General features: G+C 49.5%; 38 protein-coding genes and 1 pseudogene (1 of these 39 running past the window's edge). 8 read left to right on the top strand and 31 right to left on the bottom strand.

Translation table 11 applies throughout. The features are described 5' to 3' along the window. The 5 genes from NO352_RS24670 to ptsG form a co-directional block, all read right to left on the bottom strand. A partial coding sequence (locus NO352_RS24670) for an alpha/beta fold hydrolase (RefSeq protein ID WP_289356997.1) occupies positions 1 to 786 on the bottom strand: 786 nt, incomplete at its 3' end. A gap of 78 nt (positions 787 to 864) precedes the next feature. Continuing rightward, a complete protein-coding gene (locus NO352_RS24665; RefSeq protein WP_289356996.1) occupies positions 865 to 2,085 on the bottom strand; it encodes an aminotransferase class I/II-fold pyridoxal phosphate-dependent enzyme in 1,221 nt (406 codons plus the stop codon). Further along, a complete protein-coding gene (gene bioB, locus NO352_RS24660; RefSeq protein ID WP_268621305.1) occupies positions 2,082 to 3,089 on the bottom strand; it encodes a biotin synthase BioB in 1,008 nt (335 codons plus the stop codon). Before bioB ends, NO352_RS24665 begins: the two co-directional genes overlap by 4 nt. Before the next feature lie 83 nt (positions 3,090 to 3,172). Continuing rightward, the gene (bioD, locus tag NO352_RS24655; protein WP_289356995.1) at positions 3,173 to 3,952 is read right to left on the bottom strand and encodes a dethiobiotin synthase; all 780 of its coding nucleotides are present in this window, start codon (positions 3,950 to 3,952) and stop codon (positions 3,173 to 3,175) included. Positions 3,953 to 4,547: 595 nt separating this feature from the next. Then, on the bottom strand, positions 4,548 to 6,182 hold the full coding sequence (gene ptsG / locus NO352_RS24650) for a glucose-specific PTS transporter subunit IIBC (RefSeq protein WP_289356994.1): 1,635 nt from the start codon (positions 6,180 to 6,182) through the stop codon (positions 4,548 to 4,550). A 261-nt stretch (positions 6,183 to 6,443) separates the two neighbouring features. On the opposite strand from ptsG, the gene NO352_RS24645 reads away from it, so the two are divergent. Further along, positions 6,444 to 6,566: a hypothetical protein gene (locus tag NO352_RS24645; protein ID WP_289356993.1), complete on the top strand. Its 123-nt coding sequence runs from the start codon at positions 6,444 to 6,446 to the stop codon at positions 6,564 to 6,566. 101 nt (positions 6,567 to 6,667) lie between these two features. Here NO352_RS24645 and NO352_RS24640 read toward each other — a convergent pair. Beyond that, positions 6,668 to 7,285, bottom strand: a pseudogene (locus NO352_RS24640) (PTS transporter subunit EIIC); the annotation flags it as partial. 209 nt (positions 7,286 to 7,494) lie between these two features. Next, complete coding sequence (locus NO352_RS24635; protein WP_289356992.1) at positions 7,495 to 8,370, bottom strand: ROK family protein; 876 nt, start codon at positions 8,368 to 8,370, stop codon at positions 7,495 to 7,497. A gap of 327 nt (positions 8,371 to 8,697) precedes the next feature. Here NO352_RS24635 and trpB point away from each other — a divergent pair, with 327 nt between their 5' ends. Continuing rightward, the gene (gene trpB, locus NO352_RS24630) at positions 8,698 to 9,858 is read left to right on the top strand and encodes a tryptophan synthase subunit beta (RefSeq protein ID WP_268598927.1); all 1,161 of its coding nucleotides are present in this window, start codon (positions 8,698 to 8,700) and stop codon (positions 9,856 to 9,858) included. A gap of 74 nt (positions 9,859 to 9,932) precedes the next feature. Here trpB and NO352_RS24625 read toward each other — a convergent pair whose 3' ends face one another. The 7 genes from NO352_RS24625 to NO352_RS24595 form a co-directional block, all read right to left on the bottom strand. After that, positions 9,933 to 11,291 (bottom strand): ABC transporter substrate-binding protein, encoded by a 1,359-nt coding sequence (locus NO352_RS24625; RefSeq protein WP_289356991.1) that lies wholly within the window; start codon positions 11,289 to 11,291, stop codon positions 9,933 to 9,935. Positions 11,292 to 11,336: 45 nt separating this feature from the next. After that, positions 11,337 to 12,689, bottom strand: coding sequence for an ABC transporter substrate-binding protein (locus tag NO352_RS24620; RefSeq protein WP_171418475.1), 1,353 nt, complete (start codon positions 12,687 to 12,689; stop codon positions 11,337 to 11,339). 80 nt (positions 12,690 to 12,769) lie between these two features. Further along, positions 12,770 to 13,534 carry a hypothetical protein gene (locus tag NO352_RS24615; protein ID WP_289356990.1) on the bottom strand — a complete coding sequence of 255 codons (765 nt, stop codon included), beginning with the start codon at positions 13,532 to 13,534 and terminating at the stop codon, positions 12,770 to 12,772. 21 nt (positions 13,535 to 13,555) lie between these two features. Next, positions 13,556 to 14,290: a hypothetical protein gene (locus NO352_RS24610; RefSeq protein ID WP_289356989.1), complete on the bottom strand. Its 735-nt coding sequence runs from the start codon at positions 14,288 to 14,290 to the stop codon at positions 13,556 to 13,558. A 21-nt stretch (positions 14,291 to 14,311) separates the two neighbouring features. Further along, positions 14,312 to 15,085: a hypothetical protein gene (locus NO352_RS24605; protein ID WP_289356988.1), complete on the bottom strand. Its 774-nt coding sequence runs from the start codon at positions 15,083 to 15,085 to the stop codon at positions 14,312 to 14,314. A gap of 191 nt (positions 15,086 to 15,276) precedes the next feature. Continuing rightward, positions 15,277 to 17,013, bottom strand: a complete 1,737-nt coding sequence (locus NO352_RS24600; protein WP_289356987.1) for a DUF4179 domain-containing protein — start codon at positions 17,011 to 17,013, stop codon at positions 15,277 to 15,279. Beyond that, positions 16,961 to 17,572, bottom strand: coding sequence for an RNA polymerase sigma factor (locus tag NO352_RS24595; RefSeq protein WP_289356986.1), 612 nt, complete (start codon positions 17,570 to 17,572; stop codon positions 16,961 to 16,963). Before NO352_RS24595 ends, NO352_RS24600 begins: the two co-directional genes overlap by 53 nt. A 185-nt stretch (positions 17,573 to 17,757) precedes the next feature. On the opposite strand from NO352_RS24595, the gene NO352_RS24590 reads away from it, so the two are divergent. Continuing rightward, complete coding sequence (locus NO352_RS24590; RefSeq protein ID WP_289356985.1) at positions 17,758 to 19,134, top strand: C39 family peptidase; 1,377 nt, start codon at positions 17,758 to 17,760, stop codon at positions 19,132 to 19,134. Positions 19,135 to 19,250: 116 nt separating this feature from the next. Here NO352_RS24590 and NO352_RS24585 read toward each other — a convergent pair whose 3' ends face one another. From NO352_RS24585 to NO352_RS24520, 14 genes are all read right to left on the bottom strand, one after another. Next, positions 19,251 to 19,418 carry a hypothetical protein gene (locus NO352_RS24585; protein WP_163974314.1) on the bottom strand — a complete coding sequence of 56 codons (168 nt, stop codon included), beginning with the start codon at positions 19,416 to 19,418 and terminating at the stop codon, positions 19,251 to 19,253. A 205-nt stretch (positions 19,419 to 19,623) separates the two neighbouring features. Continuing rightward, a complete protein-coding gene (locus NO352_RS24580; protein WP_289356984.1) occupies positions 19,624 to 22,188 on the bottom strand; it encodes a DUF4179 domain-containing protein in 2,565 nt (854 codons plus the stop codon). Beyond that, positions 22,188 to 22,715 (bottom strand): RNA polymerase sigma factor, encoded by a 528-nt coding sequence (locus tag NO352_RS24575; RefSeq protein WP_005543265.1) that lies wholly within the window; start codon positions 22,713 to 22,715, stop codon positions 22,188 to 22,190. Before NO352_RS24575 ends, NO352_RS24580 begins: the two co-directional genes overlap by 1 nt. A gap of 198 nt (positions 22,716 to 22,913) precedes the next feature. Further along, the gene (locus tag NO352_RS24570) at positions 22,914 to 23,174 is read right to left on the bottom strand and encodes a hypothetical protein (RefSeq protein WP_268598935.1); all 261 of its coding nucleotides are present in this window, start codon (positions 23,172 to 23,174) and stop codon (positions 22,914 to 22,916) included. A gap of 55 nt (positions 23,175 to 23,229) precedes the next feature. Then, entirely contained in the window at positions 23,230 to 24,087 is an 858-nt protein-coding gene (locus NO352_RS24565; RefSeq protein WP_289356983.1) for an inositol monophosphatase family protein, read from the bottom strand. Between the two features lie 100 nt (positions 24,088 to 24,187). Further along, positions 24,188 to 25,009, bottom strand: coding sequence for a sulfite exporter TauE/SafE family protein (locus tag NO352_RS24560; RefSeq protein WP_268598937.1), 822 nt, complete (start codon positions 25,007 to 25,009; stop codon positions 24,188 to 24,190). A gap of 146 nt (positions 25,010 to 25,155) precedes the next feature. Continuing rightward, positions 25,156 to 25,926, bottom strand: coding sequence for an enoyl-ACP reductase FabI (gene fabI, locus NO352_RS24555; RefSeq protein WP_005543269.1), 771 nt, complete (start codon positions 25,924 to 25,926; stop codon positions 25,156 to 25,158). 152 nt (positions 25,927 to 26,078) lie between these two features. Next, entirely contained in the window at positions 26,079 to 27,080 is a 1,002-nt protein-coding gene (gene uvsE / locus NO352_RS24550) for a UV DNA damage repair endonuclease UvsE (RefSeq protein ID WP_289356982.1), read from the bottom strand. A 335-nt stretch (positions 27,081 to 27,415) separates the two neighbouring features. Further along, the gene (locus NO352_RS24545) at positions 27,416 to 27,844 is read right to left on the bottom strand and encodes a PaaI family thioesterase (protein ID WP_005543271.1); all 429 of its coding nucleotides are present in this window, start codon (positions 27,842 to 27,844) and stop codon (positions 27,416 to 27,418) included. A gap of 62 nt (positions 27,845 to 27,906) precedes the next feature. Beyond that, complete coding sequence (locus tag NO352_RS24540) at positions 27,907 to 29,583, bottom strand: long-chain-fatty-acid--CoA ligase (RefSeq protein WP_005543272.1); 1,677 nt, start codon at positions 29,581 to 29,583, stop codon at positions 27,907 to 27,909. 37 nt (positions 29,584 to 29,620) lie between these two features. Beyond that, positions 29,621 to 31,405 (bottom strand): acyl-CoA dehydrogenase family protein, encoded by a 1,785-nt coding sequence (locus NO352_RS24535; RefSeq protein WP_410453065.1) that lies wholly within the window; start codon positions 31,403 to 31,405, stop codon positions 29,621 to 29,623. Between the two features lie 78 nt (positions 31,406 to 31,483). Then, positions 31,484 to 32,665 (bottom strand): acetyl-CoA C-acyltransferase, encoded by a 1,182-nt coding sequence (locus NO352_RS24530; RefSeq protein ID WP_005543274.1) that lies wholly within the window; start codon positions 32,663 to 32,665, stop codon positions 31,484 to 31,486. Positions 32,666 to 32,699: 34 nt separating this feature from the next. Continuing rightward, on the bottom strand, positions 32,700 to 35,096 hold the full coding sequence (locus NO352_RS24525) for a 3-hydroxyacyl-CoA dehydrogenase/enoyl-CoA hydratase family protein (protein ID WP_268598941.1): 2,397 nt from the start codon (positions 35,094 to 35,096) through the stop codon (positions 32,700 to 32,702). A gap of 404 nt (positions 35,097 to 35,500) precedes the next feature. Then, positions 35,501 to 37,672 (bottom strand): (Fe-S)-binding protein, encoded by a 2,172-nt coding sequence (locus NO352_RS24520; protein WP_289356981.1) that lies wholly within the window; start codon positions 37,670 to 37,672, stop codon positions 35,501 to 35,503. Between the two features lie 231 nt (positions 37,673 to 37,903). Between NO352_RS24520 and NO352_RS24515 the strand changes: the two genes are divergently transcribed. The 3 genes from NO352_RS24515 to NO352_RS24505 all read left to right on the top strand — a co-directional run bounded on the left by NO352_RS24515 (position 37,904) and on the right by NO352_RS24505 (position 40,515). Then, positions 37,904 to 38,488 carry a fatty acid metabolism transcriptional regulator FadR gene (locus NO352_RS24515; protein ID WP_163974339.1) on the top strand — a complete coding sequence of 195 codons (585 nt, stop codon included), beginning with the start codon at positions 37,904 to 37,906 and terminating at the stop codon, positions 38,486 to 38,488. Positions 38,489 to 38,719: 231 nt separating this feature from the next. Next, positions 38,720 to 39,478 (top strand): electron transfer flavoprotein subunit beta/FixA family protein, encoded by a 759-nt coding sequence (locus NO352_RS24510; RefSeq protein ID WP_289356980.1) that lies wholly within the window; start codon positions 38,720 to 38,722, stop codon positions 39,476 to 39,478. A 56-nt stretch (positions 39,479 to 39,534) separates the two neighbouring features. Further along, complete coding sequence (locus NO352_RS24505) at positions 39,535 to 40,515, top strand: electron transfer flavoprotein subunit alpha/FixB family protein (RefSeq protein WP_005543279.1); 981 nt, start codon at positions 39,535 to 39,537, stop codon at positions 40,513 to 40,515. Between the two features lie 228 nt (positions 40,516 to 40,743). Here the strand turns inward: NO352_RS24505 and NO352_RS24500 are convergent, their stop codons facing one another. Next, positions 40,744 to 41,067 carry a hypothetical protein gene (locus NO352_RS24500; RefSeq protein WP_289356979.1) on the bottom strand — a complete coding sequence of 108 codons (324 nt, stop codon included), beginning with the start codon at positions 41,065 to 41,067 and terminating at the stop codon, positions 40,744 to 40,746. Between the two features lie 339 nt (positions 41,068 to 41,406). Here NO352_RS24500 and NO352_RS24495 point away from each other — a divergent pair, with 339 nt between their 5' ends. After that, positions 41,407 to 42,393, top strand: a complete 987-nt coding sequence (locus NO352_RS24495; protein ID WP_289356978.1) for a hypothetical protein — start codon at positions 41,407 to 41,409, stop codon at positions 42,391 to 42,393. Positions 42,394 to 42,423: 30 nt separating this feature from the next. Further along, entirely contained in the window at positions 42,424 to 43,497 is a 1,074-nt protein-coding gene (locus NO352_RS24490) for a hypothetical protein (RefSeq protein ID WP_289356977.1), read from the top strand. Between the two features lie 127 nt (positions 43,498 to 43,624). On the opposite strand, the gene NO352_RS24485 is transcribed toward NO352_RS24490, so the two are convergent. Together NO352_RS24485 and NO352_RS24480 are read right to left on the bottom strand one after the other, a co-directional pair. Continuing rightward, complete coding sequence (locus NO352_RS24485) at positions 43,625 to 44,566, bottom strand: SGNH/GDSL hydrolase family protein (RefSeq protein ID WP_289356976.1); 942 nt, start codon at positions 44,564 to 44,566, stop codon at positions 43,625 to 43,627. Then, positions 44,559 to 45,063: the final stretch of a nucleotide sugar dehydrogenase gene (locus NO352_RS24480; RefSeq protein ID WP_412071047.1), read on the bottom strand. Its footprint extends 884 nt past the window's final position; only the last 505 of its 1,389 coding nucleotides appear in the window; the start codon falls outside the window, past its right edge; it ends in the stop codon at positions 44,559 to 44,561. Before NO352_RS24480 ends, NO352_RS24485 begins: the two co-directional genes overlap by 8 nt.

Below are 45,063 nucleotides of genomic sequence, written 5' to 3'. Positions count from 1 at the left end.
GCCGCTTGCCGCTTGCGCCCGCTGCTGTGCAGCAAGCGGGCATACGCTGTCGTCCGCGCCATGCAGCCAGAGAAGGCGCGGACCATCCGGCGCGTCGGTGAGACGCGCCCAAGCCCGCTCCAGGTCGGCCTGCTGCAAGTAGGCCAAACCCGCATCAAGCCCCGCGGGCGTAAAGTCCTTGCCGATAGCTGCCGTGTGCTGCGCCAGCCAGCAACAGCTATCGGCGCTCGCGCGCTCCGCCGCAGATGGGATACACTCCGCGAATGCGCGGAGTGTATCCGCTGGCGCAGCTTGCGCCAATCGGCGGCGCATGCGCCGCACGACACGGTCTGGCCAGCCAGCCCGACCGGTGTCGTCAATAAAGCGCAGCGTCGTTCCCGTCAGAATGACGCTGCGTACAGCCGGCGGGCAGGAATCAGCAGCAATGTGCCTGCTGATTCCTGCCCCTTGTTCCTTCCGCATCCGCTCCTGCCCAGCCTCCGCTTCCGCTTGCCAAGCTGCCAGCGCCTCCAGCAGCAGCATCCCGCCCATTGACCAGCCGACTGCATGCCACTCTCCGTCGGGTTCTTCCAAAAGAGGGCGGTAAACCGCATCAAGCAGCGACGAAATCGAGCTGGAACCCGCATATGATACATAGCGATGTTCAAATTCCGGAAGCAGCTTAGCGAGCCTCGACCATACAGAAGATGACATCCCCCAGCCATGCACCCACAAAAGCTTAGGTCTTGGCGACGGTGCAAGCTGTGCCTCTCTCCTCTCATTCGCCGGCTCTTGTCTGTCCATCATGCCCAACCCTCTCTATCTTGCTTCGTAAAATATAACGAATTCAATTTTTCCCCAATAGTCCAACGCAAGCTAACCATCCTACAGCTCATCCGCAATACGCACGACTGCTTCTGCCGCTGTTGCCAAGTCCTCATCCGTATGCAGCGGAGACGGTGCAAATCGTATGCGCGCCGTGCCTTCTGGCACAGTAGGCGGTCGAATGGCCAAGCCCGCAACGCCCGCTTCAGCCAAGCCTTCACTTACCGCTACCGCCCTTCGATCAGAGCCCAGCATCACCGGCACAATATGACTGTCACCTTCCCCTGTATCCAGACCTCCTGCCTGCAATCGCGCACGGAAAAGCGATGCCTTGCGCATTAACGCCGAGCGCGCCTCTTCTGCGGCCCGCACCTCTTGCAGCCGCGCACGTACTAGCGCTGCAACGAGAGGCGGCAAACCCGTATTATAAATAAAGGTTCTCGCCTGATTCACCAAATAACGAATGACAATATCTTCAGCGGCAGCATAGGCACCGACCGCACCGAAGGCCTTGCCAAACGTTCCCATCATAATATCTACACGCTCATGGATACCAAGTGCATGACAGAGCCCTCTTCCTTCAATCCCATATACGCCGCCGCTATGCGCCTCATCCACCATAAGCATGGCACCATAGCGTTCCTTCAACGTTGCCAGCTCTGCCAGCGGAGCAAGCGTTCCATCCATGCTGAATACAGCATCCGTCACAATAAGCTTGCGCGCCGCCCTGCCTGCCCCTAGCGCGCCAACTGTCCATTTCTTCAGCTGATCCTCCAGCCGATTCAAATCACGATGGGGATATCGAATATGTTCTGCACGACTGAGCACAATCCCATCTACAATGCTGGCATGGTTAAGCCGATCACTGAACACCGCGTCATGGCGACCGACGAGCGCAGGGATAATTCCTGCATTCGCCATATAGCCGCTCGATAATACGAGACAGGCCTCCGTTCCCTTGAACTCCGACATTTCACGCTCTAGTGCTGCATGATGGGGATCATGGCCTGTAATGAGGCGCGAGGATCCGGAACCGATCCGCAAACCGGGCTCCCCTAGCAACCTTGCTTCCTCGTTCAACGAGTTCCACAGAGCATCGGATATCCATGGGTACAGTCCTAAGTAATAGTTGGAGGCTAGATTAAGCATCCTCTTCCCTTCGCGCATCATCCAGCCGTCTTCCAGCCATACGGTCTGTGATAACCAACGAAGTCGTCCTGCCTGTTCCCGTTCCGATAATTGAGCCCGCATCCATGACCAGCGATCAGAGCTGACGGTCATAGGGCGCATCGTTCAATTTCGAAGCCCAGATCCTCGATCATCCGATGATCATCCGTTGCTTCTTGTCCTTCTGTCGTCAAGTAATCCCCAACGAAGATGGAGTTGGCTGCATATAGAGCCAGTGGCTGCAAAGAACCAAGGTTTACTTCACGACCGCCGGAAGCACGAATCTCCTTCGAAGGACAGACAAAGCGGAACATGGCGAGCGCCTTCAAGCAACGGCGCGGATCCAAATCATGCAAATGAGCTAGTGGCGTACCTGGAATAGCATTCAAAAAATTAACTGGTATCGAATCCGCATCCAGCTCACGCAAGGAGAAAGCGACATCAACCAACTGCTCGTCTGTCTCCCCCATTCCCATAATGACCCCGGAGCATGGCGACATGCCTGCCGACTTGGCTGTACTCACCGTATGTACCCGATCCTCATACGTATGTGTGGATGTGATATGAGAATAATGATCAGAGCTTGTATTCAAATTGTGATTGTAGCGATCAACACCGGCCTGCTTCAGCCGAGCTGCTTGTTCGGGTGAGAGGATCCCTAGGCACGCGCATATTTTCATCGGCATCGTCGATTTAATTTCCTCGACAGCCGCTACGACCTGATCCAATTCCCGCTTCGTCGGCCCACGCCCACTGGCTACGATGCAGTAGGTTCCCACCTTCATCTCCATCGCTTTGCGCGCACCATCTATGAGCGTATCCTTTTCCAGCATGGTGTACTTCTCGATAGGCGCATCGGATCGAATCGACTGCGAGCAATACCCGCAATCCTCCGGGCAATGTCCGCTTTTTGCGTTAATAATCAGGTTCAATTTCACTTTGTTGCCAAAAAAGTGGCGCCGCACCTGATACGCCGCATCCATAATGGCTAGCAGCTCATTATCATCCGCACGGAGCACAGCGAGCGCCTCCTCACGCGTCAATGCCTTTCCTTCGATAGCTTGATCTGCCAGCCCGCGCCAATTTATGTCCTTCACCTTCACCAACTGCTCCTTCATCCCCATCTCTCCCTTACAGATCATTATCCTAATATGGATTTATCCTTACATTCGTCGCTTCATTCCCGTAAAAATCCCATTGTTTATGCCCGTTCCTGAAGCCAAGCTGTCATCTTCTTCATGTGGACAAAGGATGCAAGCCAACGCTGCCTCCACGCCGTCCAGGCTGCCGTTTCCATGGCACGAGCATGGCTAGGCTGTACCAGCCAAGGAACAATCCCGCACACAGGCACTTCAGCCATTGCCTCAATCATTCTTGCATTTTCCGCAAGCTCACGGTCATCCGCCAATGCCGGTGGCCCGCTGAATACGACTGCCAGATCTGTAATTCCTCTTTCCCGTGCATACTGCACCGCTGTTACCGTATGACTTACTGTGCCTAAGCCCGATGAAGCCACGAGCAGCACGGGGAGACCTAGTTCACGAGCGGCATCAGCCATCGTATGCGCCGCATTGAACGGTACAGCAATCCCTCCAGCCCCTTCGACTAGCAAAAAGGAATCATCCTTCTGCCGTCCGCGCCCTTCCTCCAGCAAACAGTCGAAGGAAAATTCAATTCCTGCCCGCTCAAACGCCATCCATGGTGCCAGCGGGTCTTGCAATGTCCAAGTCGCTACCTCTTCTTCTGGAATATGTAACAGTCCACTCCCCAATCGCAGGCGATAGCTGTCTGCTTCCGGATCCCCTAAGGTCACGCCGCTCTGTACGGGCTTCCAGATCCGAATTCGGCGCCGGCAGATTTCATGATAGTACGCTCCGATTCCTGCGGTCACGATGGTCTTCCCTATTCCAGTTCCTGTGGAAGATACAAATAATCCTCTTGCGGTATGTTGTTTCCCGTCTGTATGCGAATGTGAGCCCATAGGTAGAACCTCTCTTGTGTAAACCATATTCTAAATTATTAAGTTAACATTTCAAAAATACATTTTACATGATGATTTGTTGAAGGACAATCATTTGTTAACTATTGAATAAATTAACATAGTTAACGTTATCGTTATATTTCGATCCCCCCATTCACCCCATTCCTCTATGGATTAACCTTGTTTCACTATCCCGCTTGCTCAGTTGCCCAGTTTGCTCTTTTGATGATTTCCTCCCCTGAGTGAAGGGGATAGCGCCGGCCGCAAAGGATTTACATACTGAAACGATGAGAAAGGCTGTTCAACTCATGCGCAACATAAATACCCCCACAACCATGTTGTGAGGGTACAAACACTGCGAACAGCACAGGAACATGCCTGCGATCCGATTGCAGTGGATAAATATAGCCGCAATCTTTGAGAGGATGCAACCGTTAGTCTTCCAATATCCTTTTCCGTGCTGATTTCTTCCGTATCCTTTTCTGTAGACACTACCGTCTTTATCCGTATCCTTCTCCGTTGATTCTACTGTTTTCCTTCTGTATCCTTCTCCGTTGATTCTACCGTCTTTCTTCTGTATCCCTCTTCGTAAATACTAACCTCTTTTTTCTGTATTCTTTTCCGAGGTTGGCTCACCCTCTTTATCCTCGCGTCCGATTTCCATATCACGTCGATTTGCTGCACCGACATCGTCAGGCTTAAGCTCCATCGATTCCTGCGTAATGAGCTCATTAATCTGATGCTTAATGGTTTCAGAGCGCGTGCCGAATATCGCCTGTACGCTGTTGCCGACCTCAAGAACCCCTGAAGCTCCAAGCTCCTTCAGTCGATCCTTGTTCACATCGCCGGAATCCTTCACCTGTACACGAAGCCGCGTAATGCATGCATCGAGGGAAGCGATGTTCTCCTTGCCGCCAAGCGCATTCAGAATGCCTCGCGGCAGTTCATTGGAGGCGGTGGCTCCCGATGCAGCGGCTGCTGCTGGAGCAGTAGCTTCACGTCCGGGTGTTCGCAAATTGAACTTGCGAATCGCAAAGCGGAAACCAAAGTAATAGATTACAGCAAGTACAAGCCCGACCGGAATAACGAGCCAGTAAGGCGTCCGATTTTGCAAGACGCCAAACAGCAGGTAGTCAATGACTCCGCCCGAGAACGTCATACCAATTTTCACGCCAAGCAAGTGCATCGTCAGGAACGAAATGCCCGCAAACAACACATGTACTGCAAATAAGAGAGGAGCTACGAATAGGAAGGCGAACTCGAGCGGCTCTGTAATTCCTGTCAAAAAGGAGGTTAGCGCTGCCGAGCCCATCAAACCTGCTACTATGGCTTTGTTCTCCTTGCGCGCCTCATGATAAATCGCCAATGCAGCGGCCGGAAGTCCAAACATCATGAACGGGAATTTACCTGCCATGAAGGTACCAGCTGTTAAGGGCACTCCATCTTTCAACTGGGCGAAAAATATTTTCTGGTCGCCGCGAATGAGCTGTCCCGCCTTGTCCATGTATTCCCCGAACTCGAACCAAAATGGGGCATAGAAAATATGATGCAGCCCAAACGGGATCAGTGCCCGCTCACAAATACCAAATATGAACGCGGCCAGCGCCCGGTTCGAATCAAGCAGCGAATGCGAGAAGGTATTCAAGCCGTGCTGGACAGGCGGCCAGATGAATACCATGATAATGCCGATAATGAGCGAGGTAACAGCCGTTATAATCGGAACGAAGCGCTTGCCCGCAAAGAAGCCTAAATAAGAAGGCAGCTCGATCTTGAAAAATCGCTGGTACAGTACGGCGGCGACGATCCCGATTATGATCCCGCCGAACACGCCCGTTTGCAGAGTCGGAATACCTTGAATCGTAGCATAGGCCGAATTGCCAGCCACAACGTCAGGTGTAACGTTCATCATGACCTTCATCGTTACGTTCATAACAAAGTAACCAACGATAGCCGCCAACCCCGCTACCCCGTCTCCGCCAGCAAGACCGATGGCAACGCCAACCGCGAACAAGAGAGACAAGTTATCGAATACGATGCCTCCCGCTTGCTCCATGACGTTCGTGATGACACTGACTACACTATTTCCAAGCCAAGGCAGTCTCGCAATCATATCCGGATTGCGCAGCGCATTGCCGATGCCAAGCAGAATACCTGCCGCTGGCAGGATGGCAACAGGCAGCATAAGCGCCTTGCCGACCTTCTGCAACACGCCGAACGCTGATTTGAACATAGATTTCATCCCCTCATCTAATCAAGGTATGTAAGTACACTAAGTACGCCTTACCTTTCCCTAGTGCAGGAAAAAGTATGCAATCCGATGTCAAGTGCCATGGAAACGCTTAATAATTTCTTCAAAACAAACACCTCTTCCATATGTATAATTTATACAAATCTCATAGTAATGAGAGTATAACTAAGCTATCATTACTAGTTAATATTAGAATATGATCAATAGCACTTAAAATAATTTAAAAGTCAAAGGAGGCTTTTTATGAAGATTAGAACCAGAATTTGGGATTATGTTGTGGTGTTTGTGGTTATGCCTGTACTGCAGCGCAAAGAAGCCCAGGGATTTTTCATCCTTGGGCTTCTTGCAATTAGGGGTTCTCAATAATCTCCTTAAACGGAAATTTATCCCGATTAATCTTTTTTCATTCAAATTAAGAATGCAAAAAGTACAAATCAGACAGAAGCGCATTTAAAATGGGCGGAGAGTATGAAACTTTTATCTCTAATACCAAAAGGGTCTAATAGAAGCGAGAAGGTATTCAAGCCGTTCTGGACAGGCGGCCAGATGAACACCATGATCATGCTGATAATGAGTGAGGTAACAGCCGTAATAATCGGAACGAAGTGCTTGCCCGCAAAGAAACCCAAATAGGAGGGCAGCTCTATCGTAAAAAATCGTTGGTACAGTACGGCTGCGACGATCCCGATTATGATCCCGCCGAACACGCCCGTTTGGAGGGTCGGGATGTCCTGAATCGTAGCATAGGCCGAATTGCTTGCCACAATGTCGGGTGTCACGTTCATAACGAAATAGCCGACGATAGCCGCCAAGCCGGCTACCCCGTCACCGCCAGCAAGACCAATGGCAACGCCAACTGCAAACAGCAGGGACAAGTTGTCAAATACAATGCCCCCCGCTTGCTCCATGACATTCGTAATGACACTGACTGCACTATTTCTGAGCCAAGGAAGTCTCGCAATCATATCCGGATTGCACAGCGCGTTCCCGATGCCAAGCAGAATACCTGCCGCAGGCAAGATGGCGACAGGCAACATAAGCGCCTTGCCGACCTTCTGCAACACGCCGAATTCTGATTTAAACATAGAATTCATCCCCTCATTGGACAAGGTATGTAAGTACATCTCACCTTTTCCCAAGGAAGCGAAATGTATGCAGCCATTGCCAATGAGGGGACAATCTCATGCTCATACAATCAACCTCATCTACAAAAAAAAGCCGCCGGACACGGTTGTCCGACAGCTTTGCCATCCCACTTCTATGATGCGGCATGTATGGATGAATCCATCACATCCTATTTCAATGCTTGTACTGCAAGTGCTAGCGCACCTGTAATTCCTGCACGATCCTGCAATGCTGGAGGCACGATGTAATCCTCGTTCACTTCCAAAATAGCAGGATGCTGAACGTATCCGTTCAACAGTGTCTTCACCTGCTCGCGAATGCGCGGGAACAGATGAAGCTGCTTGGAGACGCCGCCGCCGAGAATGATTTTTTCCGGAGAAATCGTCAAAATGTAGTTCATGAGCGCTTGAGCTAAATAGAAGGTTTGAAGCTCCCAAGCCTTATGATCCTCGCCCAATTGATACGCCTTCACGCCCCAGCGCGCTTCAATTGCCGGACCTGCAGCAAGGCCTTCCAAGCAATCTTTATGGTACGGGCATTTGCCCTCATACGTATCTTCTGGATGACGCTTCACCATAATATGACCCATCTCTGGATGAAGCAGCCCATGAACCAGCTTGCCCTCCACGACAGCACCTGCGCCAATGCCTGTACCTACTGTGATGTACAAGCAGTTGTTCAAGCCTTTGGCCGCTCCGAATGTCGCTTCGCCCAATGCCGCTCCGTTCACGTCTGTATCAAAGCCAATCGGCACATCGAAATGGCGCTTCAAATGCCCAACAACATCGTATCCGCTCCAATGCGGCTTAGGTGTTTTTGCGATATGTCCATACGTAGGACTGTTCGGATTCAGATCTACTGGCCCAAAGGAACCAAAGCCAATGCTGCTAACTCCTTTATCTTTAAAGAACGCAACCGTACGATCCATCGTCTCTTCCGGTGTCGTCGTCGGGAACGATTCGATTTGTTGAATTTGTCCATCTTCGGTACCGACACCAACGACAAACTTCGTGCCTCCGCCCTCAATAGCGCCTAACAATTTCATGTTTTCTCCCTCACCTTCTCAAGCCTGACTTTATCTGTCTCGTTCAGAGGAGATCCCTCATATGCCAGCTTATGATCGCGCTTACGAAAATCGAAAACGCAAATCGTAAGACAACGTTTTCATCATATTGATTATATCATTAGGTCATTCATGTTCCAATCATATGTCGCACATCATCTAAGATTCGGACACACATCCTGAGCTTTATACCCTTTTTCGTCTCTGTAAAGAGCTGATGCATCAGAAATAACATTAGACTTTAACACGATAGTGCGATAAAATATGAACAAATTATTGCTAATCATTGGAACCGAGGGGGTAATTCACATGACCGTATCAACAGAACAAGGCAGGTTCGGGCAGTTCGGAGGAAGCTATGTACCGCCCCAATTGCAAGGGGTATTGGAGCGTCTCGCAGAAGCCTTTTACAAGTACAAGGACGACCCGGAATTTATCCAAGAATACAATATGTACGCACGCGAATACGTAGGTCGTGACAATCCGCTCACCTATGCGAAGCATCTGACAGAGAAGCTCGGCGGTGCCAAGATTTATTTGAAGCGCGAGGATTTGAATCACACCGGTTCCCATAAAATCAACAACGTGCTTGGGCAGATTCTGCTCGCTAAGCGCATGGGCGCACACCGCATCATCGCGGAAACAGGAGCAGGCCAGCACGGTGTTGCGACAGCAACGGTATGTGCCATGTTCGGCATGGAGTGCATCATTTACATGGGAGCAGAAGACATTCGCCGTCAGGCACTGAATGTATTCCGTATGGAATTGCTTGGAGCCAAGGTCATGTCGGTCTCAAAGGGGCAAGGACGATTGAAGGATGCGGTGGATGTAGCACTGGATGATCTGGTGGAAAACTACGCATCTACGTTCTATCTGTTAGGTTCTGCTGTCGGGCCGCACCCGTTCCCGTCTATCGTGAAGCATTTCCAATCGATTATTAGTGAAGAATCGAAGCGCCAAATCGTGGAGAAAGAAGGTCGTCTCCCAGATGCCGTTATCGCCTGTGTTGGCGGCGGCAGCAATGCAATCGGCGCTTTCGCCCATTATATTGAGGAGCCATCAGTACGTCTAATTGGAGTCGAGCCAGATCAAGCGCCAACCTTAACAAAGGGTGTGCCTGGTGTACTGCATGGCTTCAAATGTCTTGTCTTGTTAGACGAGGAAGGCAATCCTGCTCCAACTTACTCCATCGCAGCAGGCTTGGACTACCCGGGTATCGGACCCGAGCATAGCCACTTGAATGAGTCCGGCCGCGCGGAATATGTGACGGTAACGAATGAAGAAGTGCTTGAAGCCTTCCAAGTGCTGTCAAAGACAGAGGGCATTATTCCTGCACTCGAGAGCGCACACGCAGTTGCTCATACATTAAAGCTCGCGCCAACGCTTAGAGAAGAGCAGATCATCATCGTCAACATCTCCGGTCGCGGGGATAAAGACGTCGAGCAAGTATTCCATATGCTGAATAAGTAAGACTAAGGTAGGATACCTATCCTACGCAAACAAACAGCCATAGTCCGTTCTCTACGGCTATGGCTGTTTCTGCTTTATTTGTTCTTGCGGGCAAGATCCAGCTTCGCTTGCGCCTGCTGCTCCAGATCCGCAATCGCCTGATCCAATGTCATCTTATCTCCGGCTACAGCATGCAGCGCTTCATTCAACAGCGGCTCATACGCCTGATAGAAGCTGTCCGGAATGTTCTTCTTCCACTGCTCGTTCGTATGATGCTTCGATGGCTTCAGCATATAAATGGATTCAGCGCCTCTTTCCAAACTTCTCGGGATATATCCCGTCCGCGCTGGTAAATCACTTCTTCCTGAACGGGATATGATCTTCGCCATCCCTGTGCCGTTCATGAACTTGACGAGCTCCCAAGCATCATGTTTATTTGCCGAATCGGCAGCAATGGCGAATATTTGCGTGGCAGAGATTCTATTGGACTCATCTGCGTGCGCCGGATTGATTGGGGCGGTCACCATGCCCCAATTTATCTTGGAAGAAGACCCGCCAATGTGTGCTGCAAAGGACGAATCATTGAGAATCATCGGGGATTCCCCATTAACGAATTTGTTCATGGCCAATATATAACGCGATCCTGGATCGCCGCTCTGCTCTGGCGGGCGAACGGATACCGCCTTTTTCTTGATCGCATCGACCGTTAACTGAAACGCTTGCTTCCAGCCTTCGGACTGCAGCAGCACCTTCTTGCCTTCCGCATCGAATAGCTGCAAATCCCTCGTAGCTGCGACTTCCTGCAATACATCAGAAGCTTGATTATCAATCAATCCATAGGAAGCATCTTCATCCGTCCTGCCGTTATGGAATCTTGCAGACAATTCAAAGAGATCCTTCCACTGCATTTTGTTGACCGGCAGATCAATACGTTTCTCCTGGAACATATCCGCATTGTAGTATAAGTACCGAGCCCTGAGCGTGGGAGCAAGCCCAAATAGAGAACCGTTTCCCTTCTCGCGCAGCATGTCGATCAAACCGGGCATATAACCATCCAAATCGAATTGTTCCTGCTTGATCACCGATTCCAAATCATACAGCTTGCCCATGCTGGATAAATGCTCGTACTCATCCAGATTGAGAACGAGGACGTCCGGCTTCTGGCGCTCCATCATGCGCTGCAGCTTTTCCTGCGGGCTTAATTTGTCCGATGCGTCTTCTTCTTCATTCCCCGACTGGATGATCTCAATTTCAATGTCCGGGTACTGGCTTTTAAATAACTGGCCGTACTTGTTATGGAAGTCCTCCACATAGGGATAATACACCTTCAGCTTCCCGTTGCCTTCACCGCCAAGCCCATCTGGTACGGACTTACTCCCGAAGCATCCACTTATGACCAGGACGATGCTGAGCAGAAGCAGTACAGCCGCCTTTCGTTTTCCGGTTCGCCTCATTTCTCCACTTCACTTCCCCTTTACACGCCTATTCATCGATCTCTTTTATTTCACTTTGTCTTGGCGCACCTTCTGAAGCGCTGCCTGTGCCTTCTGCTGTAGTTCTGCCAAGGCCTCATCCACGGTTTTCTCTTTGTCAATGATGGCCTTCAATGCTTCCTCCCGCAAAGGAGAGTATGCAGTGTTAAAGTCACTTGGAACTCGCTTTATCGCCCACTCGTATTTCTTATTTTTTATTTGCAAGGCATAGAAAGCTTCTGTACTCTTGCCCTGAATCGACTTGACGAATCCGGTTCGCGTCGGCAGCTTATAGTAGATGGCAGAGCTTGCCTTCGCCATCTCCGGTCCGTTGACGTACTTTACAAATTCCCAGGCGGCCCGCTTATTGCTCGAATGCTCGTTAATGGCAAAATACTCATAGGGCCTTGCACTTGTCGTTTCATTTGGGTGGGAGGGATCAATAGGAACCGGAACCATGCCCCAATCCATCTTGCTTGCCTTCTTGTTTTGCGGATCGCTAAACTCGCGAATAAAGCCTGAGCTGCCGAAGGTCATGGCCGCGTTGCCTTGCAGGAAGAGATTGTCGGCCGCTAGGAGAAAACTCGAATCTCCCGGTTTCTTAACCTGCAGTGCACGAGTGCGTATTGCATCCGCCACCATTTGATAGGCCTGCTTCCAACTCTCTGATTCGAGCAGGATATTCTCCCCCTTGGCATCGAATTCCTGTAGGCCCCATGTGTCCGCTATGCGATTCAGCATCCCAATTGCGTCCTCATCGCCAGCATATAGCCCAGGCATTCCCGTATCTTCGAAACGCACAGCCAGATCGAACAGATCCTTCCAGGTCATGCCGCCTTTGGGCAGATCTATTGCATTCGCTTTGAATAAATCGGCATTATAGTAGAGCACTTCCGTAAAGAAAAACGGCGGCAGGCCAAATAGTGCGCCTCCTCCCTGCTCTCTCACCATATCAATCAAGCCTGGCATGAACCCTTCGAGATCGAATTGCTCCTGCTTGATGATCGACTCTAGATTGTATAATTTGCCGTCCAATGCGTACTCTTCATAACTTGGAGCTGATAGAGTCAACACATCTGGCTGCTGTTCATCAATCAGCTTCGTTAATAGCGTCCCATAATCAACACCTTTTTGGATTTGCATCTGCTGGTATAATCCCTTGGTCTCGACCACTTCGATGTCGATATTCGGAAATTTGAGCGTAAATACATTTCCGTATTCTCGAAAGAAATCACCCTCATCAGAGTAAAGCACCTTTAATTTGCCATGGCCATCTTTTCCGAGCTCCTCCAGCACAGGCTTCGGTCCGAAGCATCCGCTCACCAGAGCCATAATGCTTACTAGAATCGTACCTTGCTTCAACCACGAACCCCATCGCATCTCGCCTATCATTCTCCTTTACTTCCGAATCCAAAGCCGCAGGCAACCCGTCCTGCAGCTTCTGCCGGCCTTAATCCCTATCATTTTTTAATCATCGTTTTCGCGAGCTCGATCAGCTCTTCCTTCGTCAATGGATTACCGGGATTCGTGGCAATGGTAAATCTTATCCCTTTCTCCCTCCATGACACCGAATTTCTAACGAATTGAGGATACTTCTTCTTTGTTTCTGCATCATATTCGTCAGCAGATTTGTAATTGAACCCTTCGTCTTTGGCATCCTTTCCTAGCTCTAGCGTGAAGAGTTCCATGAACAACTTATCATTTCCTTTGGCGTACTCCAGCTTGATCTCTCCCACCTCTGGCGATTCTATCTTTTTGGAATACACCACTTTGCCTTTAGCTTCCGCTTTCACTTGTGCCTCAAATTTCTTACGATCGATTAAATTCTCGATTTCTCCTTTGACAAAGATATATCCCTCCGGCATGCCCCCTGGCTCCTGTAAGATAGGCCCCATTAATTTAGAACTATATTTTTCGAAGTCTTCATACTTGGAGAATGTCGGGAAATTTGTATAGTATAGAAACTCACTTCCGCCATTCAGCTTCTTATCGCTGACATACACGAGATAAACATCTCCAGGATTTTTTTTGAGCTTTACTATCCTTGCCTTCTCCGCTTCGATCATTTGCTTTTTCTCTGCATCAGTCGGCGCTTTGGCTGCTGCCGTCTTGAGCGCGATGCTGTTGCTTGATTGCGACGACGCTGCCTGTACAGCAGCGCTCATGGAACCTAGCAGCAGGATGCTGCAAAGTGTAGCGATTGTTACTTTCTTTGTGTTTTTCATGGGTAATGCTCCTCTCCAGAACTATTTTTTAATCATCGTTGTCGCAAGCTTCATTAAATCTTCCTCCGTCAATGGATTCTCGGGATTCACAGAGAGGAAAAATATTTTTCCGTTCTCCGACCAGGTAACTTGATTTCGATCAGTATGTAAGCTATCTGCGGCGGATTCGTATGTGTATTCTTTAGCCTCCTTCTCTTCGCTATAATCCGTTTGCATGTGGAGAATGATATTATCTTTTCCTTTTTTGTACTCCAGTTTGATCTCTCCCGCTTCCGTCCATTCCATCTTTTTGGAATATACCACTTTGCCTTTGGCTTCAGCCTTCACTTGTGCCTCGAACTGTTTACTGAACGAATTTTGGATTACTCCTTTAACAAAGGAATATCCTTCTGGCATCCCCTCTGGCTCCTGTAAGATAGGCCCCATTAATTTAGAACTATATTTTTCGTAGTCTTCATACTTGGAGAATGTCGGGAAATTTGTATAGTATAGAAACTCACTTCCGCCATTCAGCTTCTTATCGCTGACATACACGAGATAAACATCTCCAGGATTTTTTTTGAGCTTTACTATCCTTGCCTTCTCCGCTTCGATCAGTTTCTTTTTCTCTGCATCAGTTGGAGCCTTGGCTGCCGCCGTTTTGAGCGTAATGCTGTTGCTTGATTGCGACGATGCTGCCTGTACAGCAGCACTCATGGAACCTAACAGGAGAATACTGCAAAGTGTAGCGATGGTTACTTTCTTTGTGTTTTTCATGGGTAATGCTCCTCTCCAGAACTATTTTTTAATCATCGTTTTCGCAAGCTTGATCAGTTCTTCCTTCGTCAAAGGATTCTCCGGATTTGTGGAAATCGTGCAGCTTACTCCTTTCTCTGTCCATGACAGTGAATTATTGATGTCTGGAAGGATTTCATTCTTTGGCTGTTTAGCATTTTCTTTGGCCTTCTCGTCGGCAGACTTATACTGGAATCCTTCTTTAGATTTCTTTTCCTCTCCGTTTTCTATCTTTCTCAGACTCAGCACCAATTTGTTTTTGCCATTGGCATATTCCAGCCTGATCATTCCCGCTTCATCCCATTCTATCTTTTTGGAATACACCACTTTGCCTTTGGCTTCAGCCTTCACGTGCGCATCGAACTGTTTAAACGGATTTTGGATTACTCCATTTACGAATTTATATCCTTCCGGCATCCCTTCTGGCTCCTGAATAACTGCTCCCTTCAATTTAGCTGTCCAGTTCTTGTAGTCTTCATATTTTGTGAATTTTGGAAACTCCGAAGAATATAAAAACTCACTTCCGCCATTCAGTTTTTTATCACTGACATATAGAATATAGAAATCCCCCGGATTTTTTTTGATTTGAAATACTTTTTTCTTCTCCGCTTCGAACATTTTCTTTTTCTCTGCATCAGTTGGAGCTTTGGCTGCTGCCGTCTTGAGCGTGATACCGTTGAATGATTGCGACGACGCTGCCTGTACAGCGGCACTCATGGAACCTAGCAGCAGAATGCTGCAAAGGGTAGCGATTGTTACTTTCATCGTATTTTTCATTAGGTTATTCTCCTCTCTAATTCAAACGATATTGGATGTTTGTCAGGCCGCACTGCAAGTTATGGGATCCCTTAGGCGCAAGCCTCTATCCTAATTAACACAGCAGCCCTCATTTTAGTTCACTAATTTGGAAGGAATGCAAAAAAATGCTGCCCTTACGTCATATCCTGACGAGGACAGCATCGTTCATCCTATTGCAACTTTATTTTCAAATTCCGATCCCAATGTCGAATGTAGAACTCAAATAAGTAAATCTCTGTTTCGTTTCCCTTAAATCCACGATACACGTTTACGTACTTGTTGGAATTCTCCCAATCGAGCCAGTTCTCCTCCCATTGGAAAAACAGGACTTTCCCAAATATTCTCTCGTCTCCCTGTTTCATATACGTCTGAGAAACGCCGCTGAACTTTAAATTCTCGCTCTCGTTCTCGACATACAGATCACCGTTTTTGGTATAGTAGGTTACTTTGACCGGATAACCCTCTACGTTCACAAGCGTTTCTTTCTTTTCATCTGTAATAGCTGTCAACTTGATTGGCTTCTTATAGTCATTTATCTTCTCAATCTCACGTTCCAACAACAATTCTACCGGCATATCCGCGGTCAACCGCAGATCGGGCCTTACCGGAAACTCGAACACTTGCCGATATCCATAGAGCGGAGTATCGAAGTATTCCAATGTCAACTCCCACCCTTCAAGCTTACGTCCGTTCACCAGCAATGAAACTGATCGGTATGGAATTCCGTGGAATACTTTCTTATTCTCCACCTCCAATTTTATCGCTGTCGGCCTGATAATCAGCTTGCGGAGGATCGAGTCCCCTTGAGACGTGTGGAGCGGAATGTTTAATTCCCGGGTCACTGACGCCTTCATCGCCTTCTCCTTGTTCAAGGTGAACATGCCGATATTCCATTCTCCCTCGATATGACTTCCCTTCACGCCGTACACAAATTCGAATGAATTGCCGCCCTGCAGTAGTTCGTCCGAGCTATAGCCTTCTTGTACACCCCATTCTGGATGCCCATCAATCTCGATCGTTCTAGTCGACTTATCGCCTGATCGATTTACCACTTTCCCTTCCTTTTTCACCACAATTTGAGGCCCAACGATGTTGAAATTCGAATTATCCGTGTAGGACACGGAATATTTGAGGAGTGCTTGCCCTTGTCCGCCTTTTACAAACTGCACCTTCAATTCCTCAATCCCACCATTATGAACCGGAAAAGTCTGTACCTCCGCCTTGTGCGGATCCAAATCGATTGGTACACGAACGTAGTCATACGCTTGCAGCCCACGCGCAGACAATTGCACATTCGCTTCATTGCCGGGAACCGTCCAGGACGTCTCGAAGAAGCCATTGTAGGTTCGGCTTTCTTCATCCCATTTATCCCAATAATATCCATCCCTCCAGTGGTAGTTCAAATTCACTCTCTTCACATAATCCAGGCTTTCAATGGAATTTCCTTTCTCGTCTTTGAAATCAAATTGGTCGAATATCCATTTCCGCTCCTGCTTATCCCCTGTATTCAAGCTGTATAACAGCGTGGTTCCATTATCGTCGGACACCGCCGTATCGATAGCGAATGTGACGCCGCTATTCGTAACCTTCTTATTGATCGGTTGCCCAAATCCATGCTGGATCGCTGATTCCACACCTTTCAGATTTTTAAAATCCCACTTCATGGTAATATAGGCGAGAACTGGAGTGGCCAACAGCACAAACGCAGCCAATGACAGCACAGCCAACCTGCGCCCGCGGAACAACGGCTTCGTCTGTAACGGTGTGGCCGACGTTCCTTGTTCGTCCTGCTCACTTCTGGCCGCCTCAATCCGCATCCACATCGCCTCGAAGTCCGGGTAGGAGTGGCTGCCTTCATCGCCCAGCTGCTGAGTAAGATTCGTTGCTTCGTTTGTTTTTTTCTCCACGTTCCTCACCATCCTTTCTCCCCAAGCTACTGTTCCGCTTGACTGATTGCTCATCCGGCAGCTTCAAATCATCATCCAGCTCGTCCAATATGACCCTCATCATCTTCAATCCTCGGTTCAACCGGGATTTCACGGTTCCCACCGGAATATCCAGAATATCCGCGATGTCGGCAAGCGGCAGATCGTTCGTATACCGCAGAGTGATGACAATGCGGATTTTGTCAGGCAGCTTCGCGAGGCGCCGCTTCCACTCGTCCTCTGACTCCTTCTGTTCGACTACAGTTAAAATAGAAGGCTCCACCTGCTCCCGTTGGAACAAGAGCAGCATCTTCTCCTTCATCCATCTCGACTTGCTCCTGCGCAAGTGGTTCAGGCAATGATTGACCGTAATCCGCATAAGCCACGTCTTGAGAAACTCCACCTGCTCCCATCCCGACGTGAGCGCCTTCATAAACACCTCTTGGCAGACGTCTTCCGCATCCGAGGCATTGCGCAGCATATAGTAGCAGGTCCTGTACACATCTCTGTTGTATTTTTCGAAAAATTCCCTGTCCGTCAACAGGTTCTCCACCTTTCCTACACATCGCTAGTTGCTGCTCCCCTTGAACATGCACTACTAGATTAACAACTATCTTCTATAAAAGGTTCATTTATTGGATAAATGGGGTAAAAAATTTAGCACCTAATGAAATCTCGGCAAATTGCCGATATAAGAAGGGAGTATGTCTGAGGAGGGTTTGAACTTTGCCGCGAATCGTCAGGCAGCTGAATCGATGGCTGCTGTTTCTTATATTGCTAGCTTTATGTGCATTTCCTTTTCAAAACTTTATTCTCTCTAAGCTCAAGGATGGCTCCTTACCCTTCTCCTTCGGGCTGCCCTCGGACGACATTGTACTGATGCTGTACAGCAATACCGCACGGGTAGGACGCTATCTGGTTCCACTTGCAGAATCCGAGCCGAAGGCTGCTCCTTATCAGGAGAAGGGGGAGACACTCGTACCAGTCCGCTTCCTGGCGGACAAGCTTGATGCAGACCTGGCTGTCGATAAGGGTGGCCGCACCCTTACGTTGTCAAGAGATGAAGCAAGAATTACGTATTCGCTCGAAAAAGGCAAGGTCAGCATCGCGACTCCATCCGGCAGCAAATCCGCAGCCTCTGTAAATGCACTGCCTGTTCAGAAGGACGGAGTTACCTACGTCCCGCTTCGGCCGGCTAGTGAAGCGCTCGGGCGGCATATTTATAGCAGTGGCGGCGTAATCGCACTGACCACGACTCCAAAAGCGCCTAAACAAGAGAAGTGGAACGAATGGAGAGAGGAATTGTCCTCCTATCTGGCCTACGATGCGTTTGGTTCGTATGCAGTCAAGATGGGAACAAGCTATACCGCACTGTTCCACCGCTGGGAAGACGCCGTCAATTATGCGAAGCAGATACCTGGCCGCAGAGTAACCTACCGCGGTCAGCATGTGATGTGGGATCCGAAGAAGCCTGCGCCGAAGTCGATTCGCTTGAATGGAGCTCCGCTTATTTTGCAGCTCCCTGAGTTGCCGCGCGGCTGTGAAGTGACTGCCCTAGCAATGCTCTTGCAATCTGCAGGTCAGAAAGTAGACAAGATGGAGCTGGCTAAAAATATCCGCAAAGATACAACGCCGTATGAGAAAAAGAATGGCGGCATCTATTTCGGCAATCCGCATCGCGGATTCGTAGGCGATATGTACACGTTCGCCAATCCTGGTCTCGGGGTATATCACGAGCCGATAGCAGAGGTCGCGGAGAAGTATTTGCCAGGACGAATCATTGATATGACCGGGACATCGTTCGGGCATCTGCTGTGGACGGTCGGGCAAGGAACGCCAGTATGGGTTATCCATACGACACTGTACGATTCCGTCCCAGCAGGAGCTTGGATAACGTGGAATACAGCAGATGGGCCAATCCAAGTGACCTACTATGAGCACTCCTTGCTTGTGATCGGCTATGACGATCAATATGTGTATGTGCATGATCCGCTAGGTCGCCGCGATCGCATCTCCCGCGCCGCCTTCAAGCGCGGGTGGGAGCAAATGGGCAGCCAAGCCATCACCTATACGAAGGAAGCGCCAACTGCACAAGCAACATAGGTGCACAGGCAACATAAAAGGAACTGTCCGCACTGCATCCAGTTATGCAGAGAGACAGTTCCTTTTGTTCTGGCCATATTTAAACTTTACTCCAATGATTCTTAGACAAACTCTCCCTAATCATAATTGCGCAATATGAGGTAGAGGATTATCCCTACCGGACCGAGCAGGAAGACAACGAGCGCCCATAGACACCCAATCTGCTTCCCCTTGCGCGCTGATGCCTCGCCCCATATCCAGAACAGGCACACCCAGCTTAACACCCATATCAGAAAGCCAATCAACCGCATCCCCCCGTTTCAATTAAGAAACCTGGTCGTAATTGTTTATGCTGCAGCACCTATAAACTACATTTGATATGTACGCAGGAATCGCTGCAATTAGGATTTCTTTTTCATCATGCCTAGCTTCCCCTATGAACACAGAAAGCTGACCCACAAAGCGATTTCTGCTTCGCGGGTCAGCTTTTCTAACCTTTTTTTCTCTTGTCTAATTTAGATTTATGTCGTTATTAGTATCAATATCCAGGCGGTAGAACTTCGAATAACGATTCATTTGCCCTTCAATCGTCAGACTGCCTTCTCTTTTGAAAATATACCAGTTTTGACCGTTATATCGCTCAACCGAATACCCGTTCAGATCAATGCTGAACAGCCTTTTCACGTCAGGCGCCGCTGCGTCGAGCACCTGCTTATTCGAGAATTTGTCGAAGAGGGCCTCGGTTGCATTCGTTCCCGTTTCTAAAATGTCGGAATCATAAACGGACAGTATGCGTCCAGTGTTATAGCCAACCTGAATGGACAAATCACGCTCCTGATCCTCTAAATCGTAATAATCCTTCGCAATTCCGATACGGCTGTCATAGCGATACGTACGGCTTGCAAGCGCCATCGGGGTTTCTTTCCCTCTAACGGTGAGGGAAGCTTTCTTAGCCGACTCAAGTGCCTTAGCACTTACTTGATCCATCGGAATGTCATAAGACATGCTAAGGACTCGTTCTCCCTCCATCTCGATGTCGATATCTTTTCCTGTAATCCAGGTATGCACATCCCGATCGACCCTTGTCTTTGCCCGAGTAATGTCCTGAATACGGGCAGCCAGCTGTTTTTCATCCAGTCCTGTTTGCCCTTCAACAATCCGCTTAATCTTATCTGGCAGCTCAGCGTAATTCATGGAGATGTGAACATCATAAGTTCCACGTTTCACATCAAGAGCGGCATAGCTCTTGTTATCCTTGCTATAAACGGTAACATCATGATAAGACGATCCACGGTATTCCTCGACTCCATATAGCTCAATGTCACGACCAGCAACTTCTCGTACTGCTTGCTTCATACGCTCCACTATGGAAGAATCCAAATCCTTCACCGTCTTGCCATGCTTCGGCTCCGTCAAGCTGCCTACTTGATCGTGTTCTCCTGCGAGCGGCGGGATGGTAAACTCAATCTTCTGATTAACCTCAATCGGTTCATTGTATCTCCGTAGCGATATTTCATATTCGTCCAATTTCGGAGCCATAATCGCAATATCATAAACATCTTGCTTCTGCTTCTCCTGCCCCCATTTATCCTTATCTTCAAAAATCGTTCCCAATACCCAGCTGAACGTAATATTTCTTTCATATTTTTCGTTTAATTGCTTGCCTGTCATTGGGATAGCTCTCGTCTCCGGTGTATCCAGATTCAAGTCATATTGCTTCCAAATCTCGTTCGATCCTGATCCCTGAAGCTTCAAGTAGTAAGGCTCATACGTCAAGAATGTACTCTGAAACGGATTATTCCCCGCTTGATCTGGCTGAACCTTGAGATGGAGGATTCCCTTATTGTCATACTCTGTGCCTAATATCGTTATATCCCTGCCCTGATATTGGATCTTCTTTGGATATTTATCTTCCGTGCGAAGACGGAACGTACGATTTGGCCGGGCTTGAGTCACATACAATCTCTTTAATCCCAGAGTCATGTGCTTCGGCTTGTTCTCGAAATAGACAGACGGGATAAACTCCCACTGGTTGCGGCTGACCCCATTCACCAAATCTCTGAATCCTGAAGACTGTCGAATCGGATAAACTTTACCGGTCTCGTCTTTCAGTATAAGATTTTCTCGGACAATCTCATCCCAATCGTAACCTGGATGCAGCTCTGCCTTTCCTTCATCTTGAATTCGAGTTCGAGTCTCAAGCAGCATACGGGTAGGAGAGATCGTAATATCCTTAAGAGCAAACTGCTGCACAATCGAGTCTGCCTGCTCTGCCGTCCGCTCCAGATTGACCACGCGAGTTGGTTTTATATTATTGATACCGAGCGGAACCTGAATATCCTCTGATTCGGAGTAAATATTTTTATATTCGTCATTGCGCTTAATTTTTGTCAGCCGGATCGTAATTTTCCGATCCTTATCTTCTCGTTTCAACTGCTCGACGTATTCTGGCGGCAAAGGAATGTCATGTTTCCAAGTAACAATACCATCCGCTTTTGCTTTAGCCTGTTTACGCGACTCATCATCGGATTCAATATGATAGGAAGTCGTATGATTGCTTCCATCCGAGAATCGGTGTTCGTCAAATTCAGGGAGCGTAGCCGTATAATCCTCGAACTCGTCATACAATCGGCGGGAACGCTGCGCCTCGGCAATATCCTCGCCCTTGATTGTAACCGTGACGAACAGACGATCATCTTCCAAATACAAATTATCGACGCTTACTTCCCGCTCTCCCCACTTCGTACGGTAGGTTTGTACCGGAATGTAGCCATGCTCCTTGGCATTGCGGATGCCCATAAAGCTGCCTGCCCCTTCCAGCCACTTGACTGCGGCCTCCAATCCGGGGATTTGCTTCGCATACGCGGCAAAGGAAGGCACAAACATGATCGAGCCAGAGAACAGCAAAACGCCGGCCGCAACCGTTCCTATGCTGCGCTGTACAATCTTCGTCCGATGGCGGCGGCGATCCATATTCTCGATCCGCTCCGCAATCCGTTGAGACAGATTAGGTGGAATAGGCACTTCGGGCAATTTTGCGAACATTGCTTCGATCTCCTCATCCCTAAATTCCATCAGCATCTAGCCTCCTTCATTTCTGGCATCATTTGCTTTTTAAACAACTTAATTGTGTTATATATTTTCGTTTTAACCGTGCCCAGCGGCATATCTGTCATCTCTGCAATTTCTTCTAGCGTATATCCTTGAACATACTTCAATTGGATGAGCATCCGCGTCATTGGCGGCTGCTGCTCCATAAGAGCCTGAAAATCCAGCATTTCGTCCGTCGGCGGACGCTTTGCGACTCCCATAACCTCTTCGTCCTCTATGTAGACTATCGATTTATTTTTCCGCAAATAGGTTTTGCACTGATTGATGACAATCCGAGTGAACCAAGTGTTGAATTTTTCGGGGTCTTTCAATTTCTGTATATGAATAAGGGCCTTCTCCACAGCATCGCATACTGCGTCCATACTGGCGGCCTCATCGTGTAAATAACTATATGCGATTCGGTACGATCGGTCTTGAATTTGCTGTACCGCTAGTGCAAAGCTGTGTGTATCGCCCTGCTGCGCGCGGACAATCAGCATCTTCTGATCCATAGTTCCTCCCCCTTCGGTCACCACTATGATGCATGGAGGCCCTAAATAGTTTTGGAAACTAAAATATTATTTTACGTTGACGCTCCTTTAACAGTTACATACGAGTTCATGATTATCGTTCCTCCTACTTTTGATGTCAATTTCAATAGTAAGATGCCTCACTTCGGTCAATTGTTTTGGTGCAAAAAAAATCCCGGACTAATTCCGGGACTCTCCATCGCGCTTAGCGCGTTTCATATATTGGTCATAACGGTCGTCTACTTCCTCAGCGATAGAGCGATACTGATTCGTTTCTTCTACGATTGGATCAAGCGTCGTCTGAATACGGATTTCGGTTCGCGGCGCTATTCGACGTCTAACAGCCTCGTCCGGCTTCTCTGTATCCATCTCTCCTGCCGTCAGCCGCTCGTGCAGCTCTGCCTCCAGCTGCTCTTGTCTTCCCTTGTCCCGTTCAGTCACAGGAACACCTCCCTCAAGCACATTCTCCCTCTAGTATGAGCTTGAATGACACTCTCTAGCCTTGAGCTTTTGCTTCTCTTAACGCTTCAATGAAGAAGCCGTGAATATGTCCGTTCGAGGCAACGACGTCTCGCACGCCTAGATGATACGGTCTGCCGTACGTATCTGTTACCTTGCCGCCGGATTCCGAGATGAGCAAGCTGCCCGCGGCCAAATCCCAAGCATTCAGGTTCAATTCCCAGAACCCTGTCAAGCGGCCTGCAGCCACATAAGCCATGTGGAGAGCGGCCGAGCCTGCGGTACGGATGTTGCGAACTTGCGGCGCAAGCGCGGTAATCCCCGCCAAATTCGCGGGCAACGCATGTTCTCGCTCCGTAGGGAATCCGCTTGCAATCAAGCTCGCCCCGAGCTGCTGCTCTGGTGCCACCTGCATTCGGCGTCCGTGCACATAGGCACCCTTTCCTTTTTCCGCCACGAACAGTTCATCTCTCGTCGGATCGTACACAATGCCGACAATCACTTCTCCCTTATGCGCCAATGCGATCGATACGGAGTAGAATGGGAACCCGTGAACATAATTTGTCGTTCCATCGAGCGGATCAATAATCCACACATATTCCTCCTGCAGCGCCTTCTCCAATGCCCGCTTGGCCGCATCCTTTCCAGGATCCACCGATTCCTCGCCGAGAATAGTATGCTGCGGGAAATGGGTCAGCAGCAAACGGCGGATCATCTGCTCGGCTCCTTTGTCAATTTCGGTAACAAGATCGTGCATAGAAGATTTTATATTCAGCGATATGTACTGCCCTAATTTACTCTTAATCCATTCACCCGTCTTAGCCGCACAGTTGACTGCTACCGCTGTATAACTTTTACTGGTGACCACATGAGGAGTCTTGTCTGAAGTATTCAAGGCTTCACGCTACTTTCTATTAAAAATTGCTTCCTTTTCTTCCAATATACGTAGTAATCCCTTAGAAGTTTCGTTCGAATATCCAAGCTATGCAAAATGTTCATGAGCCTGCAAATCCGCTCACAATCATACGAATCGCAAGTATCAACAAGGTAATTCGCAGCACCAGCAGCAGCCCTTTGCCCGACATTCGATTCGCGATTGCTGCACCTAGCCTTCCGCCAATCCAGGCGCTCGGCGCCAATATTGCAACCAGCATCCAATCGACGGAACCATTCCATGCATGCACGGTTGTTCCCAGAATGGAGGACAGGAAGATAACGAACATGGATGTCGCCGAAGCAACATGCGGTGGGTAGCGAAATAACAGTACCATGAGCGGAACGAATAATGAACCGCCGCCTATGCCAAACAGCCCTGAAATGAAGCCGACCGCAAACCCGATAAACAACATCGGCACCACGCTGTACCCGTATTCGGTAGCTTGTCCAGACGGATCTACATATGTGCGAGTGCTTCGCCATGCGATGTTCACTGGCTTCAACCGTTCCTTGACGACCATCAGGATCGCCATCCCGAGCATGAAGAAGCCGAACACTAGATTGAATACATTGTCCTTGAAATACTCTGTAAGTGCCGCGCCCAGCATGGAAGCAGGCCCGCTTGTAATGAAATAGATCGCCCCGCTTCGCCAATCGACACGCTTCACCTTCATATAGGCAATTGTAGACGAAAGAGCTGTAAAAATAAGCACCGCCAGCGATGTCCCTACTGCTGTCTGTGAGGTAACGGCTTCTCCCAGCAGGTGCGGGCCGAAGAAAATGAGCCCTGGCACAATAATGATTCCGCCGCCTAGTCCTACAAGGCTGCCGAACGTTGCTGCGATTAGTCCGATAAGAACAAGAAACAGAATGGTTGCCATCAAATGCTCCTACTTTCCTCGCAATAGTAAGTCCCTATTTCTGAACGATATATAAACTGTCGCCCATACGAATAAATAAAAATCCGCCCGCAGGCAGCTGCCGATTCAAGCAGTTTGCCAAACAAGGCGGATATAGAAGTCGAGTGTTACACGCCGACAATGTGATAACCGCTGTCCACGTAGATCACTTCACCCGTAATACCGCGTGAGAAGTGGCTCATCAGGAACATTGCAGTATCGCCAACTTCCGCCGTGTCTGTTGTGCGGCGCAGTGGCGCCTTCTCCTCAACCTGCTTCAAGATCGAGTTGAAATCGCTGATGCCCTTGGCAGCAAGCGTACGGATCGGACCTGCAGAAATTGCATTGACGCGTATGTTGAACTGTCCCAGATCTGCCGCCAAGTAGCGAACAGAAGCTTCAAGCGCAGCTTTCGCGACACCCATGACATTGTAGTTCTTCATTGCGCGCTCTGCGCCGAGGTAAGTCATTGTCATAATGCTTCCGCCTTCTGTCATGAGCGGATGCAGGCGCTGAGCTACAGCTACCAGAGAGTATGCACTGATGTCTTGCGCTAGCGCGAAGCCTGCACGGGATGTATCTGCATACAGTCCTGTTAATTCTTCTGTCTTCGCAAATGCGATACTATGCACCAAACCATGCAATGTACCGAATTCTTCACGAAGTTTATCTGCCAATTGATCAATCTCTTCATCTACCGTAACGTTGCATGGAAGAATGACTGCATTCGGAATCGTTTCAGCTAGTTTGCGCACACGTGCTTCCACACGGTCGCTTTCGTATGTAAATGCCAATCTTGCGCCTTGTGCGGCGAGTGATTGCGCGATTGCCCACGCGATGCTGCGATCGTTCGCGACACCCATAACCACGATATTTTTACCTGCTAACAATTGAGACATTACTAAATTTCCTCCTCTCGCCATTTCGCATCATCAATTTGGTTTCACGAACTATGCATGTCCCTTTTTGACTGTTGCGGAAAAGCTCTTTTTTCAACGTATCCTATTTTTGCTTGATTTTCAAGTAGCAACTAGCAATCTGCGACTAGACACTACGGATCAATCTTCACACTCGCTTGATTAAGAATCGTTACCCCTTCTCCCGTATAGGGTACAAGATCTTTCATAAGCTGGAATAAGGCTCCGTCCTTCTGCTTTGCCTCCAGCATAACATCAATGCGCTCTGTATAAGAGGCAATCGCTCTGAGGAAGGCGAGCAAAGGCTTCACTTCCACGTAGTCAGCGTGTCCTCTTATATCGGAGGAGCTTTTAGGGCTGGACACATGAATCTTCGGCGGAAGCGGATTTTCGTTTGTCGCATCTGCCTGTCCGTAAGGCGTAAGCCATGTCTTCAATATGCGCGGCCACAGCTCATCCAATGATTCCCCTTCATTATTCACCCATTGATGATGAATATCGAGAACCATAGGGACGCCGAGCCGTTCACTAATTTGCAGTGTCTCCACTGCATTGAATGTTTTGTCATCGTTCTCTAATGTCATGCGCTTCTGTATAGCTTCAGGCAGTGCCTTGAAGTTCTCGATAAATCGTTCGCCCGCAATCTCCTTGTTGCCATAAGCACCGCCGACATGAATGTTGTTCTTCGCCCGGGCATCCACTCCCATTGCCTGTAGCATGCGCACATGATGCTCTAAATCCTTCACGGACTTGACAAGCACATCCTCGCGCGGCGTGCTCAGTACGGTAAAGTGATCAGGGTGGAAGGACACGCGCATGTGATGCTCGTTCACATACTGCCCAATCGCTTGAAAACCCTTCTGCAAAGCGGGAAATGGATCCCAATCATTCAGCTCCGGATGCGTAGCCAGCGGAATTAACTTCGAGGAGAAGCGGTACAACTGAATGTCGTGTGCACGATTATGCTTTAGGAGCCGCAGCGTATTGTGCAGATTTTCTTCCGCTATGCGTTCCGCCTTGCGCAAAGCCGCAGCACGATCCTCCAGTTTGCGAAATGATGCGTATGTCATCGTACGCGAGGGCGAGGCATTCGCCACCGTGACCGACATCGCTACATATCCGAATCGAACCAGCATACTTCGGATTCCTCCCGACTGCTATTGTCATGCCGGCAAATACTTCTGCCCAATCTGACAAGCGTTTTCTCCTTCTAGCATTACCTTACTAGCGTGCGCTTAATCGACTAAGCTAGGAGATGTTCGCCATTGTGGACATAACGCGCTTCCTTACTATACTTTGTCGAATACTCTATCTAAACCTAAAACTATCTAAATCCTTTAAAGATTGCTTCACTATCGGCTGCAAGAAATAGATATGACTTATACAGATTAACCGATTTTGGCAATGCAAAAACCCCTGACCTATTTGGTGCAGGGGCTTGCTCTATTAAGTTAAGTATGCCTGAACACAGTCATATCACCCGGAACGTCGCCAGCGCAAGGGAACCAAGCTTGCCTTCCGCATCAATTACCCGTCCTGTGCAAGTGATTGAGCGGCGCGTTTCATGCACGATTTCCGCCGTAACTCGAAGTTCTCCGGCCTGCAGCGGCGCAACAAAGTTTACGTTCAAATTGGATGTAACCGTATTTTCATCGGGTCTAGCCAACATCGTAGCCAATCCCATCGCGTTATCTAATAGAGAGGACAGTACCCCGCCATGAACGATGCCTATGGCATTCAAATGATGCCGTCCAGCATCAAGTTTTAGAACGACATGCCCCGGCTCTGCCGTCAACGTTTCGCAGCCAAGGTAATCCCAGAAGGTTCCCTTCGCTTGCGCATACAATTGGTCGAGTCGCTCGCTTACGATGGATACAGGGGTTGCTGCCAGCTCCTCCATAGAAATTCCCACCTCCAAGCACTTCTTTATTCAACTTCATGCCAGCAACAAATACAGCCTTACTACTTTTTCACCAATTCATCCTCTTCCAGCAGCATGCGGCGCAGTACCTTGCCCGCAATGGTCTTCGGCAGCTCACTGCGGAATTCATATTGGCGCGGCACCTTGAAGGAGGCCATCCGCTCGCGGCACCAGACATTTAACTCATCTTCGGTTACTTGGGCTCCAGCGCGAGTCACAATATATGCTTTGACCGTCTCTCCTCGGTAAGCGTCGGGCACACCCACAACGACGGCTTCCTTTACACTTGGATGCTCGTACAGCACTTCCTCCACTTCCCGCGGATAAATATTGAACCCGCCGGCAATGATCAAATCTTTTTTTCGATCAATGATGGAGAAAAATCCTTCCTCATCCTGCCTTCCCAGGTCCCCTGTATACAGCCATCCATCCCGAAGCGCCGTTACGGTCTCCTCCGGCTTGTTCCAATACCCCTTCATCACCTGTGGGCCGCGGACAATCAGTTCTCCTACCTCGCCCTGCGGCAACTCTTCTCCCGTGTAGGAATCAACGATCTTCGCCTCCGTATCGGGGAACGGAATGCCAATAGAACCATTTTTGCGTTTGCCCCACAACAGGTTCGCATGCGTAATCGGCGATGCTTCCGTCAAGCCATACCCTTCGATAAGCACGCAGCCCGTCAACGCTTCGAACTTCTCCTGCACCTCCAGCGGCAGCGAAGATGCGCCGCTGATGCATGTGTGAATGGAAGACAGGTCATAACGGTTCGTATCCGGATGATTAATCAGCGAAATGTACATCGTCGGCGCCCCTGGGAACACGGTCGGACGCAGCTTATGAATAATCTGCAGCATTTCGGAGGCCTCGAACTTCGGCACAAGCACGTTCATCCCCCGACACAGCGTGCACAGATTCATCAAAATAGTCATCCCGAACACATGGAAAAATGGAAGCGCTCCCAAGAAGACTTCTTCTCCGCGCTTCACCTTATAGAACCATGCCGCCGATTGCATCGTATTGGCGACCAAGTTTCTATGGGTCAACATCACCCCTTTAGGTGTGCTTGTCGTCCCTCCGGTGTACTGCAGCAGTGCTAGATCGTTTTCTCCGTCGACTTCCGCACAGATAAATTTTGGCGGAACGCTTTTGAGCAATGGCGCAAAGGCATGAACGTGATCATCATACTTTACCCCGGCCGCCTGAACGTTTTTCTTCATCTTTAAGGAAAACAGCACGTTTTTCGGAAAGGGCAAGTAATCCTTAATAGAGGTTACGATCGCGTGCCGAAGCTGTGTGCGTGCCTGAACGGCACGCACACGCGGATATAATACATCAAGGGTTACGATCGCGGCTGCTCCGGAATCGGATAGCTGGATCGCCAGTTCACGTTCCTTATAGAGCGGGTTTGTAAGTACAGCTATACATCCGGCCATCAGCGTACCATAATACGCAATGACGGTCTGTGGACAGTTGGGCAGCATGATTGCCACTCGCTCCTTGCTGCCAATTCCAAGCCGCACAAGTGCATTTGCGAATCGGCAGCACTCTTCAAGCAATTGCTCATAGCTCAAACGCTTCCCCATGAATTCAAGCGCGGGCCGTTTCGGGTATTCCCGTGCCGCATCGATGAGGAATTGGGCGACATTATGTCGCGGGTAGTCATACGTCGGGTCAATTTCCTGCGGGTAATGACGGAGCCATGGCTTTTCCAATGGCATACCTAACCATCCCTTCCTCGCGGGGTTCTCCCGCGTATTACGAGACCACGTATTTTTCCGCTTGAATCACGCGTGCCGCTATCTCACGCTTTATGCCTACGCCGTCAATTGGCGAGCTCTTCGCCAGCTTCTTCAGAATCGACAGTTGTGTGCGCAATACGTCGCCTGACTCCATTGCCGCCAGCGTTTCCTTGGCTGTACGTTCAATATCAGCGAATGCCTCATGCATGTATACAGTTGTCATTTGCATCGCAAGTTTCGCCTTTGCCTCGCCCTCCTTCGCCATCAGCTTGCGAGTGCGCAGCAGCGCGCTTTCCATTGCGTATACGGCAATCATTAAATCAGCAAGGTTGCTCAAAATTTCCTGGTGCTGCTCAAGCGATGTTCCGTATTTTTGAGCTGCTAATCCACCAAGCATAAGGAATATCTTTTTCGCCATCTTAACGAGATGTTCTTCCTGCTCCATTGCTCCACCTGATTCCGGCATGGATACGATCGACATCAGATCGGCTTGGAGCGCCTTCGCCTTTTGCAGGAGCGGCAGTTCTCCCTTGGCAGCTCTCTTAAGCAGCGTGCCTGGGATAAGCAATCTGTTAATTTCATTTGTTCCTTCGAAAATGCGGTTAATGCGGGAGTCGCGGTAGATGCGCTCGATTTTATACTCCTGCGTAAAGCCGTAGCCGCCATGAATTTGAACGCCTTCATCGGCTACGAAATCAAGCACCTCTGAAGCGAACACTTTATTAATGGAGCATTCAAGCGCGTATTCGGTAATCGCCTTGGCCATTAACTGACCTGAATCCGGCTGCTTGTAATCGATGTCTTTCAGCACATTGTCCACCAAGCCAGAAGTCCGATACACCATCGACTCCGTTACATAAGTACGGATGTTCATATCTGCCAGCTTATTGCCGACAAGAGAGAATTCTGTAAGCGCCTTGCCGAACTGTTTGCGTTCGCCAGCATATTTCACGCTCAACTCGATCGCTTCCTTCGCTGCTCCGAGACATCCAGCCCCCAGCTTGAAGCGGCCGATGTTCAAAATATTGAACGCAATAACGTGCCCGCGGCCTACCTCTCCGAGTACATTCTCCACTGGAACCTTGACGTCCTCGAAGAAGAGCGGACAAGTGGAAGAACTCTTAATTCCCATCTTCTTCTCTTCCGGTCCAACCGTGAAGCCTTCCATTCCCTTCTCAACAATGAATGCCGTGAAGTCCTTGCCGTCTACCTTCGCATATACGACAAAAATATCGGCGAAGCCCGCATTTGTTATAAAAATTTTAGAGCCATTCAGCACGTAATGACTGCCATCCTCAGACAGCTTCGCTGTCGACTTCGCGCTAAGCGCATCTGATCCAGATGACGGCTCCGTAAGGCAATAAGCAGCGATTTTAGCGCCTGTCGCAAGGTCAGGCAAATATTTGGCCTTCTGCTCTGGCGTGCCAAAGAATACGATCGGCAGCGTCCCGATACCCACATGCGCGCCAACGGAGAGCGCGAAGCCAGATGCTTTGGTCAGCGTTTCGCCGATCAGCGTAGAGCTGACCTTGTCGAGCCCAAGACCGCCATATTCTTCTGGAATGTCCGCGCCGAGCAGCCCGATTTCCCCGGCCTTGCGCATCAGCTTAACCGTCAAATCGTAATTCAATTTTTCCAATTCTTCGTCGTGCGGCAGCACTTCTCCTTCTACGAAATCACGAGTTGTATCCACCATCATGCGCTGTTCTTCCGTGAAATCCTCTGGAGTAATGATCGCATCCGGAGTGATGTCATCAATGACAAAGCTTCCGCCTTTGATTTTCTGTTCCAACATGGTCATGGTAATCTTCTTCCTTTCGAAGTGGATTAAGAATGGATAAGTGGCTCTGAACAATTTGAACAATACGATGCAAAAAGTTTAAGCAAACACCTCGAACACTCCGGCGGCTCCCATTCCACCACCGATGCACATGGACACGACACCATAGCCGCCGCCGCGGCGGCGAAGCTCATGCAAGAGTGTTGCCGTCAGCTTCGAACCTGTGCACCCAAGCGGATGGCCGAGCGCAATCGCGCCGCCGTTCACATTCACCTTGCTCTCATCCAGCCCCAAGTGGCGAATGATATGCAAACATTGCGAGGCGAAGGCTTCATTCAATTCAAATAGATCGACCTGATCCTGCGTAATGCCTGCCTTGCGCAGCGCCTTCGGAATCGCTTCTACAGGCCCGACGCCCATAATGTCAGGCGCGACGCCAGCCAACGCGAAGCTGCGGAAGGCCGCAAGCGGCTTCAATCCAAGCTCCTTCGCTCTGTCGGCGCTCATCATCACACAGGCTGCAGCCCCGTCATTCATCGGTGAGCTGTTGCCCGCCGTTACGCTGCCGCCCAAGGAGAACGAAGGCTTCAGCTTCGCAAGCACCTCCTCCGTCGTGTCCGGACGAACGCATTCATCCATATCGAAGGTCAGTTCCTTTTCCCAAGGACGGCCGTTACTGTCGACTCCTCTTTGTACCGTTGAGACAGGCACGATCTCGTCACGGAATTTGCCTTCAGCGATAGCTGCCGCAGCCTTGCGATGACTGTCAGCAGCGAATCGATCCTGTTCCTCACGGCTAATGCCGAATCGCTTCGCCACATTTTCCGCTGTGTATCCCATGCCCATATATACTTCCGGCATATCTGAGACCAGCTTCGGATGCGGCGCAAGCTTGAAGCCGGTCATCGGCACCGCGCTCATACTCTCTACTCCGCCGGCAACAATCGTGTCCGCAGCGCCGGCCATAATCCGTTCTGCAGCAAACGCAATCGACTGCAGGCCAGAAGCACAAAACCGATTAACCGTAACGGCAGGCACCTCCTGCGGATAACCTGCATACAGCGACACAATGCGTGCCATGTTCAAGCCTTGCTCGCCTTCCGGCATTGCACAGCCGAGTATGACGTCCTCAATGTCCGATTTGTTCAAGCCTGGTGCGCGTCGAACAACTTCCTCCAGTACAGTTCTCCCCAGATCCTCGGCTCTCGTCTGCGCGAGGCTCCCTTTCTTCGCCCGGCCAACCGGCGTACGCGCTATAGATACAATGACTGCTTCTTTCATTGCGATCTCCCCTCATTCATAATTTGGAAGGATATTAATTGCGCAGCGGCTTGCCCTTGGAGAGCATGTGCTGCATGCGCGCCTGCGTCTTCGGTTCGCCGCACAGGCTTAAGAAAGCTTCACGTTCCAGATCGAGCATGTATTGCTCGCTCACCAAGCTGTTCGCCGGTACGTTGCCGCCCGCAAGCACATGCGCCAGCTTATTGGCAATCAGCCGGTCATGATCCGAGATATAGCCGCCGAGCTGCATCGTATAGGCTGCCAGCTGCAGCACGGATTTGCCTGGTTCACCAACGACACGGATGCGCTCCTCTTCTCTCGGCGCATATCCGGCCCGATCCATTTCCAGTACAGCCATCTTCGCCTCATGGATACGGCGATCCGGGTTGATAACGACGGAATCGTTAGGTCCCATATAGCCGAGCCGCTTCGTGTCATGTCCGCTCGTCGACACCTTCGCCATGGCAATGGTTTCGAAATAGCTGTTCACGTATGATTGCAGGTCTGGATTCGTCTTGCCGACGATCTGGCTTGAGCGCAAGGCCATCTCTTTGCAGCCGCCGCCCCCTGGAATCAAGCCAACGCCCGTTTCAACCAATCCGAAGTATGTTTCTGCGGAGAAAATGATTTTATCTGCCGGCAGGCACGCTTCTACCCCGCCTCCAAGCGTCATTTGATGCGGCGCAGCTACGACAGGCTTCTCCAGTCTCTTCAGCGTCAGCATCGCATTCTGGAACTGGCTGATGATGAGATCAATTTCATCCCATTCCTCTTCCTGAGCCTCCATTAGAAGTAGCATGACATTTGCGCCCACGCAGAAGTGGCGCCCTTCATTTGCAACAACGAGTCCGCGATAATTGCGGCGAACTTCCTCCACGCTCTTCAGAATCATCGTCAAAATGTCCGCGCCGATAGCATTGTTCGGCGAATGGAACTCCAGACAAGCTACGCCGTCTCCGATGTCGATCAAGCTAGCACCCGGATTAGACAGCACGACCTTGTTCTGCTGCTTAAGCTGCTTGAGGGAAATATGCTCCGCTGCCGGCTCCAGCTCAGTCCACGCCCCGCCATGAACGTAAAATTGTTGTGCCTCCCGCTTCTCATAGAAGTGAGTATGTCCCTCAGCAATCCAGGCACTTACCCAATCCGGCAGCACGTCGCCCTCAGCCTCCATGCGTTTGGCTGCCGGCACCAGGCCGATCGCGTCCCACACTTCGAAAGGCCCGAGCTCCCAATTGAAGCCCCACTTCATCGCATTGTCGATATCGACAATCGAATCGGCGATTTCGCCCAGTTTGTGCGCCGAATAGAGCAGCACCGGCTTCAGCGTGTTCCATGCCAGCTCGGAATAACGATCCTTTGTTCCGAGCAGCGCCTTGATTTTATTCGCTGCACCCTTGGCAGACTTCGATGCTTCCAGGGAGGCGGATGAGATTTTACGTACCGGTTCATATTCCATCGTATCGAAGCGCAGTGCCTGTATGACCTTCCCAGAATCGGTTTTCACTTTCTTATAGAAGCCTTGGCCCTGCTTTTCGCCAATCCAGCCCAGATCAACCATCCGGTTAAGAACGTCCGGCGCACTGAATACATCCTTCTCTACTGTCGCTGCCGTTTGATCATGCACATTCGCCGCAACATGCACGAACGTGTCGAGCCCGACCAGATCGAGTGTGCGGAAGGTTGCGCTCTTTGGACGGCCAAGTGCAGGTCCAGTGACAGCATCCACTTCCTCTACCGTGTATCCAAGCTCCATCATATTCCGCAATGTAATCAGCAGCCCAAATGTGCCGATTCGGTTGGCGATAAAGTTCGGCGTGTCCTTGGCTACAACGACGCCTTTGCCGAGGCGACGCTCGCAGAACTCGTGCATGTAGGACACGATTTCCGGATCAGTCGTCTCACCTGGAATGATTTCTAGCAGCTTCATATAGCGTGGAGGATTGAAAAAATGAGTTCCTAAAAAGTGCTTTTTAAATGACTCTCCACACAAAGAAACCATTTCGTTGATGGATATGCCTGACGTATTCGATGTTACGATCGTTCCCGGCTTCCATACTCCCTCGATTCGCTTCAGCAAGTCGCGCTTAACGTCCAGTCTCTCGACGACGACTTCAATAATCCAGTCCACGTCTGCAAGCTTCGACAGATCATCTTCCAGATTGCCCGGTGTAATTCTGCCTGCGAACTCTTCACTATAAAGCGGTGCCGGCTTCGTCTTCTTCAGGCGTGCGATGGCATCCGTAGCTAAGCGATTGCGCACAGCAGGATGCTCCATTGTGAGCCCTTTTTTGGATTCAGCTTCTGTAAGCTGTTTCGGAACGAGGTCGAGCAAAAGGCAGCGAATGCCTGCGCCCGCCAAGTGAGCGGCAATAGCCGCACCCATTACGCCAGAGCCGATAACGGCGGCGCTTTGAATCGGTTGAACCATATGCGAGTTCCCTCCCAATTTGAAATGGTCTGTGTCACATGATGAGAACAACAAGAACGATATCGATATGAAATTGTTGGCTGATGACGCTACTCTGAGGTGTTCCCTGCTTCAGGAATGTTGGGTGCACTTCGTAAGATGTTCCCTGCTTCAGGGCTTGTAGGTGTGTGTACTTCGTGAGGTGTGTACTGCTTGAATGGTGTACTTCTGAGATGTGCAATGCTTCAGTTCAGGTCACTGCTCTAAGACAGGCACTTATCTGAACTTTGCTTGTCGTTGTGGTTGCAGATTCATAGAAGAAAGGTTTATGGAGTAGTTCATTGATGGTGAAATTAATGATATTTTGACCCCTGTTCAAAAAATGTGAAGCTGCTACTTTGATGTCTTTATTACAGGTTGTCTGATTATACTGATATCGGCTGTCTGTCATCCGTCTTAACCGAACCGAATACGGCTAGTTCAAGGATTTCAGCGATGTCGCGCGTCTGAACGGATTCATCGGCCTCAAGCAGCTTGGTGCCATCCTCCATCATCGTGAGACAATACGGGCATGCCGATGATATAACGGTCGGCTTCGTGGCCAGTGCCTGTTCGGTGCGCGCTAGATTGACGCGCTTACCTGCGGTCTCTTCCATCCACATCATGCCGCCGCCGGCTCCACAGCACATGCCGTTCTCGCGGCTTCGCTCTATCTCAAGCAGGGTAACGCCTCGGATCGCCCGCAGTATATTGCGCGGCTGCTCGTAAACGCCGTTATAGCGCCCAAGATAGCAGGAGTCGTGATACGTAATTCGTTCGTCCACTTCGTGCTGCGGCACAAGACTTCCCGAACGTATCAACTCGTCAAGCAACTCACTGTGGTGGAGAACTTCGGCTTCCAGCCCGAACTCGGGATACTCATTTTTTAACGTGTTGTACGTATGAGGACAGGCCGTAACAATTCTGCGTACCTTATATTTTTGGAATGTGGCGATGTTTTCTTCGCATAGCTGCTGGAACAAAAACTCATTGCCCATGCGCCGCGGAGTATCGCCCGAATTCTTTTCCTCATTGCCGAGTATGGCAAAGTTCACGCCAGCTTCATTCATTAGGCGCACAAGCGCCCTCGTCACCTTCCGGCTGCGATTATCATAAGAGCCCATGGAACCGACGAACAGCAGAATATCGAACTCTGGATTCTCCTTCACTGTCGGTACATGCAGCACTCCCTCAGGATCGACTTCCTTTACCCATTTCACCCGATCACTGCGGCTGATGCCCCACGGATTGCTTTGACGCTCAATGTTCTGCAGCGCCCGCTGTCCGTCATGCGGCATGCTGCCTTGCGTTAGCACCAGATAACGGCGCATATCTACGATCTTGTCGACATGCTCATTGCCGACCGGACATTGATCCTCACAGTTGCGGCAAGTCGTGCATGCCCATATTTCAGCTTCGGACATGACGTCGCCAATAAGCTCTAATTCTTCCGGCGGATGCTGTGCGATTTGCCAAGTGGCAGCCTGTGCCTGCATTGTCGAAGCAATGTCGGTCATTCCCTGTCCCTGCCACTTCCCAAGCTCCGCTCCCTCAGGATTCATTCTGTGCGTGCCCGATGACTTGAATGCAAAAGCAGGGGCCCACGGCGATCGTGATGTAACGGCCGCCCCTTTCTCTGTCAGGTGATCGCGCAGCTTGACGATCATGTGCATGGGCGACAGCCATTTCCCTGTGCCGGCAGCCGGACATACATTCGTGCAGCGGCCGCACTCTACGCATGCGTACAGATCCATCAGCTGCTTCTGAGTGAACTCCTCCACTTTGCCCACACCGAACGATTCCGCTTCCTCATTTTCCAAGTCAAGCTTGCTCAAACGTCCGACCGGCTCTGTGCGCCGAAGCAGTAGATTGACCGGCGCCGACAGCAGATGGAAATGCTTGCTCTGCGGTACGTAAACAAGAAATGCAAGCAGAATCACCAAGTGCGCCCACCAGAATGTCATATAGAGCGCCTCGGCCACTCCGTGAGAGATGCCGGTAAATGCCCCTGCAATAAGAGAAGAAATTGGCGCGTATCCCGATGCGCCTTCTCCTTCGGCTAATCGATGGAATCCCATCGTCAATAAGACAGACAGCATTAGAGAGTAAATGAAGAAGACGACAATAGACGGCTTCCATCCACGCTTCAGCCTCCCCAGCTTCTCGCCGTATCTGCGATAGGCGGCATAGCCCATGGCGATGAGCACCAAGGTCACGGTTGCTTCTTGCAGAAGCTCGAATGCCTCATACCCGGGAATAGGCAGCGGCTTGCCCGACAGTCCTTTATAAATAATATCCAGCGCGCCGACTTGCAAAATGATAAATCCATAGAAGATGACAATATGCATCAGACCGCTTTTCTTATCCTTCAGCAGCTTCGTTTGCCCGAACACTTGAGCGGCAAATGCATGCAAATTGTGCTTCACACGTCCGCTCCAATTCACCGGCTGCCCAAGCTTGACATACATGAATCGGTGATAGACCGCTTTGGCAAACCAATACACGCCGAGTCCCGTGACGGCCAAAAACAGGACGAGCTGCACGATCGCTCCCGGCATCGGAACCATCCCCTTTCTCAGTATTGAAAATGAATGAACTACCCATAGGAAGCGTTTACATCCCATTAGCATCATGTGCTAATCATGTGCTAATCATGTGCTCATCTACTGCCTAAACCCAGATCGATATCCAATGATTGACAATGATCTCAGTTCTATTTTATGATAGCAGCAGAAACTGAATGAGCATTCATTCATTTGTATTCCATATTCTAGCACCGAGGTGATTCCATGACAAGTCAGAAAAAAGAAAAATATTCCCAAATCCTCGAGGCAGCGGTCAAAGTATTTGCAGAACACGGGTTTCACCGATCACAAGTTTCTAAAATTGCGAAAACAGCTGGGGTCGCTGATGGTACGATCTACCTGTATTTCAAACGAAAGGAGGATATTCTGATTTCGTTGTTTCGCGAGAAGCTTGGAGAGATGATCGCCAAATTTCACGCAAGCCTCGAAACCACGACCGGAGCCAAGGATGCGCTGCGCAATGTATGCCAAATCCATTTTACCGTGCTGGAAAACAATCCGGATTTAGCGTTCGTCACGCAAATCGAGCTGAGACAAAGTTCTCTTGAGCTGCGGAAGGAAATCGGAAAAATTATTAAGCCCTATATTGTACTTATTGAGCGTATTATAAAGCAGGGCATTGAAGAAAAAGTGTTTCGCGACGATCTTGACGTCAAGCTTACCCGCCTGCTTATTTTCGGTTCCATGGATGAAGTTGTGACGTCATGGCTCATTTCTGGACAGAAGTATTCCCTGGTCGGGCAGCTTGATGGCACAATAACATTTTTTCTAAAGGGGCTTGAGCCTTAGCTCTCTCCCCTTGATTTTCCGATTGCGCAGCCTGTCTTAGGTTAGACTTTTGTTCTGCCAAGCCTCGTCTTGGTTTCCTTATCGTTTGATCGCCATAAAGGAAATGGACATCGATGTTGTCAATTCCCCTTCTAGAGCTGCAGTTCTTCCAAATTTCCTGCATGGCAGTCCACTTGTTCAACAAGTCCGCTTTAGATTACAAGCCAAATAAAGCGAAAGGGGCAATGAACGATGAATATCATCGTATTAGTCAAGCAGACATTCGATACGGAGGAAAAAATCATCATCGAAGAAGGCAAGATCGCAGAAGACGGAGTCAAATTCGTCCTCAATCCCTATGATGAGTATGCGGTCGAGCAAGCGATCCGCATTCGCGATGACCTTGGAGGCAAGGTTATTGTCGCCTCTGTAGGCCCGGAGCGTGCTTCCGAGGCGCTACGCACGGCACTCGCCATGGGCGCTGACGAAGCCATACTGATCAACGACGAGCGAATCGGCAGCGATGAGCATGCCGTAGCGCAAGCTCTGCACGCATTTGTCGGAACGGAATCCTACGATCTCGTTCTTGGCGGCAACTTTTCCGTGGACAACGGTTCCGGCCAAGTGGCCGTCAGACTTGCGAAGCTGCTCGGCATTCCGCATGTATCGTCGATTACGAATCTGGAGATCGCAGATGGCCGTGCTGTCTGCACTCGGGACGCTGAAGGGGATGCAGAGGTGGTAGAGGTGCCGCTCCCGGCGCTGTTCACCGCTCAACAAGGGCTGAATGATCCGCGCTATCCTTCGCTTCAGGGCATTATGAAGGCGAAGAAGAAGCCTTTCCGTGAGCTCACGCTCGATGACTTCGGCGTAAAAGTCGAAGCTCGCACAGCCCAAACAGAGCTATTCCTTCCTCCGCAGCGTCAAGCAGGCAAGCTGATTTCCGGAGAGCCGGCGGATCAAGTCCGGGAGCTGTTCCGACTGCTTCGAACGGAAGCTAAGGTCATATAGTTCTGCATCGAATGCAACGAATCCGGTAAGTTCATATTCCAAGGAGGCGTATTGATATGTCCAGAACGATTCTTGTCGTAGCCGAAGCGAAGGGCGGCAATCTTCGCCAAGTGTCCTACGAAGCGATTGGGGCGGCCCGTATAGCTGCAGGCGATGGGGGCTCTGTAGCCGCTGTGATCATCGGCGCAGATGCAGCCCGCTATTCCAACGACTTGGCAGCCTACGGCGTTGATCATATTTATACTGTTGAGCATACCGCACTCATTCATTATCATCCGGAAGCTTATTTTGCTGCGCTGCAGGCTGTTGTGCAGGCAGCGAACCCGGACGGCGTGTTTTTCGGCCACACCGCATGGGGCAAGGATCTGGCACCGCAGTTGGCAGCTTCCCTGCATGGCGGGCAGATTTCCGATGTAATCGCAATCGAAGCAGACAGTAGCGGCAACGTATTATTTACGCGTCCGATCTATGCAGGCAAAGCCATGGAAAAGAAGAAGTTCCTAGCCGCACCGTGGATAGTTACCATTCGACCAAACAACATTCAGCCTCCAGCAGCAGAAGCTGGCCGCACCGTGCCTGTAACAGCTATTGCTTACCCGGAACCGCCGCTTACGGCCATTGTTCGCGAGGTCGTGCAAAATACGGTCGGGAAAATGGATTTGAGCGAAGCGAAAATCATTATTTCCGGCGGACGGGGCGTTCGCAGCGCCGATGGCTTCAAGCCGCTTGAGGAGCTGGCCTCTCTACTGGGCGGTGCTGTTGGCGCTTCCCGCGGAGCATGCGATGCAGGTTATTGCGACTACGCCTTGCAAATCGGACAGACGGGCAAGGTCGTCACGCCAGAGCTGTACATCGCCTGCGGCATTAGCGGTGCCATTCAGCATTTGGCGGGAATGAGCCAATCACGCGTCATTATCGCGATCAACAAGGATCCAGAAGCGCCTATCTTCCAGATTGCCGATTACGGCATCGTAGGCGACCTGTTCGAAATCGTGCCGCTTCTAACCGAGCAATTCAAGCAAGCGCTGCAAGCTTAACATAAAAGCTGTAAGCAGGGCATTCCGATTGCTTAAGACGATCGGAATGCTCTTTTTTACGCAAAATGCCTGATTAACCATCCCCCAAGCTCCATCTCCATAGAATTTATTCAGTTCATTCAACTTTAACTACCTATATAAATGTGTATATAAACGTCCATCACCGCATGCAGCGAAGATGCAAAAAGCCCCAATACCTCATGGTAATCAGGGCTTCTACTGACTTATTTATTTGCGGTCCGGATTTCCGAAGAACATTTCATCTGCCAACGCTGTCTGAACGCGTGATTCTTCCTCGTTCAGCTTGCGGACTAACTCCATTTCAACCTTGGTCACTTCATCCCCTTGGAAATTGATTTCCGCGATCGAAGCAACAATCTTCACGATAGCTACGGCCACATTATCCGGCGTGTACGCAATGACCTTCTGTCCTGTCGGAAACACTCGAAAGCCCTGCTTCGTCATTTTGCCTCGCCCGTACTCCAGCAGCTCATTTAGCTCCTGCTCTGTCTTAAATTTGCATACCGAATTGAACTCTGTTTGAAATCCCATGTTATCCGCTCCTTTGCCTGTAAAGTTTGAAAATAAAAGTGATTGCACAACCTAATATGCACTACATCCCCCAGAGAAGACGGAGATAAAGTCAGTCTTAATTCCGGGGGTTTATTATTTCGAAAGCCCCCTCCAAAAAGGATATATTTAGACTGCTGATGAGGCAAGACAAAAGTTAGAACTAGAATATCGGAACAGTCCGCAGCACAACACCTTCTAAGACTAAATAATAGTGATGATGTCACAAATGAGCGGATTGATATTGTTATATATTGTAGGCGATAGTAGGTGATACACCAGTGGTACACAATGAGAATATGAAACATAGGAGGATTTTGTATGAATTTAAAGAAAGTCATTCTAGCATCCCTGATCGTTTCTAGTATGTTGGCCACATTGGCCGGCCCAATTCCTGCCGGAGCGGAGGCAGCGCAAGAGAATCAGCAAGAGCAGCAATCCGATAATAAGAAGGTTCCCATCGATAAGAAGTTGGCTCCCAAGCTGCAAAAAGCGGTAAATCAATATGCGGGGAAAGAGGTTAAGCTTAAGGATACCGGTGAACATATCAATAACAATGAGAGTTTGGTCACGGTTCAATCTGCAGATGGAAATTACGGTGTTGGCTTTGATCCCAAAAGAGGAAATATATGGTTTGTTTCCAACAAGACGACAATCGACAAAGTCGACAAAAAATTTCAAGACGAAGCTTTAAAAGAGTTAAAGAACGCCTATTCAAAGAAGAAATACGTATTTAACAAAGACGTTACACAGTCACGATCCTACGATAATAGCAAGGGCAAATTTGGAGATTATATGTTTTATGAGTTTTCCGGGAAGGATTTTACTGTTTCAGTAAATGCTAATATTTCAGAAGGTTATGTCATCCCCGTTGCGAGAATCGATATTGACAAAAAAGAACTTGATCTGAATTTGCTGAAATCGGCAACGGAAGCGATCAAAACGGCGTTCGATCATCAATTCGACGTGACGAAGGCGCAGATTGAGCAACGTACGTGGGTGCTTGAGGACGACAAAGTGACGGTTTACATGGAGAAGGGGAAAGCAATCAGCCTGATCAATAAACAAGGCAATCAGGTCACGACGAACAAAGAGATGACAGAAAAAGAAGCCAAAGAAGCGGTCGCCCCGCTCGCGAAGAAATTATTCAATATCGACATTACGGGATATGAAGTGAAATGGGACAGCTTATTTAAAGATTACCGCTTCATCGAAAAAAATGATGTTACGGCGGTGAGAGCGGCATTGGATGCCGAGAAAAACGTCGTGTATATAAAGTCCGGGAGCAGAGCGGCCGCAGGGAATTAAAAACACAAACAGATGCATAGGAGGATGATCATGTTTATGAAAAAAGCTATCATCGCAACATTGGTCGTATCCGGCATGCTAGCCGCATTGGGAGGATCGATTCCTGTCGAAGCCGCGGCTGCACAGGAACAGAAGCAACCGGAGAAGGTGAAAGTTCAAATCGACAAGAAGATGGCCGACAAGCTGAAAAAAGCAATGAAGGAATTGGCAGGCAAAGAGGTCAAGATGCAGGATGTTGGCGAGAGCTACTCCGGTTCGGGTGGGAGTGCAACAATCCGATCTGTGGATGACAAATATTCAATTGACTTTAATCCGAAAACAGGTGGAATATGGTGGGGTTTTGCAAAAATCTCGATCGATGAAGTCAGTAAGGAGGATCGGAATAAAGTCCTTCAAAGATTAAAAGAGCTGTATCCAAACAAAACCTATGTGTTGAGTAATGAAGTGGAAATGCAACGACGATATGATGACAAGCAGGCTAAATTTGTAGATACGAGATATGTTTTCACAGAGGAAGACTTTTATATCTCGCTCTATAAACCAGGTGCTGGATCTAAAGCAAATGATCAACTCAATGGGTACTCGATTACAGTTGATGCCAAAAAACTTGATCCAAAATGGACAAAAGCAGCAGCAGAAATCGTGAAAACAGCCTTCAATCATGAATTGAAAGAAGTGACGGAGGCAACACTCAGACATGGTAATTATGACTATAAAAAAGTGCTGGCCATACCGAAGTGGGTATTGCAAGGTGACGGTATTTACGTTGAAATAGACACAAAGTCAGGAAAGGCGATAGAAGTCATTCACAAATCGCGTCTAAAGGAAAAGGTAACGACCGACAAGGAGATTACGGCAAAAGTTGCAAAAGAAGTGATTGCTCCACTGGCCCAAAAGGTGCTGGGTGTCGATATTAGCGGATGTGAAGTGGAGTGGGATAACAGACTGAAAGAGTACCGCTTCCACAATGACTATACGGACAAAAAGGACGGAAAGGTAGTTGCAACGAAGCTGAGAGCTGCATTGGATGCTGACAAAAACGCAGTGTATCTGGTGGGTGGGGAGCACGCGATACACGGTTCGATGGAGACGATGGTGAAGTAGACGTTACAACCTTTTTACCTTACACAGTAACGAGACGGTACGAGCCTGTGGATGCAGATCCACAGGCTCGTTACGTTTTCGATAATATGAAGGTTTTACTGCCGTTTATTGAATCGCGAGCAGCTCTTTACTTCACTCGGTCATACCACACGCGCAAATGATGAACCGCTGCTCCTGCGAAGGAGGAGTGGCTTGCGCCCAGTTCCTTCACATCGCGCAGTTGCTCCTCGAAATAGTCCAGCGGCTTGCCGTGGAAGGACAAGTAGCCTCCTTCATTGGTCTTGCCCAGTTCAAGACCAATAATAATCGGCTTGCCAAGCTCGTCCGCCTGTGAGAGCAGCTTTTTGGCCGAATCATAGATTGAATCGGAGTTGTCCCGGTACGCCATAATCGTCAAGGAGTCGAACTGCTCCAGCATCCAACTGCTCACCTTGCCGTTCCCAGTCGGCATGTCCACACGAGGCAGCCAGAAAGGTACATCAGCGGCCATGTACAGACCAGCCCTTCTCCCCTCCTGCAGCCACGTCTCCATGTTGTCGATCCAGCTTCGGACGATACGTGCTTCATCTTGCTTCCACTCTGGCAGCAAATACGGCTCTACGTCCAGGTGAATGCCGGCAAAACGCTCCTCTGCCGCAACCTGCCGGTTGTAATCATTTACCCACTGAATGAAAGATTCCCCTTCTTCTTCATGCCGTTCCTTCGCCCATTCCGGCGCACCGTTCAATGCATGAACGTCAATTCCGGCTTCATGCGCCTTGCGAATGAACGAACGATACGTATCCGAGCCTACAGTGGAACTAGTTTGCAAATAGATCAGATTCACATGATTCGAGCGGCAGAATGAGACGATTTCCTCCCCTGAATCACGTATCCACTCTGTGTCCCAAAGCCATGTTGCCTTCGTTTTCCCCGCTTCAGAGGATCGAAACGTTAAAAGGATTAGTATTCCCACACAACAGCATAGCAGCAGTGCGATCAGCATCCTCCGTGAACGGAACGCTTGGCGCGGAATACTCAGCTTACGTTCTGCTTGTGCGCGAAACGATTTTTTGTCTGTTTTAGACAAAAGCCGCTGCCTCTTCTACTTCTCTAACAATCTCCTGCTCTCTTACAATCTCCTGCTCTGTATGCCCAAGCTTATGAATGTTCGGGCGTTGAATACCTTTGAACGCATTGCGCGTATCCAGAATCGGAATATTCAAATCCGCGAGCTGTTTGTAATCGAACGATTGATGGTTCGTAATCAGCACCATGCAGTCATATGTTTGGAACGTCGGCAAATCATAATCGATCGTATTCACCGTCTTGCCGGCCTTGTCCTTGAAGTGTGTCGCATGCGGATCATAATAATCGACCTTGGCGCCGCTCGCCTTAAACAGCTCATAGATTTCAAGCCCCGGGGATTCGCGCAAATCGTCAATATTCGGCTTATAGGCCATGCCCAAAATTAAAATTTTCGAATTTTTAATCGACTTCGAGCTTTGATTCAAAATACGCGATGTTTTCTCCATCACATGGTACGGCATATTGGCATTGGTTGCCTGAGCGATATCGATAAACTTG

Source organism: Paenibacillus sp. S-12 (assembly GCF_030363895.1).
GTDB classification, from domain to species: Bacteria; Bacillota; Bacilli; order Paenibacillales; family Paenibacillaceae; genus Paenibacillus_B; species Paenibacillus_B alvei.
Note: the sequence above shows the minus strand (reverse complement) of the source record. Positions and strands in the feature narration are given on the sequence as shown.

Coding starts and splice junctions, on each gene's coding strand:
- NO352_RS24665 (WP_289356996.1), bottom strand. CDS start 2,085: ATGACCGTCAGCTCTGATCGCTGGTCATGGATGCGGGCTCAATTATCG.
- bioB (WP_268621305.1), bottom strand. CDS start 3,089: ATGAAGGAGCAGTTGGTGAAGGTGAAGGACATAAATTGGCGCGGGCTG.
- bioD (WP_289356995.1), bottom strand. CDS start 3,952: ATGGGCTCACATTCGCATACAGACGGGAAACAACATACCGCAAGAGGA.
- ptsG (WP_289356994.1), bottom strand. CDS start 6,182: ATGTTCAAATCAGCGTTCGGCGTGTTGCAGAAGGTCGGCAAGGCGCTT.
- NO352_RS24645 (WP_289356993.1), top strand. CDS start 6,444: ATGAAGATTAGAACCAGAATTTGGGATTATGTTGTGGTGTTTGTGGTT.
- NO352_RS24635 (WP_289356992.1), bottom strand. CDS start 8,370: ATGAAATTGTTAGGCGCTATTGAGGGCGGAGGCACGAAGTTTGTCGTT.
- trpB (WP_268598927.1), top strand. CDS start 8,698: ATGACCGTATCAACAGAACAAGGCAGGTTCGGGCAGTTCGGAGGAAGC.
- NO352_RS24625 (WP_289356991.1), bottom strand. CDS start 11,291: ATGAGGCGAACCGGAAAACGAAAGGCGGCTGTACTGCTTCTGCTCAGC.
- NO352_RS24620 (WP_171418475.1), bottom strand. CDS start 12,689: ATGCGATGGGGTTCGTGGTTGAAGCAAGGTACGATTCTAGTAAGCATT.
- NO352_RS24615 (WP_289356990.1), bottom strand. CDS start 13,534: ATGAAAAACACAAAGAAAGTAACAATCGCTACACTTTGCAGCATCCTG.
- NO352_RS24610 (WP_289356989.1), bottom strand. CDS start 14,290: ATGAAAAACACAAAGAAAGTAACCATCGCTACACTTTGCAGTATTCTC.
- NO352_RS24605 (WP_289356988.1), bottom strand. CDS start 15,085: ATGAAAAATACGATGAAAGTAACAATCGCTACCCTTTGCAGCATTCTG.
- NO352_RS24580 (WP_289356984.1), bottom strand. CDS start 22,188: ATGGAATTTAGGGATGAGGAGATCGAAGCAATGTTCGCAAAATTGCCC.
- NO352_RS24575 (WP_005543265.1), bottom strand. CDS start 22,715: ATGGATCAGAAGATGCTGATTGTCCGCGCGCAGCAGGGCGATACACAC.
- NO352_RS24560 (WP_268598937.1), bottom strand. CDS start 25,009: ATGGCAACCATTCTGTTTCTTGTTCTTATCGGACTAATCGCAGCAACG.
- fabI (WP_005543269.1), bottom strand. CDS start 25,926: ATGTCTCAATTGTTAGCAGGTAAAAATATCGTGGTTATGGGTGTCGCG.
- uvsE (WP_289356982.1), bottom strand. CDS start 27,080: ATGCTGGTTCGATTCGGATATGTAGCGATGTCGGTCACGGTGGCGAAT.
- NO352_RS24545 (WP_005543271.1), bottom strand. CDS start 27,844: ATGGAGGAGCTGGCAGCAACCCCTGTATCCATCGTAAGCGAGCGACTC.
- NO352_RS24540 (WP_005543272.1), bottom strand. CDS start 29,583: ATGCCATTGGAAAAGCCATGGCTCCGTCATTACCCGCAGGAAATTGAC.
- NO352_RS24535 (WP_410453065.1), bottom strand. CDS start 31,405: ATGACCATGTTGGAACAGAAAATCAAAGGCGGAAGCTTTGTCATTGAT.
- NO352_RS24530 (WP_005543274.1), bottom strand. CDS start 32,665: ATGAAAGAAGCAGTCATTGTATCTATAGCGCGTACGCCGGTTGGCCGG.
- NO352_RS24525 (WP_268598941.1), bottom strand. CDS start 35,096: ATGGTTCAACCGATTCAAAGCGCCGCCGTTATCGGCTCTGGCGTAATG.
- NO352_RS24520 (WP_289356981.1), bottom strand. CDS start 37,672: ATGCCGGGAGCGATCGTGCAGCTCGTCCTGTTTTTGGCCGTCACGGGA.
- NO352_RS24515 (WP_163974339.1), top strand. CDS start 37,904: ATGACAAGTCAGAAAAAAGAAAAATATTCCCAAATCCTCGAGGCAGCG.
- NO352_RS24510 (WP_289356980.1), top strand. CDS start 38,720: ATGAATATCATCGTATTAGTCAAGCAGACATTCGATACGGAGGAAAAA.
- NO352_RS24505 (WP_005543279.1), top strand. CDS start 39,535: ATGTCCAGAACGATTCTTGTCGTAGCCGAAGCGAAGGGCGGCAATCTT.
- NO352_RS24500 (WP_289356979.1), bottom strand. CDS start 41,067: ATGGGATTTCAAACAGAGTTCAATTCGGTATGCAAATTTAAGACAGAG.
- NO352_RS24495 (WP_289356978.1), top strand. CDS start 41,407: ATGAATTTAAAGAAAGTCATTCTAGCATCCCTGATCGTTTCTAGTATG.
- NO352_RS24490 (WP_289356977.1), top strand. CDS start 42,424: ATGTTTATGAAAAAAGCTATCATCGCAACATTGGTCGTATCCGGCATG.